This is a genomic window from Serratia sp. AR11 (assembly GCF_056376275.1).
This window is the reverse complement of sequence record NZ_CM150739.1, coordinates 2417535-2474539: the sequence shown is the minus strand read 5'-3', so window position 1 is coordinate 2474539 and position 57005 is coordinate 2417535. Positions and strand designations below refer to the sequence as shown.

The following is a 57005-nucleotide window of genomic DNA, read 5'->3' as shown; positions in this document are numbered from 1 at the left end:
GCGGCGTTGATGCGGAAATAGGTCGACAGTTCCATCGGACAGCGCACGCCCTTCGGCACGTAAACGAAGGTGCCGTCGGAGGCCACCGCCGCATTCAAGGCGGCGAAGAAGTTATCGTTGGACGGCACTACGCGACCCAGGTATTTGCGCACCAGATCCGGATATTCATGGATGGCTTCGCCGAACGAGCAAAAAATCACCCCGCTCTCCGCCAACTTTTCACGGTAGGTGGTCGAAACCGAGACCGAGTCGAAGATAGCGTCCACTGCCACTTCGCTGCCTTCACGCACCGGAACACCGAGCTGGTTAAACGCCAGTTCAACCTCGCTGGTCAGATAATTGTTGTCCGTCGGTGCGCCGGGTTGCTGTTCTGCGCCAGGCTGCGAGCCGCAGGCGTCATCACAGCTGCCGCAGGACGGCGCCGAGTAATAGCTGTAATCCTGATAGTTCAGGCGCTCGTAGTTCGCCTTCAGCCAGTGTGGCTCTTCCATTTGCAGCCAGGCACGGTAGGCTTCCAGGCGGAACTCCAGCATCCACTCAGGTTCGTTACGTTTGGCCGAGATAGCGCGCACCACGTCTTCGTTGATGCCCATCGCCAATTCATCGGTGGCCAACTGGGTAAAAAAACCTTCTTTGTAGCGACCTTCGCTGACCCAAGCCTGCACTTCATTAGGCATTTCTACATTGCTTCGTGTCATGTTGATTGCATCGCTCAAACGCCAAAACTCTCGCCGCAACCGCAGGCATGCTGAGCTTTAGGGTTATTAAATTTGAATATCTGATTCAGCCCTTCACGGACAAAATCCACCGTGGTGCCATCGATAAACGGCATGGCTTTCAACGGCACATACAGCCTGGCGCCATCGCGCTCAAACAGCAGGTCGTCGTCAGCAGGAGCACGGGTGAGATCCAGCACATAGGCAAACCCGGCGCAGCCTGACTGCTTCACTCCGAGTTGCAGCCCCTTCACCTGCGAGTCCTGCTGCATTAGTTTTGTAATTTGTTGTACGGCATTGTCACTGAGCAAAATGCCTTGCCAGACATTTTCGTCCAGAGAAAAGGTGCCGACATTTTCCGTTTGCATATGGCCTACCTCACACTCGTGTTTTACCACAGCCAATCTGGGTTGCTACTATGTTAGTGATAACGATTATCACTTCAACCGTTTGTTTTACAGGGGTATCCGCTAAAAGCCCGAATTTTCGCTTCGGCATGCGGCAAGTTCGCGGGACAGTCAGCGCGCCAGGCGCTGCCGGTCGGAAATGGAATCATTTTATCCTTATGAATTTACTGCACATCCTGTATCACCATTGCGCTTGCCCATTGGCTCGAACGCTTTACAGGGCCGGGCTTTTTATGTCGATTTAAACATTCATAGAAAATACCTATTTCTGCATTTTGTCTGTCTTAAAAATGCGTTTATCGACAATAAAGCGCATTTTACGCCATTCCACTCACCCGGCCGAGCCGACGAGGCGGCAACCTCTGATTAAAGTTTAGTCGTTACTGGCTATATTGGGTCGCGACTGCCCCTATGCATCCCCTGTCGATGATAAATATTTCAACAGAATGATTGATCGTAAACGCGCCAATAAATATGATAATGATTATCATTCAATTCACGTTGGGCGTGGGCAAATGAATATCTCGATGAATGCGTGGCTGTTGGGAAAAATTGATGACTACAAATTCAGCGTGCGCGACGCCACGGTAGATTTCTATATGGCGGAGGCGTCACTTCGGCGGCCTGAGTGCAACATCAACCACCTGAAACGCTACAACAACGTCAGTCTGAACATGGCGAACCTGTGTCTGGAGAATGGCGATGACGAAAGCTACCTGCATGCGTTGAGCAAACTGCATAATCGGCTGATCGTGGAAATCAATAATCCGCAACGCTGTCAGCTATTCCGGGTGCAGAGCTATCATTTTGCCCGTCATACCCTGACCCTGATCTGCCAGAAATATGCGATGGAAGGTACCTGGGAGAAGGCCAACGCCTTCCAGAAGGACTTCGTCAAGCGGGTTCCCTTTCAGTTGTAAACCGGCCGAACGAAGAAACACCCGCAGACAGGGCTGCCTGCGGGGTAAAACGCTTAATCGATGACGGCGGTGGTCAGACGTGAAGTGCAGCACAGGCGATCGCGCGAATCGAAGATTTCTATCTGCCACACCTGATGACGGCGGCCAACGTGCAACGCACGGCACACGCCGCGGACTTCGCCTTCAAATGCGGCCCGCAAATGGTTGGCGTTGATTTCCAACCCCACCACCTTCTGCTCACCTTCACAGCACAGGTAACCGGCCATCGACCCCATCGACTCTGCCAGCACCACCGATGCCCCGCCGTGCAGCAGGCCAAACGGCTGCCGGGTGCGCTGATCTACCGGCATCGTGGCCTCGAGGTAGTCGTCCTCCAGCCGGGTAAACCGGATGCCGACATGGCTGACCATGCAGCCTTCACCGGCATGGTTTAATTGTTCCAGCGTCGTTTCTCTTTTCCACAGTTTCACTCAATCATCTCCAGAAGTGCCTGTAATGGGTGTCGTACTGCGTTACCCTCAATGCGTTTGACCTGGCTGCGGCAGGAATAGCCGGTCGCCAGGCAACGCTGCCGTGGCAAACGTTGCAGCGCCTGGTGCCATGATAGCTCATAAATGCCGAGTGAATTCTGCAGGTTCTTCACTTCATGCCCGTAGGTACCCGCCATGCCACAACAGCCGACGCTGACATTTTCCAGCCTGGCGCCAAAGCGTGCAAAAATTGACGCCCAGTGTTGGCTACTGGTCGGCAATGCCGTGGTCTCGGTGCAGTGGCCGAACAGATACCAGGCTTCACCGGTCGCCGGCTGTTCCGCTCGCTCGGCCAGCAACTGTTGCAGCCATTCATGCACCAATTGCACCTGGAAGTCACCCCGAGTTTCCCCGAGGATCTCGTTATATTCGTCGCGGTAACACAGCACCAGCGCCGGATCGACCCCCACCAGTGGCATGCCTAGCTTCGCCACCCGGTTGAGAAAATCGGCGGTCTTGCGCGCAGTGCGGGCAAAGCGCGTCAGGAAGCCTTTGATATGCTGTGCCTTGCCGTTGGGTGAGAACGGCAACAGCACCGGCCGATAGCCCAACTTTTCCACCAGCCGCACAAAATCGGCGACCACCTTGGCATCGTAATAACTGGTAAACGGATCCTGCACGATCAATACGTGCTGTTCGCGTTGTTGCGGGTTCAGCGCTTCAAGCTGTTCCAGCGTCATGGTGAGTGCGCCGTGGCCGGAGAGCTGCTGGCGCAGCGTCGGGCTGGAAAGCAGCGGCAAATCAACCATGCCAATACTGTTGCGGCTCAACTCACGCACCCAAGGCTGCCTGAAGAAGAAGTTGAACACTTTTGGCGCTTTCGCCATCAGCGGGGTGTAACTCTCGACCCCGGCGACCATATAGTCACGCGCCGGTCGCAGATAACGGGTGTGATAAAGCTGCAGGAAACGTGAACGGAAGCCGGGTACATCAATTTTAATCGGGCACTGAGTGGAGCAGGCCTTACAGGCCAGACAGCCGGACATCGCCTCTTTCACCTCGTGCGAGAAATCGTACTCTCCTTTGCTGGCGTACCAACTATTGCGGGTTTTCTCGATCAGGGCCCTGAAGCTAACACGCTGCTTCGGCAGCTGCTTTTCCAGTTCCAGCGGATCGACACCCTGTTCGGACAGCAAACGCAGCCATTCACGCACCAGCGCCGCCCGCCCTTTTGGCGAGTGAATGCGGTTGCCGGTAATTTTCATCGACGGGCACATTGGGCTGCGAACGTCAAAATTGAAACACAAACCGTTGCCGTTACACTCCATGGCACCACGGAACGAGGTGCGAACCTCGACCGGAATGCGACGATCGAGGGTACCGCGTTTGGCGGCGTCCACTTTCATCATCGGCGCATCGACGCCCGACGGCGAACAGATTTTGCCGGGGTTGAGCCGGTTGTCCGGGTCGAAAGCGGCCTTGATACGGCGCAGTTCCAGATACAGCTCGTCGCCAAAGAACGCCGGGCTGTATTCAGCGCGGAAGCCTTTGCCATGCTCCCCCCACAGCAAGCCGCCATACTTGGCGGTCAACGCCACCACCTGGTCGGAAAGCTGCTTCATCAGCACTTCCTGCTGCGGGTCGCACATGTCGAGAGCCGGCCGCACGTGCAACACACCGGCATCCACATGGCCAAACATGCCGTAGCTGAGGTTATGACTATCGAGCAACTGACGGAATTCAACGATGTAGTCGGCCAGATGCTGCGGTGGCACACAGGTGTCCTCGGCAAACGGGATCGGCTTGGCACGCCCTTTGGCATTGCCCAATAGCCCGACCGCCTTTTTACGCATGTTGTAAATGCGCTCGATGCCGTCCAGATCGCCACAGATTTGATAGCCAATCACTCCGCCCTGTCGCTCGGTGATTAGCTCGTCCAACCGCAGGCACAAAGCCTCCATCTGCTGGTCGATCAGTGCCTTGTCATCGCCGGCAAACTCCACGATGTTCAGACCCAGCATCTCTTTATCCGGCACGTTGGTGATCAGTTCATTGACCGAATGCCAGACAATATCTTCGCGCGCCAGGTTCAACACCTTGGAGTCGATAGTCTCGACCGACAGCGCTTTGGCTTCCACCATAAAAGGCGCGTTGCGCAGTGCGGAATCAAAGGAGTCGTATTTAACATTCACCAACCGGCGCACTTTCGGCAGCGGCGTAATATCCAGCCGCGCCTCGGTGATAAACGCCAGCGTTCCTTCGGCACCGGTCAAAATGCGTGTCAGATCGAAGGTTTGCAGGTCATCGCTGAACACATGGCGCAGATCGTAACCGGTCAGGAAGCGGTTAAGCTTGGGGAATTTTTCCAGGATCAATCCGCGTTGGTCGCGGCAACTGTTGAGTACCTGGTTATAGATGCGGCCTTCAACCGTATCTTCGTTGGCAATCGTTTCCGCCAACGGCGTCGGCATGGCTCGGGTGTCAATCATATCGCCACCCAGCAGCACCGCCCGCAAGCCCAATACGTGGTCGGAAGTTTTTCCGTAGACCAGCGATCCCTGACCGGAGGCGTCGGTGTTAATCATGCCACCGAGCGTAGCGCGGTTACTGGTGGAAAGCTCCGGTGAGAAGAAATAACCGAACGGCCGCAGGTACTGGTTGAGCTGATCCTTGATAACCCCGGCCTCAACCTTGACCCAGCCCTGCTCGACGTTGATTTCAAGAATGCGGTTCATGTGGCGCGACATATCCACCACAATACCGCTGTTGAGCGACTGCCCGTTGGTCCCTGTCCCACCACCGCGTGGGCTGAAGGTCAGCGCGGTGAAGCGCTCCTCGGTCGCCAGACGGGCAATAAGTGCCACATCCGCAGTAGAACGGGGAAACACTACCGCGTCAGGCAGCAACTGATAGATACTGTTATCGGTCGCCATCGTTAGCCGATCGGCATAACTGGTAGCGATATCGCCGTTAAACCCGTTTTGCTTCAACGCTTCCAAAAAATCGAGCACCCGTTGAACAAGGCCGGGCGCCTGAGAAATCTGTGGGATCATTCGGTTTTTGACCCTGTCTGTCTAATTTTTATGCGTGATTATGCACGCTGAATCAGGCCTTTATTCAGACCCACCCTGTTTTTTATTAGAGATAAAAACTAACATACTCGTTTAGTGAAGGCATGCAGATTATTGCAATTGTCCTGCCGAAGAATCGCTCGCAACAAAAGGTGCGCCGTGCTGTCGTTTTTCATCAACGTGCACCATGATTAAACGATCCCAAGGAGTTAACTGACCAGAATGAGAACCCATTCATGACAATCCCGAAATCCCGCTATGATTTGCCACGGATTATTTTTGGCGTGCTGTTTATCGCCATAATGATCGTCGCCTGTTTTTGGGTCATTCAACCTTTTATTCTCGGTTTTGCCTGGGCCGGCATGGTGGTCATAGCCACCTGGCCACTGCTTATTAAGCTGCAAAAAATACTTTGGGGACGGCGTTCACTGGCGGTGCTGGTGATGACGATACTGCTGATCCTGCTGTTTATCCTGCCAATCTCTCTGCTGGTCAGTAGCGTGGTGGACAACAGCGCGCCAATCGTGGCCTGGGCCAGCACGCCGGGCAAACTGCATATTCCCGATCTGGCCTGGCTGCAATCGATCCCGATGATCGGCGATAAGGTCTATCACAGTTACCACACCCTGGTGAACGCCGGTGGCAGTGCGTTGGTGGCGAAGGTGCAACCTTACTTCGGCCAGACCGCCACCTGGTTTGTGGCTCAGGCCGCGCATATTGGCCGCCTGCTGCTGCATTGCACATTGATGTTGCTGTTTAGCGTGTTGCTGTATGCACGCGGCGAGCAAGTGGCTCTGGGCATTCGCCACTTCGCAACACGTTTGGGTGCGGAAAGAGGCGACGCCGCCGTGGTACTGGGTGGTCAGGCGATCCGCGCGGTGGCGCTGGGCGTGGTGGTGACGGCGCTGGTGCAGTCGGTACTGGGCGGTATTGGCCTGGCGGTGACCGGCATACCTGCCGCTACCCTGCTGACGGTATTGATCTTTATTTGCTGCGTGGCACAGTTGGGGCCATTACTGGTGCTGGTACCGGCAATCATCTGGTTGTACTGGAGTGGAGATACCACCTGGGGCACCGTGCTGTTGGTATGGAGCTGCGTGGTCGCCACGCTCGATAACGTGCTGCGGCCAGTGCTAATCCGCATGGGCGCCGATCTGCCGATGATCCTGATCCTGTCCGGTGTTATCGGCGGCTTACTGGCTTTCGGCATGATTGGCCTGTTTATCGGCCCGGTGGTGTTGGCGGTGTCTTACCGTTTACTCACTGCCTGGATGAATGAAGCGCCAGAACCGACTGCCGACCTGGAAGAAGTTGCCAAAGATCTGGAACAGATGTAACCCCGCTTCTGCCCGGGTCACCGGGCAGAACTCCCCTTTCCCCTCGCTTGCTTCCAGAATTAGAACGTCCGCAATAATAAAATTCACCGCCGTTTTTCACCTGATGAACATTATTTAAACATACCGAATAAATACATCTTTTTATCACTGCGGTAAAAATAGCCGCTAGCAAAAATAAATTCCAATACGCTGGTTGATTAAGACGATTCTTAATGACTAATGACGCTTAAATACCTAGTATTATTGCCATATATTGCTTCAAATACCTGATTTAAAGCAAGATTTCCAAACAATGTAATGCCATACATGTGAATTGCTGTGTGTAGTCTTTGCCCGTCTCCTATGATGGGCTTTTTTTTATTCTTTTTTTGACCGCTTTTGTTCACTGCGCCTTTTTATTTACATTCAGAAATAAAAAAGCCGTAACCTGAGTTACGGCTTTCGCCTTAATAATTATCCCGTATCGCGAAAATTATTTTCTCTTCGACAGATTAACCCAGGTTTGAACCACGGTATCCGGATTGAGCGACAGACTGTCAATACCCTGATCCATCAACCATTCGGCAAAGTCTTCATGGTCAGACGGACCCTGGCCGCAAATACCGACGTATTTACCCTGACGCTTGGCCGCCTGAATCGCCATCGACAGCAGAATTTTCACCGCTTCGTTGCGCTCATCAAACAGCTCAGAGACCACGCCCGAGTCACGATCCAGCCCCAGGGTTAACTGAGTCATATCGTTGGAGCCAATGGAGAAGCCATCAAAGTGCTGCAGGAACTGATCTGCCAACAGCGCATTGGATGGGATCTCGCACATCATGATCACTTTCAGGCCGTTCTCACCGCGCTTCAGGCCCTGACGTGCCAATTCGGCCACCACCGCTTCCGCCTGCTCCACCGTGCGAACAAACGGCACCATGATCTCAACGTTGGTCAGGCCCATTTCGTTACGCACGCGTTTTACCGCGTCACATTCCATTGCGAAACAGTCACGGAAATTGTCGGACACGTAACGACCGGCCCCACGGAAGCCCAACATTGGGTTTTCTTCATGCGGTTCATACTTCTCGCCGCCGACCAGGTTGGCATACTCATTGGATTTGAAATCGGACAGGCGCACGATCACTCGCTTCGGCCAGAACGCGGCGCCCAGCGTGGCGATCCCTTCCGTCAAACGACCGACATAGAACTCGGCCGGATGGTCGTAGCCCTGCATCAGCGTCCTGATTTCCGCCTGCAGCTCCGGAGTCTGCTGATCAAACTCCAGCAACGCCTTCGGATGCACGCCAATCATACGGTTGATGATAAATTCCAGACGGGCCAGACCCACACCTTCATTCGGCAAACGCGCGAAGTCAAAGGCGCGATCCGGGTTGCCGACGTTCATCATGATTTTTAGCGGCAGATCCGGCAGTTCGGTCACTTCGGAACTCTGCACGTTAAAATCGAGGATATCGCTGTAGACAAAGCCGGTATCGCCTTCTGCACAAGAAACGGTGACCTGTTGACCTTCTTTGAGCAGATCGGTCGCGTTGCCGCAGCCAACCACCGCCGGAATGCCCAGTTCACGCGCAATGATCGCCGCGTGGCAGGTACGTCCGCCACGGTTGGTGACGATGGCAGCGGCTTTCTTCATGATCGGTTCCCAATCCGGGTCGGTCATGTCAGTCACCAGCACGTCGCCTGGCTCAATGCGGTCCATCTCGCTGATGTTGTGGATGACCTTCACCGGACCTGCGCCGATGCGGTGGCCGATAGCGCGCCCTTCCACCAGCACCGGGCTGGTCGCGTTAAGCTGGTAACGCTCCATCGTTTGCTCGTTCGAACGCACGGTTTCCGGACGGGCCTGCACGATCAGCAATTTGCCGGTATGGCCGTCTTTGGCCCACTCGATGTCCATCGGGCGGCCGTAGTGTTTTTCGATCAGCAGTGCCTGATGTGCCAGCCCCTGAACTTCTTCGTCGGTCAGAGAGAAACGATTGCGTTGCTGCTCTGGCACGTCTTCAATTTGTACCTGCTTGCCGTGATCCTGCGATGGCGCATACACCATGCGGATTTTCTTCGAGCCGAGGTTGCGGCGCACGATAGCCGGGTTGCCTCTCAGCAACGTCGGCTTGTGCACATAGAACTCGTCCGGGTTGACTGCGCCCTGCACCACCATTTCGCCCAGGCCGAAGGCGGAGGTGATAAACACCACCTGATCAAAACCGGATTCGGTATCGATGGTGAACATGACGCCGGAAGATGCCAGGTCAGAACGCACCATGCGCTGTACGCCAGCCGACAAGGCCACGCCGCGGTGGTCATAACCCTGATGCACCCGGTAGGAAATGGCGCGGTCGTTAAACAGGGAGGCGAAAACGTGCTTAATCGCCACCATGACGGCGTCAATACCCTGCACGTTGAGGAAGGTTTCCTGCTGGCCGGCGAAAGAGGCATCCGGCATGTCCTCTGCGGTAGCGGAAGAACGCACGGCAAATGACGCTTCCGGCTCGCCGTCGGCCAGTTGCTGGTAAGCCAGGTTAATCTCACGCTCGAATTCCGCATGGAACGGCGTGTCGATAATCCATTGACGGATTTGCGCGCCCGCCTTGGTCAATTGAGCAATATCGTCAACGTCAGTTTGATCCAGTAACTGATAGATGCGCTGGTTAACACCGCTTTGCTCGAGGAAATCGTTAAACGCCTGCGCGGTGGTGGCAAAACCGTTTGGCACGGCAACGCCCAAATCGGAAAGATTGGTGATCATTTCACCGAGGGAGGCATTTTTGCCGCCGACACGGTCAACGTCGTGCATGCCGAGCTGGTTGTACCAAAGCACATTACGCAAGTCTGGGCCATTGTTGGACATCGAGACAATCCTTATTGCTATCAGTAGGGTATAGACGGATTTAATTCGCTTGCTTTCTCAGCGCCGCTAAAACGGTGCCGAGTCAGACTAGCACAATGATCCATAGGAAATGGAAAGGTGAATCGATCAACCCGGTGAAGAAAGTGGATTTTAGGAAAACTTCCTGAAACGCAAAACCGGCCTGGAACCGTTCCCTGTCGCACTAATAGCTTAAATCTCAACAAATTAAGTATTTTTTAAACTTCAGTTTTAAAAACCCTGTTATTTACGCAGTCTTTGGTGAAAATTACGTCATCATGACTAATAATTCCTCACCGGAAATAAACGCCCGCTTTTCATAAAATTTGAAATAGTATTTTACTTTGGTATTTTTATCACCGGCGTTTATTCCCTGACCGACCTGTTTATTCATCGACTCTGCCCGCATTATCACAATTTTTTTGCCCGCCCCTTTACCGTTGAATCATCTGCAGCCCATGATAAGGGCCAGCAGACGTGATAATGACGTCACTATTTCAGCTAAGGAGCCCCGGGTGGAAAGAAGCGTTTTTTATATTTCGGACGGTACGGCGATCACCGCAGAGGTTTTGGGCCACGCGGTGTTGTCGCAATTTCCGGTCAAGGCCACCACCTTTACGCTGCCCTTTGTGGAAACCGAAGCGCGGGCCCGTGGGGTTTGCCAGCAAATTAACGATATCTATCGTGATACCGGCGTACGCCCGTTAGTGTTTTACTCAATCATTTCGCCGGAAGTACGCAAAGTCATTACCCAGAGCGAAGGTTTCTGCCAGGACATCGTGCAGGCGCTGGTTGGCCCGTTGCAGGGGGAACTGGAGGTAGAACCTACCCCGGTGCCTAACCGCACCCACGGGTTGACCGCCAGCAACCTCGGCAAATATGATGCCCGTATCGCGGCTATTGACTACACGTTAGCCCATGATGACGGCATTTCGCTGCGTAATCTCGATCAGGCGCAGGTGATCTTGCTCGGCGTTTCGCGCTGCGGTAAGACTCCCACCAGCCTGTATCTGGCCATGCAGTTCGGTATCCGCGCGGCCAACTATCCGTTTACCGCCGACGATATGGACAACTTGCACCTCCCCGCCGCGCTGAAGCCGTTTCAGCACAAGCTTTTCGGCCTGACGATCGATCCGGAGCGGTTAGCCGCCATCCGTGAAGAACGGCGTGAAAACAGCCGTTATGCTTCCATTCGCCAGTGCCGGATGGAGCTGGCGGAAGTGGAAGCGCTGTTCCGTAAAAATCAGATCCGTTATCTGAACACCACCAATTATTCGGTGGAAGAGATCTCGACCAAAATCCTGGATATTCTGGGCATGAGCCGCCGCATGTTCTAGCCTTAACGCGGCGGGCCTGTCTCCTGCCGCGTGTTGTTTATTTCCCCACCGGCCACGTTTTTTGTGCTTTTTTTAGCGATTTTGATCAACAGAACACAGTTTCTCCGGTTGAATTCATCGGTTTTTACGTTATTGTGATCGCCATCACTTCCCGGCACTCCTGCCGCAGCGAAGAACAGTCTTTAGAGAAAATCATGCACAAAACAGATGAACTGCGGACCGCGCGCATCGACAGCCTCGTCACGCCGCAAGAGCTGGCGGAGAAGTTGCCAATCTCGGCGGAAATCGCGGACAACGTGACGGCCTCACGGCAGCGAATTGAAAAAATCCTGACCGGCGAAGATCGTCGCCTGCTGGTGGTGATCGGCCCCTGCTCTATTCACGATCTTGACGCCGCCATCGATTATGCCGGCCGTCTGAATGCGCTGCGCATCCGTTATCAGGATCGCCTCGAAATCGTGATGCGCACCTATTTTGAAAAACCGCGCACCGTGGTGGGCTGGAAAGGCCTGATCTCCGATCCGGCGCTGGATGGCACCTTCCAGGTCAATCGCGGGATCGAAATGGCGCGTAGGCTGCTGCTGGAAGTGAACCAGCTCGGCCTGCCAACCGCCACCGAGTTCCTGGACATGGTGGTCGGCCAATACATTGCTGATTTGATCAGTTGGGGCGCGATTGGCGCACGGACCACCGAAAGCCAGATCCACCGTGAAATGGCTTCGGCACTGTCCTGCCCGGTAGGCTTTAAAAACGGCACCGACGGCAACACCCGTATCGCGATTGACGCCATTCGTGCGGCCCGCGCCGGCCATATGTTCCTGTCACCGGACAAGCATGGCCAGATGACTATCTATCAGACCAGCGGCAATCCTTATGGCCATATCATCATGCGTGGCGGCAAGACGCCGAACTACCACGCTACCGATGTGGTCGCCGCCTGCGACAGCCTGCGCGAATTCGATTTGCCGGAGCAACTGGTGATCGACTTCAGCCACGGCAACTGCCAGAAATTGCATCGTCGCCAACTGGAAGTGGCCGAAAACGTCTGCCAGCAGATCCGCGCCGGTTCCGTCGCCGTTGCCGGCGTAATGGCAGAAAGCTTCCTGGTGGAAGGCACCCAGAAAATCGTTGCCGGTCAGCCGCTGACCTATGGGCAATCGATCACCGACCCTTGCCTGAGCTGGTCCGACAGCGAACAGCTGCTGGCCATGCTGGCCGATGCGGTAGACACCCGCTTCTGATCCCAGCGCCGGGGCGCCCGCCCCGGTTTTTCTGTCTGTGCCCTGCTCATCTATACTGGTAACAATTCTTGTATCCCCCTGAAAAGGATTTGGAGTCCGGCATGATCCACTCACTGTTATCCATCCCCTGCGTCACACTGCAAGGGGAACACAAAACCCTGGGCGATTTCCCCGCCCGGGCTTATCTGGTGGTCAACACCGCCAGCAAATGCGGATTTACTCCTCAATATCACGGGCTGGAAAACCTGTGGCAGTACTACCGTGAACGCGGCCTGATGGTGCTGGGCTTTCCCTGCAATCAGTTCGGCGCGCAGGAACCCGGCGATCCGCTGGAGATTGCCAACTTTTGCACGCTGAACTATGGCGTCAGCTTCCCGCTGTTCAGCAAGGTTGAAGTTAATGGCCCAGGCGCGCATCCGTTGTTCAACGAGTTAAAACGCCTGGCACCGGGCGTGCTGGGCACTCAACGCATTAAATGGAACTTCACCAAGTTCCTGCTGACCGCTGACGGCCAACGGGTGAAACGCTACGCGCCGATCACCAAACCCGAACGCCTGTTTGACCGCATTGAAACCCTGCTGAAATAACCCTGAATTTTACGGGCTGAGCCATCTCGGCCCGTGCCACATCCCCTTCCTGCAAAAAGCTTCCATTGGTAAGAAAATTTTCCTTGATGTAACCTTTCGTTCACATGATAATGATTCTCACTTTGATATTAATTACTATTTAACGGTCTGTTTTATAAACACATGACGATGGATAATCACCACCACAACACGCCTGCCCAGGCTGCTCACACCGCTGAAAGTGGCCTGGCCACGCCGCCTTGCTACGACAGTGCGCAACTGCTCGATGCCGATGGCGTGGCGATCATCATCCATCAGGGCCAGCGCTATCAGTTACGACAGACCAAAGCCGGGAAATTGATCCTGACCAAATAATTCCCATCCCTTAACGCCAGCCACCCAGATCCTTTTTGATCCAGGCAGCCAGCAAATCTATTGATATGTTTAAAACATACGGAGAGTTGCGACATGCCTCTGATCTATTCCACCCGGCTGCGTTTATCCGCATTGAGTCTGGCGATTGCCTGTACTCTGCCGACGGTGACTTTTGCACAAACCAGCGAAACCCCTTCTTCTTCCTCGGCGACGGCACCGGTTAAAAAGGACAAAGCCAGCGACGAAACCATGACGGTAGCCGCCACCGGCAATGCGCGCAGCAGCTTTGAAGCGCCGATGATGGTCACGGTGATCGAGGCCGATACGCCGCAAAGCCAAACCGCCACCAGCGCCGGCGATATGCTGCGCCGTGTGCCGGGCATTACCGTCAATGGCACCGGTCGCAGTAATGGCCAAGACGTTTTCATGCGTGGCTATGGTAAAAATGGCGTGCTGACGCTGGTGGATGGCATCCGTCAGGGTACCGATACCGGCCACCTTGGCGCCACCTTCCTCGATCCGGCACTGGTGAAACGCATCGAAGTCGTACGCGGCCCTTCCGCCCTGCTGTATGGCAGCGGCGCACTGGGCGGCGTAATTGCTTATGAAACCGTAGATGCCGCCGATCTGCTGTTACCCGGCCATAATAGTGGCTACCGGGTGTATGGCACCGCCGGCAGCGGCGACCACAGCCTCGGCATGGGGGCCAGCACCTACGGCAGAACCGACAATCTCGACGGCCTGCTGTCATTTGGCACCCGCGACGTCGGCAATCTGCGTCAGGGCAACGGCTTCGATGCACCCAATGATGAAACCATCAGCAATCTGCTGGCCAAGGGGACCTGGACGCTCGATGAGAATCAGTCATTGAGCGGCGACCTGCGCTACTACAACAACCGGGCGCAAGAGCCGAAAAACCCGCAGGAATCGGCCAGCAGCAGCGGTAACCTGATGACCGACCGCTCGACCATTCAACGCGACGGCCAGCTTGGCTACAAACTGAAGCCTGTGGGTCAGGATTGGCTCGACGCCGAAGCCAAAATCTATTACTCCGAAGTGGAGATCAACGCCCACACCAACGGCAGTGAAGATGAAGCGCGCAAGCAAACCACTCGCGGTGCCAAACTCGAAAACCGCAGCCGTTTGTTTGCCGATACCTTCGCCTCTCACTTATTGACCTACGGCAGCGAAGCTTACAAGCAGGAGCAAACACCGGGTGGCGCGACAGAAAGCTTCCCACAGGCGAAGATCAACTTTGCTTCCGGCTGGTTGCAGGACGAAATTACCCTGCGCGACCTGCCGGTCACCCTGCTTGCCGGGACGCGTTATGATAACTACAAGGGTTCCAGCGACGGTTACGCCGATGTTGACGCCGACAAGTGGTCATCGCGCGGTGCCGTTACAGTGACGCCAACCGACTGGTTAATGCTGTTCGGTTCTTATTCGCAGGCTTTCCGCGCCCCGACCATGGGAGAGATGTACAACGATTCCAAGCACTTCTCTATCCCCATGGGGCCGACCACCATTACCAACAACTGGGTGCCTAACCCGAACCTGAAGCCGGAAACCAATGCCACCCAGGAATACGGTTTCGGGCTACGCTTTGACGATTTGCTACTGGCTGATGACAGCCTGCAATTCAAAGCCAGCTACTTTGATACCAAAGCCCGCGACTACATCACCACGGATGTCACCATGGAGCTGGGTCGTGGCCCTCGTGGCCCTTATTGCATCAGCTGCACCACTTTCTCGACCAATATCGACCGTGCAAAAATTTGGGGCTGGGACGCAACGCTGAGCTATAAAACCGCCATTTTTGGCTGGGACCTGGCGTACAACCGCACTCGTGGCAAGAACGAAAGCAGCGGCGAATGGCTAAACAGCATCAATCCGGACACGGTAACCAGCACGCTGGATATTCCACTGGGTGAAACCGGCCTGTCCACCGGCTGGGTGGCCACTGTGGCCCAACGAGCCACCCGCGTAGAAACCGGCACCGCAGAACAAGGCGGCTACGGCGTCAACGATTTTTACCTGAGCTATAAAGGCCGCGATCGCCTGCAGGGCGTGACCACCACGGTGGTGCTGGGCAACGCCTTTGATAAAGAATATTACTCGCCGCAGGGCATACCGCAGGACGGGCGTAATGCCAAACTGCTGGTCAGCTATCAGTGGTAACGTTTTAAATCCGGCGGGCATGAAGATTGCCCGCCGCTTGATTCACACACAGGAGAACCCGCAATGAGCAATACCCTATATGAACGCTACCAGCAGGCAAAAATTGATAACCCAGGCAAATATGCGCGTGACCTGGCTGAAATTCTTGGCGTCAGCGAAGCGGAGCTGACCCACGCCCGCGTCGGTCAGGACACCCGTCGTCTGCAGGCCGATGCCCGTACCCTGCTGACCGAACTCGAACAGGTAGGCGTCACCAAATCCATTACCCGTAATAGCTACGCGGTACATGAGCAAATGGGTCGTTATCGCAACCAGCACCTGAACGGTCATGCCGGGTTGATCCTCAATCCGCGTGAGCTGGATCTGCGTCTGTTCCTCAACCAGTGGGCCAGCGCTTTCGCCATGAGCGAAACCAACAAGCGCGGCGTACGCCACAGCATTCAGTTCTTCGATCATCAGGGCGACGCACTGCATAAGGTTTACACCACCGATGAAACCGATCTCCCAGCCTGGATGGCGCTGGTTGAACGCCACCTGAATGCGGAAAACCCGCCCCTGGAACTGCAACCGGCAGACGCCACGGTCAGTAACGCCTCGCCAGATGCCGACAAAATTGACCAGGAATGGCGTGCAATGACCGACGTTCACCAGTTCTTCCAGTTGTTGAGCCGCAACAAACTGACCCGCCAGCAAGCCTTCAGCGCCGTCGGTAACGATTTGGCCTATCGGGTCGATAACAGCGCCCTGAGCCAATTGCTTAACGCCGCGATGAGCCTGCAGAACGAAATCATGATTTTTGTCGGCAACCGTGGTTGCGTGCAGATCTTTACCGGTCAGATTGAACGCCTGATGCCGCAGGAAGGCTGGATTAACGTGTTCAATCGCCGCTTCACGCTGCACCTGATCGAAGATGCGATCGCCGAAAGCTGGATCACCCGCAAGCCCACCAAAGACGGCTTCGTCACCAGTCTGGAACTGTTTGCCGCCGACGGCACGCAGATAGCTCAACTTTACGGCCAGCGTACCGAAGGCCAGCCGGAGCAAACTCAGTGGCGTGAGCAGGTTGCCTCGCTTGAACCCAAGGACGTTGCCGCATGAAACCTTCATTGACCCGTCGTCTGGCGCTGTGCATTGCGCTGGCGTTGCCGTTCACCGCTGCGGCGGCGGAACGTATTGTCTCGATAGGCGGTGACGTCACCGAAATTGCCTTCGCCCTGGGCGCGGGCGATGAAGTGATAGCGCGAGACAGCACCAGCCTGCAGCCGGAAACCGTTAAAAAACTGCCGGACGTCGGTTACATGCGCCAGCTTAATGCCGAAGGTATTTTGGCGCTGAAACCCACGCTGGTGCTGACCACCGAATTGGCCGAGCCGGCGCTGGTGCTCAAACAGCTGGAAGAGAGTGGCGTTAAAGTAGTGCGCATTCCCGGCGATACCACCTTGCAAAGCGTGCCGGAAAAAATCGCTGTGATCGCCAGTGCGCTTCAGCGCACCGAGCAGGGCAAGCAGTTGAGCACCCGTTACCAGCAGCAATTGGCGGCGGTGAAAACCGATGCGTTGCCGGTCAGAGTGTTGTTCGTCATGAGCCACGGTGGTATTACGCCCATGGCCGCCGGACAACACACGGCCGCCGACGCGGTCATCACCGCTGCGGGTCTGAAAAACGCCATGCAAGGATTCAGCCGCTATCGCCCGCTTTCGCAGGAAGGCGTGATAGCCAGCGCGCCGGATTTGCTGCTGGTCACCACCGACGGCGTAAAAACGCTCGGCGGCGAACAGGAGCTGTGGAAATTGCCTGGCATGGCACTCACCCCGGCGGGCAAACAGCATCGCATACTGGTGGTTGACGATATGGCGCTGCTGGGCTTCGGGCTGGAAACGCCCGCCGCGCTGGCCAAGCTGCGTCATGCGGCGGAGCAAAAGTAATGCGCTGCCGTACCTCTCCCCGCCTGGCAATGACCAGCCTGCTGGTACTGTTGGCACTATTGGCATTGGGTGCGGCCAATATGGGGGCGCTGACGCTGTCATTCCGCACCCTGTGGCAACAGCCGTTCAGCGACACCTCCTGGCATATCTGGCTGAATATCCGTTTGCCGCGCGTGCTGCTGGCGGTAGTGATAGGTTGCGCGTTGGCGGTGTCCGGTGCCGTAATGCAGGGGTTGTTCCGTAACCCCTTGGCCGATCCCAGCCTGTTGGGGATCAGTAGCGGCGGCGCGCTGTTTGTCGCGCTGATTATCGTTATGCCGCTGGCCCTGCCGCCGGTGATTGCCCTGTATGGCCACATGCTGGCGGCATTTCTCGGCAGCATGCTGGTATCGCTGTTGATTTACGGCATCAGCCGCAGCGGCCACGGCAGCCTGTCGCGCCTGTTGCTGGCGGGTATCGCCATCAACGCCCTGTGCATGGCAGCGATTGGCGTGCTGTCTTACCTCAGTAATGACCAGCAACTGCGCCAGTTTTCACTGTGGATGATGGGCAGCCTGAGCCAGTCACAATGGCCCACCCTGGCCGTTTCCGCCTCGCTGATCCTGCCGACCATCCTGCTGACACTCTTACAGGCGCGCCGCCTGAATCTGCTGCAACTGGGAGATGAGGAGGCGCATTACCTCGGTGTGAATGTTCAGCGTGCCAAGTTACAGCTGCTGTTGTTGAGCGCATTACTGATAGGCGCAGCGGTAGCGATGAGTGGCGTGATTGGTTTTATCGGTCTGGTGGTGCCGCATCTGGTGCGCATGCGCCTCGGCGGCGACCACCGCTGGCTGCTGCCCTGTTCTGCACTGGGGGGAGCCTGCCTGCTGTTGGTCAGCGATACGCTGGCTCGCACGCTGGTGGCTCCGGCAGAAATGCCGGTCGGTTTGATGACCAGCCTGATCGGCGGGCCTTATTTCTTATGGCTGGTGATGCGCCAGCGGGAGCGCGTAGGTGGATAACACAGCAAGCCTGACGGCGCAGCAGTTACGTTACAGCCTGGGTTCGCGGCGGCTGATCAACGATGTCTCACTGAGTATCAATAGCGGTGAAATGGTGGCAATTATCGGGCCGAACGGCGCGGGTAAGTCGACGTTACTGCGCCTGTTAACCGGTTATCTGGCCCCAGGCTGTGGCGAATGTCAGTTGCTCGGGCGACCGCTGGAACAGTGGCAACCACAGCAGTTGGCGAAAGTGCGCGCGGTAATGCGTCAACATAGCGATCTGGCCTTCCCCTTTACCGTAGAGGAAGTGGTCAGTATGGGCCGTGCACCCCACGGCAAACGCGACGCACAACGGGCGGTACAACAGGTAATGGCGCAAACCGACTGTCTCGAATTGGCCCAGCGCGATTATCGCCAGCTCTCCGGCGGTGAACAGCAACGAGTGCAACTCGCCCGCGTGCTGGCGCAGCTTTGGCAACCGCAGCCAACGCCGGCCTGGCTGTTTCTGGACGAACCGACCTCGGCGCTTGATCTCTACCACCAGCAACATACGCTCAGACTGCTGCGTACGCTGACGCGGCAACAGCCGATTGCGGTGTGCTGCGTATTGCACGATCTCAATCTCGCGGCCTTGTATGCGGATCGTATTTTATTGATGCATCAGGGGCAATTGGTCGCGACGGGCACGCCGCAGGAAGTGTTGCAGGCAGAGATCCTCACCCGTTGGTATCAGGCAGATTTGGGCGTGGTTCATCACCCGGAAGTGGAGTTGCCACAGGTCTATTTGCGTCAGTAGTTTCTTTACCGGGCGCGCTGTACCGCGCCCGTCATCTTTCTTCGTCACTCAGCTAGAGCAAGAAATTTCCAGATGTTTGCCCCAATCCGGCGGCAACGCGGCGAGATCGTCATACTCTGGGTTATCCGCGAATGGCGCCAGTAACGCCTGATGCAGCCGCGCCAGCTTACTGACATCATCTTGTTCGGCGCTTTCTATCGCCTGTTGCGCCAGATAGTTGCGCAGGATTAGCTTCGGATTCACTGCCTTCATCGCCTGCTGGCGCTGCGCGTCACTTATCTGTTCTTGCTGCAGGCGCTGGCGGTACTGCTGATACCAGCCATCGAATGCGGCGCGATCGATAAATTCATCTCGCAGTGGCGACTGCGCCTGCTGCTGCTCCGTCTGGCTTAGCAGGCGGAATGTCCGGCTATAGTCCCGGCCCTCTTGCGCCATCAGACTCAGCAACCCGGTCAGCAAATCGTTATCCTGCTGCGACTGGGTGAAAAAGCCGAGCTTGGCTCTCATCTGTTCCCCATAGGCACGCATCAGGGCCGGTTCATAGGCCGTCAGCGCATTTTGCAACTGCTCGGTGCTCATCAGCCCGGACAAGGTTTGTGCCAGGCGGTGAAGATTCCACAGCGCCACCGCCGGCTGGTTATCATAGGCATAACGCCCCTGATGATCGGAATGGTTACAGATATAGTCAGGCTTATAATCGTCAAGGAAGCCGTAGGGACCATAGTCGATGGTGATACCCAAAATCGACATGTTATCGGTGTTCATCACGCCGTGAGCAAAACCGACGGTCTGCCAATGGGCGATGAGCCGGGCGGTGCGTTCGACCACATCGGTAAACCACAGCAGATAGCCATCGCTCTGATCTTTAAACTGCGGCCAGTGGCGGGCAATCACAAAATCAGCCAACTGCTGCACCTGCTCCGGCTGCTTACGGTAATAAAAATGTTCGAAATGGCCGAAACGCACGTGGCTTTCCGCTACGCGTAGCAGCATCGCCCCACGTTCAGCCTGTTCGCGATAGACGGGCTGATCGCTGGTCACAATGGTCAACGCACGCGTGGTTGGAATGCCCAGATGATGCAACGCCTCGGAAGCCAGGAACTCACGGATCACCGAGCGCAGCACCGCACGGCCGTCGCCCATACGTGAATACGGCGTCAGCCCGGCCCCTTTCAGATGCCAGTCCATGCTGCGACCATCCGCCAGCCGCTGTTCACCCAGCAAAATGCCGCGACCATCACCCAATTGCCCGGCCCAGACGCCGAACTGATGACCGCTGTACACCTGTGCCAGCGGCCGCATACCCGGCAGCAGCGTTTCTCCCGCCCAAATAGGGGTTTTATCCTGAGTAAACCAGCTTTCGTCCAGCCCCAGCTCATGCGCCAGTGGCTCGCTGTGATACAGCAGGCGAGTCCCCGTTAACGGCGTGGGGTTCAATTCGGTATAAAAACCGGCTAATTGTTGTTGGTAAGCATTTTCAAACTGCGGCATAGGCCCTCCGTTCCACCTAGTGTAGAGCCTGGGCGTGGGGATTAACACGGAAGAAATGCAGGGAGAACGCATCTGCCTGATACCAGGACAGATGCGAGAGGATTGGCTTTTATGTATACCGATACGGCTTAAAAGCCTTTTTGCGCTGATGAATAAAATACTTTATCAGCGAGAGAATGATAATGAATAACAGTAGCGGGATAGCAGCCAACCTCATCCCGGCCATTATTGGAACCATTGTGTGTGTAGTACTCTCAATTATTGTTTTTGAACTCATCGGGCGTTACCCGTAACGCTGCCAAATTATCCACACCAACGCTGGGCCATAAAAAACCTTGCAGGCCAAAAACACCGGCGTGTCTGAGCTTATTAAAATACTCCTCCCTCTCTATTCCTTCGACGATGACTCCCTTGCACAGCAGATTGATATTCTTTAATAGCGAATCAATGACCACGTCATAACCCTGGTGGGTAAACAGCTGCCAGTAAAATCGCTTATCGATTTTCACGTAGTCGAATAGACCATCATACAATGCGGTCAGAGTTGCCTGACCAGAACCAAAGTCGTCCAACCACAGTGAGAATCTCTCACTAAGCCGACGAATTTTTTCATTGTTTTTCCCCGCCGAAAGATTCGGAAAACCCTCGCTGATTTCAAAGGCGATAAATGACCATTGTCTGATCCGTTCGCACAATTGATCGTCAGCAAGAATCAAATCGACCAGGATTTCTTCGACATCAAGCGTCAACAATACATCGTTTTCGACAAACCAGGCGGCATTCTGCTCCGCCAAACTCAATTGTTCATTAAATAACTCAATCCTTTGCTCGGTGGACAATAAATTAATCCCAATGTCAGCCGGCATCGCCAAATCACCGTCCAGGCTATTAAAACGGTTCAAGATTTCCACCGCCAACAGCCTGCCCTCCATTGAGTAAACAGGTTGAAAAACATAGCTACTAATAAAGTCAGCTTCGAGTTGGATTTTCATTTCAATGCCATAGGCTGAATGGCGAACATCTCATCGTATATCAATATATTTTATCGATCAATCCCTGTGAGATTAATCGGAAATATCAATACAGTCAGTCATAATTTATCATTTAATTGATAGATTAAAGCTATATTAGACGGACATAACGCGGATATGAAAACAATTTGGCTTAAGGCAACAACCGTGACCCACGGCATGAATTTGAGAAGTATTTGGCTTATGTGATAAGATAATTCTGAAAATTTGACTTATCGACATTGTTTTAATTAAAGAAATTCCTATTCCGCGTTAAATATCAAATCAGTATCTCTGGCCTATGTACAACGTAGTGAGCTTAACTGATTAAATTTAATAACGCATCAATTCCTGGCGTTATTCCTTGCATTGAATCGGCAAAAAAATGCCCACCTTGATTTTCGGGTAAAATATGCTACCTGAGTGTTTTTACTGCATTTTTGTGCAAAAAAAGATTACGGCATGAAAGAGAGGCAAACTCGCGGCGTAAAAAAGGGATGAGTTGCCTCATCCCGGAGCATTCAGGATCCGAACGTTATTTGATCGTTTCAAGCAACCATTGTCGCAGCTCGGTTAATTCTGCGGCCTGCTCTGGGTACTGCACAATCAAAGCATCGCAGCAATTCGCCAACGCCTCGCTGCGATAGGTGCAGCCCACCAGCATCTCGGCCAGCCGTTGCAACGGTGCCGGGCTGAGACTGTCGGTAAAAATCTGCGCCCGGCAAATGGCGCCTTTTTCCACGTCAAAGAAGATATCTACACCACCCCAGACAAACCGTTCATTCAGCAGGTGACTGAATGCCGGCGCCTTGCCGAAATTCCATTGCCAACTGCTTTGTTTGGCAAACTGCGCGTCAAAATCCGGCAAATCGGGATAAACGTCAGGCGAAATGATTTCTGCTTTCGCAGTCTCACCATAATGGTCAAAGAACGCCTGAGTGATTGCGTCGCACACCTGGTGGTGGCTGATATCGGCTTTAAATTCCGCCAGATTGGCAACGCGAGAACGTACCGAAGTGATGCCCTTGGCCTGCAATTTTTTAGGGTCCGGATTAAGGTAGTCGGCCAGGCGATTGAGATCCGCGTTCAGCAACAAGGTGCCATGGTGGAACCCGCGATCCTGAGTTTCCCGGTAGGCCGAGCCGGAGATTTTACGCACGCCCTCTGCGGTATCAATCACCAGATCATTGCGTCCCGATGCGGTGGCCGCAATGCCCAACTGAGCCAGAGCTTGCAGAATAATGCCGGTGGAGACGGTTTTATCGTAACCGGGTTTGCCTGCCATAAAGGTAAAACAGCTATTGCCCAAATCGTGGAATACCGCACCACCGCCGCTGCTGCGGCGTGCCAGACGAATACCATCCTGCTCCATGCGGCGGGTGTTGCACTCTTTCCAGGGGTTTTGTGACTGACCAATGACCACGGTTTCGGCATTGCGCCACAGGAACAGAATTTTCTGCGTAGTCATTTCGCGGAAGATGCACTCTTCCACTGCCAGATTGAACCAGGGATCGTAGGAATCGGAAATCAACAGGCGTAAGTTACTCATGGCGGCCACCGTTAACAATGTGATACCGCCATGATACACCAAATCAAGAGGTTAGAGCTAAATGCGACGCGCCTGCCAGTAGACCTTCTTCCAGTACACGTTGTTCAGCGAGGAACGTATCACGCCGCGGCTGGTCGAGGCATGGATAAACTGATCGTTAGTGTCATAAATGCCAACGTGCAAACCATTCTCACCGCCACCGGTTTTGAAAAACACCAGATCGCCGGGCATCAGCTCATCGCGCGAGACTTTGGTTCCCAGCGAGGTTTGCTCTTCAGTAGAGCGTGGTAATTGCATATCGAAACGATCGCTGAAGGTGCGATAAACAAACCCGGAGCAGTCGACGCCACCGCGGTCTAACCCGCCATAGCGATAAGGGGCACCGTACCATTGACGCAGCTGTTCGTTTAACTGAGCGACAACCACAATCGAATCGGCCAATTTGCCGCTCGGCGGCGGCGCATGGCTGCTACAACCGGCAAGAATTAAACTGGCTAATAAAAACCAAATACGCATCCGCATAATATCCCTTCATTGAACAGATTGCCGCTTTATGCCTCCCGCTAAAGCATACCGCCTGCGAGGCAAAGCCGACACCAGCTAAGGAAAGCGCTATTTTTGGCTAATTTATCCCCCTGTAGGGGAAAAAGGCAAGCATGGTGAAGGAGATAATCGAATTGACGCCGTTTTTCGCGCTATTGGGGCGTTTTTACCTTGGCCTGACTGTTAATCAGCCACACGCCAAACAGGATAAACAGCGTGCCCAAGGTTTTCAGCAGCGTGGCGGATTCATTAAACCAGGGCAGGATCACCGCGGCCAGATAGACCAGCGCATAACTTACACTCAACAGCGGGTAAGCACGATTGAGTGGTAAATGGTGCAGCGCGAAGAACCAACACAGCATTGACAGCGCATAGCCAAAAATACCGCCGCTGACCACCACTAACGGCAACCAATACTGCATAAACAGGTTCAGGGTGACGTCGGCAAATGACATCAGGGGGATCTGCGCCATACCCCACTTCATCAGCAACTGTGCCAGCGTGACTAACAGCACGCTGGCCGCGCCCCAGGCATAACCTCTCATGGATTGATACTCATCAGCAGGATCCCCAGCATGATTGAAACCACTCCGTACCAATGGCGTGCGGTAGTGGGCTCATTAAACAGCCAGCGGGCGGCCAGCGTCACCAGAACAAAATTCAGGCTGAGCGTCGGATAAGCCAGGCTGAGCGGCAAACGTTGCAACACATTAAGCCACACCGCCATGCCCAGTCCCAACAGCAAAACGGCCAGCGCCAACCAGCGCAGCGTTACCCCCCGCCTGATTTCGGGAGGTAACTGCCAGCTCAGAGCGGCCTGTTTCTGGCACAGCTGCCCACCACAGGTGAGCAGACTGACCACGACCACCAACAAATAGCCGACTATCATGGCTGCTGTTGGTACCAGAACAACGCCAGACGATTCATCACCTCAACCTTATCTGCTTTCGGCAGTTTTTGCTGATCAATGCTTTCTCCACGCGACAACTGCAACACCAGTGAGACATCGCCCTGCTTGCGCGCCTGTGCCAGCCACTGCGGGAAATCGCTGTCGCTGATGAGATGGCTGCGGGCATCCGGATACTCCAAACCGTAGGACACTTCCCCCTTCTGGTTAAACATCAATACGTCGCTGCGCTTCAACTCCCAGGCCAACCCAGCCGCTACGCCAACGCTGTCGGTCAGCACGTAGCGGCTATGGCCTAACTCAGCCATATTCACCCGGATAAAGTTTTGCGGCAGCTTGGAGTCGGTCACCTGCTGCGGAATGGCGTAACCAATCAACAAACACAGCAACAATGGGCAAGCCGCTGCCCAGCTCCAGCGTTGCGCATTATTACGCACCGACACTACGGCAAACAACAACCAACCGGCAAAGGCGATAATGCCGATAACAATCTTCGGCCACTCTTGCGCGGTAAACAAATGCACTTTGGGTAACAGTCCGGAGCCCAGAACCACCAGCGCCAGGATGCAGATTGAGCCAAACAATCCGTTTAATACGGCGTTAACCTTGAATACCTTGCTGCGCAATGCCGCCACGCAGTCTTCGGCATAGGCTGCCATCAGCAATGCCAGGGGTGCCATGCACGGTAAAATATAGGTCGGCAGCTTACCCTTGGCGATACTGAAGAAGATCAACGGCATCATTACCCAGCTAAGCAGGAAGAACAGTTCCGGACGCTGAACGCGTTCCCGCCAGCCCTTGAGCAAGGAGCCCGGCAGTAGCGCCAACCAGGGCAACACCGCCGCCATCAAAACCGGGACGTAATACCAGAACGGGGCTTTATGTTGCGCATTGTCCTCGGCGAAACGTTGAATATGCTCCACCCAGAAGAAGTAGTTCCAGAAATCCGGCTCACGTTGTGCGATGGCCAGCGCCCAAGGCAAGCTCAGCAGCACCGCCACTACGATAGCCACTGGGCCGTAGATCAGCAGGTCTTTAATTCGCCGCTGTTGAATGACAATCGGGATCACCGCGATCACCGGCACCGCCAGTGCCAGGAAGCCCTTGGTCATAAAGCCCATGCCGCAGGCCAGCCCCAACAGCACGTAGCCGCCCAGCTTGCCTTTGGCCGTGGTCGCTTTCAGCGTCAGATAATAACTGACCATCGCGGCGGCCAGCCACAAGGAGATCATCGGGTCCAACACGCTGTAGGTACCGATGCTGAATACCAGAACCATCGACAGGAAAATCAACGTCGCCAGGCTGGCACGGCGCGCATTGCGCCACATCAGCATTGCCAGTGCGAATACCAGCAGCGCCGTCATGCCGGTACTGAATACCGAACCGAAGCGCACCGCAAAGTTGGTATCGCCAAACAACCATTGGCTGATGTTATTGAACCAGTAGCCGGCCACCGGTTTTTCAAAATAACGCAGGCCAAGCAAATGTGGCACTACCCAGTCGCCGCGTTGCAGCATTTCGCGGCTAATCTCGGCGTAGCGGGTTTCATCCGGTTGCCATAGCAGGCGGCCGTTGAGCGGAATCAGGTAAACCAGTGCAAAAAAAATGGCCAACAAAATGGCCCATGATCCTTTTAGCGCCTTCATGAATCGTCCTTCACATCGGTTTGACAACCCAGCCAACCTTCGCGGCCAGGGAAAGGAGCGCGCTCAACGCGGCCCAATGGCAATGACGCCAAATCTTGAGGCAACAGTGCGCTTAACGGACAGAATTCTATGCCCTGCCGTTGCGCCCGCTGCAGTAACTGCTCAAACATTGCGGCCTGTGACATGCCCTCCACTTCGGTATGAATGGTATACACCGGCACACCGCGATCGTTTTCAATCTCCCGCAGAATGTAATCGTTGAAATCATTCATACTCACTTCACTGCCAATCACCTCATCAAAGGTAGGCAGCGTGACCGGGATTTGTACGGTTCCCAACCGACCATCGCTTAACACCGGACGGAAGGGATGGGTGCCACGACAGTCGCTGTTGTAGTGAAAACCAAAACGCTGCTTCACTTCCAGCACCCGCGTATCGGCACGCCAACCGGCAACCGCCGAACATTTGACAGGCTGACCGGTACTGTTGGCCAGCGCATCCACACCGAGCTGAACCTGCTGCATCAGTTGCGCTTCTGACCAACGGCCAACTTTGGCCTGCCACCCCTGGTGATCCCAGGCGTGCAGCCCCACTTCATGCCCAGCCTGTGCAGTCAGTTTCATCAACGGCCCCAGGGCACGGGCAATATTACGCCCCGGCCAGGCCGTGCCTGCCAGCAAAATATCCCAGCCGTACAGTGACGCGGCATTGGAGCGCAGCATTTTCCACAGGAATTTCGGACGCAAAAGGCGCCACAAATGGCGCCCCATATTGTCCGGTCCAACGCTGAAGAAGAAACTGGCCTGAATATTGTACTTGTCGAGCAGCTCCAGCAACTGCGGCACCCCCTCTCGGGTGCCGCTGAAGGTATCTACGTCAACTCGCAGACCGACTTTCTTCATGCACCGTCACCTTCCTGAACGGTCGTACGCAGGAAGTAATCCAACGTATCAGCGACGGTTTGCTGCATGGCGATGGTTGGCTGCCAATCCAGCAAGCGGCGGGCATTCTTGATGCTCGGCGTGCGGTGCTCAACGTCCTGATAGCCTTTACCGTAATAGCTGCTGCTTTCAACGTCCTTGAAGCCGGCAAAGGGTGGGAAACGGTCACGCAGCGGATGGTTGTTGAAGCTTTCGAGCAGCATTTCTGCCAACTCGCGGATACTGGCTTCGTTGGTCGGGTTACCGATGTTGACGATCTGGCCATCGCACAGGCCATCACGGTTTTCGATAATGCGGAACAGAGCTTCGATACCGTCATTGATGTCGGTGAAGCAACGTTTTTGCGCCCCGCCGTCCATCAATTTAATTGGCGAGCCTTCCACCAGGTTGAGGATCAGCTGGGTAATGGCGCGAGAAGAGCCGATACGTGCGGCATCCAGGTTATCCAGACGCGGGCCCATCCAGTTAAACGGACGGAACAGCGTGAACTTCAAACCTTCTTTGGCACCGTAGGCCCAGATCACTCGATCCAGCAACTGCTTGGATACCGAGTAAATCCAGCGCTGTTTGTTGATCGGGCCGACAATCAGGCGTGAGTGGTCTTCGTCGAATTCCTTGTCGTCACACATGCCGTACACCTCGGAGGTGGACGGGAAGATAATGCGCTTGTTGTATTTCACGCAGTCGCGGACGATTTTCAGGTTTTCTTCGAAATCCAGCTCGAATACGCGCAGTGGGTTGCGGGTGTATTCAATCGGTGTGGCAATCGCCACCAGCGGCAGGATCACGTCACATTTCTTGATGTGGTACTCGATCCACTCGGAGTGGATGCTGATATCCCCTTCCACAAAGTGGAAGCGCGGGTTACCCAGGAAACGGCTGATGGCGTCAGAACCGATATCCAGACCGTAGATATCATAGCGGTCATCACGCAGCAGGCGTTCGGTCAGGTGGTTACCGATAAAGCCGTTAACGCCGAGGATCAGCACGCGGGCTCTGCGTTTCATCACTGCGTTTGGCTTGGCGGCCAGGCGCACGTCGGTGACGATCCCCATTTCCTGCGCCAGACGGCTGCCTTGCACGTACAAACCGACATCGTTTTGGCCGGCCACAATTTCCAGCGCGCCTTCACCGCAGGCAATGATCAGCGGAGAGGTACTGAGCACGGTACCCGGTTGCTTGTCATGCTTGGTATCCAGCACGCGGGCACGCCAGACAATCAGTTTACGCTGGCCAAGGTAGCTGAAAGCACCAGGGTAAGGTTCGGTCACGGCACGGACCAGGTTGTTGATTTCCTGCGCTGATTTATGCCACAGAATTTCACCATCTGCCGCGGTGCGACGACCAAAATAGCTGGCTTCAGCTTCATTTTGCCTGGTGAATGAGGCCGTCCCGTTTTTCAGCTTCGGCAGTTGCTCTTTCAGCAGCGCCTGTGCCGCTTCCAGCACTTTTTTGTGCAGGGTCAGCGCGGTATCGTTAGCGGCAATCGCCACTTTGTGCTGGCCAACAATATCACCGGCATCCGGACGCTTAACCATTTTGTGCAGCGTGGCACCGGTTTCGGTTTCCCCATTTACCAGCGCCCAGTTTACCGGTGCGCGACCACGGTAATGCGGCAGCAGTGAGCCATGCAGATTGAAGCCGCCTTTTGGCGCCAGTGACAGCAGCTCTTCGCTCAGCATATTGCGGTAATAGAATGAGAAAATAATGTCAGGCTGCATCTCGCGGATACGTTCGATCCACAGTGGATGGTTAACGTCTTCCGGCGCATAAACCGGCAACTCCAATTCGGCACCCACACGGGCAACGGAGGAGAAAAAGTTGTTCTCACCAGGATCGTCGGTATGGGTGAATACCGCCTGAATATCATAGCCCGCGTCAGTCAGCGCTTTCAGACCAGCGCAGCCAATATCATGGTAAGCAAATACGATAGCTTTCATTATTCTTCTTCCTGAGTATTGTGGTTCGGCTGTTCACCGACCACTTTCTGAACAAAATAACGGGGACGAGCACGAACGTCGGTATAGATGCGACCGATGTACTCTCCCAACAGGCCCATGCCGACAAATTGGGCGCCGATAAAGGTAAACAGCACGGCAAACAGGGTGAACACCCCGCCGCCCGACCATTCAGGTCCCATAATCAAACGCAAGGCGATCAACAGCACCGCCAGCAAAAAACCTGACAGCGCCACCACACTGCCCACCACGCTGAGCAAACGCAGCGGCGTCGTGGTCAGGCAGGTGATCAGGTCATACATCAGGTTAATCAGCTTCATCAGGCTGTATTTGGAATCACCAAACTCGCGCTCCGCATGCAGCACTTCAATTTCAGTGGTGCGGCGGGCAAAGGTATTCGCCAGAATGGGGATAAAGGTACTGCGCTCGTGGCAGTTCAACATCGCCTCGATAATATGGCGGCGATAGGCGCGCAGCATGCAGCCGTAATCCCCCATCGATTTACCAGTGGCGCGTTGGATCATCATATTGATGATGCGCGAAGCGCTTTTGCGGAACCAGGAATCCTGACGGTTGGCACGCACGGTTCCCACCACGTCGTAACCTTCTTCCGCCACTTTCACCAGACGCGGGATCTCTTCCGGCGGGTTTTGCAAATCGGCATCCAGCGTAATCACCAGATCGCCACTTACCTGATTGAAACCGGCCATGATCGCCGAATGCTGCCCATAGTTACGGTTAAGCAACACGGCAATCACGCAGCTGCCCGGCTGTTCGGCCGCGGCGGTCAGCATATCGGCAGAATTGTCGCTGCTGCCGTCATCGACCAGGATAATTTCATAAGGTTGGGTCAGTTGTTTACAGGCGGCGGTGGTACGTTCGAGCAAGGCAGGCAAACTTTCCTGCTCGTTATAGACCGGGATCACCACCGAAACTTTTTTTATCGGTTCAACGCGAGACACGTAACGACTCCACAACAGAAGACAAGGCTTTAACCACGCGATCAACATCGGCGTCGGTCATATCAGGGAATAGCGGCAAGGTGCACAGACGTGCCGAGTTCCATTCGGTATTGGGCAAGGAAAGCTGCGGATAGCGATCGCGATAAAACTTCTGGGTATGGGCGGCACGGAAATGCAGGCCGGTACCGATACCCATTTCTTTCAGGCGTTCCATCAACTGGTCGCGATCGATACCGCAGCGTTCAGCGTCAACGCGCACCATAAACAGATGCCAGGCATGGTCGTGCGGATAATCAGGTAATCCCAACGGCAGGAAAGGCGAACCTTCCAGAGCGGTGAGGTAACGTTGCGCCAGCGCCTTGCGGCGAGCATTAAGCTCCGGCAAACGGGCCAACTGCACCACGGCGATAGCCGCGTGGATATCGGAAAGATTGTATTTGTAACCAGGCTCGACCACTTCGGCCTGGGGTTTGCGCCCCAACTGCTGGCGATCAAAAGCATCAACGGCCAGGCCGTGGAACTTCAGACAGCGCAGGCGATCTGCCAGTTGGTCGTCGTCGGTGGCGATCAGGCCGCCTTCGGCACAGGTCAGGTTTTTTATCGCATGGAATGAGAAAATCGCCGTGCCGCGAGCGCCCACCCACTCACCATTGTAACGGGCGCCCACCGCATGAGCGGCGTCTTCAATCAGGGGGAGATTATGGCGTTTTGCCACCTCACGCAGTGCATCCATCTGCAACGGTGCGCCGGCGTAGTGCACCGGGACAATGGCTTTGGTTTTCGTCGTAATGGCGGCTTCAACATCACTGGCGCTGACCATCAGCGTATCGCGGTCAACGTCAATCATCACCGGCGTCGCACCGAGCAATTCAATCATGTTGAGGGTAGAAACCCAGGTCTGGGACGGGGTGATAACTTCGTCACCCGGGCCAATGTTCAACGCCATCAGGGTGATATGCATACCTGCAGTAGCGGAACAGACGGCAATGGCGTGTTTACAGCCGAAGGTGGCACAGAACTCACTTTCCAACTGCTGATTTTGCGGCCCGGTGGTGATCCAGCCTGAGCGCAATACCTTTTCTACCGCCGCGATCTCTTCATCGCCAATCGCCGGGCGTGAGAAAGGTAAAAATTGATCCATAGTTAACCCCAAACGTATCAAATTGCTTTAATGACACTGTAGATCTCTTTTATTTAACGAATATTAAACGCCAGAGAGAATCGTTCCTGATGGATTAACTGCCAATGTACGGCCGCAAGCTTAACTAAACCTTAAGATGCAATTTATTATCAGCTAACTATCTGATCTGCGGGGGCCATCATCATTAAATTTAATTGATTTCAAAATCAATTAGTTATAGTTATATGTAATTATATAATTATTCTGTTTGAACTTAATCATCGTAGCACTTCAGCGACGGCTTTCAAGATTGATGAGGTATTTTTGGGAAGCAAGGGGAAATAAAGCCGGTCGTTATCCGGCTATTTATATCAGGTCCGTTTATTTTTCGTTTAAGTCGCATTTTCAATGCGCTAACGCATTATGCCGTCCTGGTCATAATCCAGCGTTGATCGCCTACCGCCTGCAGGTGAAAATCCACGTCATAGATCTGTGAAAGCAATACCGGCTCCATCACTTCCCGCGTGGTTCCCTGCGCGACAAGACGCCCGGCATGCAGCAACCAGACCCGATCGGCCTGCTGCAAGGTATGATTAAGGTCGTGCGCGCAAACCAACGCGCTACGTCCACTCTGACAAAACTCACGCAGTAACCGATCCAGCGCTACTTTTTGCGCCACGTCCAGGCTATTGGTCGGTTCATCCAGTAGCAGCAGTTGGCTGTAAGGATTGACCGTCGGCCAAACCTGCAGTAATACCGCGGCCAGCCGCACCCGCTGCCATTCACCGCCGGACAACTGAGTCAGCATGCGCGGCAGCTTGTCCATCAGTTTAAAACGCTGGCACAGATAAACAATAGTGCTCTCCAGCGCCTGTTCCGTGCTACCTGCAGGCCGGTGCAGTTCCAGATACTGGAATACCGGCATCAGCGCCACTGGCGGCTGTTGCTGGCTTAAATAAGCACGGCGCAGAGCCAGTTCATTGCCCTGATAACCTGCCAGCGGCTGGTCTGCCAGCCGGATCTCGCCCGTGCCAGGCAGCATGCCTGCCAAACACGCCAGCAGTGTACTTTTGCCGGCACCGTTCGGACCAATAAGGTGAAACTGCAACCCAGCATCGACCTGTGCTGAAAATGGGGCCAGACGCCCTTCTACCCCAACCTGACTGAGTTGCAGCATTATGAATTATCGCTCCTTCTTTATATTACTTGGCCAACGCCTGTTTGACGGCGGCCACCAACACAGGATCTTCCGGTGTCATATCCGGAGAGAAACGTTGGATCACATTGCCATCACGCCCGATCAGGAATTTCTCAAAATTCCACAGAATGTCACCGGTTTGCTTTGGTGCCCGGCCTTTACTGCTCATGCGCTCCAGGAATCCACTGTCCTGCGGCACCACGGCTTGCGGTTCGGCGGCAATCAGCGCCTGGTACAGCGGGTGGCGGTTTTCGCTGTTCACTTCAAGCTTGGCAAACATCGGGAACTCAACGCCAAAGGTGCCACGGCAAAACGCCAGGATCTCTTCGTTGCTGCCAGGCTCCTGCCCGAGGAACTCGTTGGATGGGAAGCCCAATACCTCAAAACCCTGGTCACGGTAGGTTTCGTACAGGGCTTCCAGCCCGGCATATTGCTTGGTCAGGCCGCATTCCGAAGCCACATTGACCACCAGCAACACGCTGCCTTTATATTTGCCCAGCGTGGTCGATTGATTCTCGATAGTGTTCAACGGAATGTCATAAATCGCTTGAGTCATGGAGCTTATCCTCTTGTTTTACTTGCAGGTGAACAGAGAAACTACCTTAAGCTTTTTACCCGGGTCAGTAGCCAGATAAATAGCGGTGCCCCCAGCGTGGCGGTTACCACGCCGATGGGTAATTCAGCCGACAGCAGCGTAATACGCGCCACCACATCGGCCGCCAGCAACACACCGGCGCCAGCCAGTGCGCAGCCCGGCAATAAATATCGCTGATTGGTCAGGCCACTGAGACGCAGCATGTGCGGTATGACCAGTCCGACAAAACCAATCACCCCGGCCAAAGCCACACTGACACCCACCAGCCAGCCGATGGCCAGCACCAGTAGATTACGCCACAGATGCAGGGAAAGCCCAAGTTGACGCGCCTGTACTTCACCCAGCGCCATAAAGTTTAGCGCCTTGCCCTGGCAACACAGCCAAAGCAGCACCGGTAACAATGCCAGCACCAGCCATTTCTGCCGCCAGTCTACACCGCCAAAACCGCCCATCATCCAATACATCAGCTGGCGCAGGTCCAGGCTGGAACTAAAATACACCGCCCAGGTCATCACCGCGCTACACACAATGCCCAAGGCAACACCCACCAGCAGTAGACGCGCATTGGTCAGACGTTTTCGACGGGCAAAGCTCAGCAACAGAAAGGTCATGATCAGCGCGCCGGCAATGGCACTCAGGCTCATAAATGCTACCGGCAGCAGGCCGTTGCCCAGCAGCACCGTTAGCACCAATGCCACCCCAGCGCCGTTGGCGACGCCCAGCAAACCTGGCTCGGCCAGCGGATTTTCAAACAGCGACTGCATTATCGCCCCGGCCACCGCCAGGCTGGCCCCCACCAACATCACTGCCAGCGCGCGCGGCAGGCGTAATTGCCAGACAAACAGCTGCGCGGCCTCACCCGACCACTGTGAGGGCCACAGCCAAACGTCGCCCGCACTGAGGCTGAAAACAAAGGCCACGGCAACACCCAGCGTTAGCAGCAACAGTTGGCGTTTATCGCGATGGCGTTGTTTGTGCAGCAATAAGGTAAAGGTCTGGCTGGCTGACATAGGCGTGGCGATTCCCTGCGGGCCGCCAAGGCGGCCGAATAATTGACGTCTGGGTCAAATATTAGGGGGTTAGTGCCCGAAGGGAAAGCATTGCATCAGGAGAATCACAGGAAAACAGCAGCTAATCCTGCCGGTCACCCGTAAGTGATGGCAAAATCAGCCGCCGTTGAATCAATCAGCGACGCGGGTCGTTATCGTTTTGCGGGTAAGGTTTGCCATGGCCATTGTCCTTACCACGGTCATTGTTCTTACCACGGTCATTGTCACGACCGCCGTTATCATGATGGTTGCCATTGTCACGGTGGTCGCCGTCTTTACGATTATCGCGTTCACCGTGGAACGGGTTACCGCCACGATGATCGTAACCCCGCGGCGGCGAGGATTGCCAGCGGCCACCATCCCAATACATACCCCGATTGTTGCGCTCCCCCATGCCACGCCCCTGGTGCTCATGCCACCACTGCGGCGGACGCCAGTCATAACCATCCCAATAGTAACCCCGACGGTCCTGATCCCCCAGATGAACCGCCACTCCCGGCACGTTGATATCGATAGAGACATCCGCCTGCGCAGCCACCGGCAGCAACAGCGGTAAACACACCAGCAACAGGATCTTTTTCATTGTACGCTCCGACTTTATTTTCTTGCTGAGTGGGTTATATCAGTGTGCTTATTTTGCGCCTATCTCACCAACGCCTATTTTCGGATCGTTTTCATCACCCTTACACATTCCATACGTTTTATTTTTTTGAATAAAACAGCCGCTAACAACCTTTAACGAATAGCTGAAACACCGAATGCCGAACGCTATTTATAATAAGACAGACACCTACCAGAGAAACAATATTATGATTAAACGCATTGGACTGCTATTAAGCGTTGTAGTACTGAGCACGGCGCTAAGTGCCTGCTGCTTCGGGCCTCACGGTGGGGGGCATCGTGGCGATGGCGGACCGGGGCACTACTACAATAACTATTAATCCCCAGGGGCTTCGGTCCCTGATTTATTCCAACCCCATCATAATATAAAATAAATATAAGAATAATCCGCAATCAATAAATTATTTAAATGTGAAGGGCTGGCGTCAATTTTATTGGGTAGGCGTATTTATTTTATATAGTCTAAGAATAAACCGAAAATTTCCGCTAAAAAGAAAAAGGCCGCAAAAGCGGCCTGGTAAAGATACATTAGTCATTTGAAATAAAAGGATTTATTTCTTAGCGTGTCCACGCATTGACCACACTTCGAAAAAAAGCCCCGGAAATCCGGGGCTTCTGCGTTTTGGCTACATCAACATGCCTTGCTGGCCGTAGTGATTTGGGTGAGGTAACACCGGCACCACATGGCCGGGTTTCATAATGGTGCGTTCAATGGTTTCCATGGTGACAAATGTATGGCTGCAATTGATGTTCTGACACTGGTGATAACGCTCCTTGGTGTTCTCGCTGAGATAACGACTTGAACGAGCATGTGCAGCAGTTCCGCAGATATTGCAATGAAACATAATTTATCACCTCCACCATTCAACATTGATAAGATGATTTTAGTCTTTTTTCCTTTAATATCAATTAATTATTAACAAACCAGCCTTATCCCCCCTCCTCCTCGTACTCCACATCCGAAAGCTTAACCTCAAGCTCTAACGCCGTCGTATAGCCACTATTACTGAGTGAATGGGTGACCTTAGTGATTGTCCATGCCTGCTCGTCTATGACGCGCTTAAATCCTTTCACCGCTACCGGCGTTTCTGGGAATAAATCCGCTCGCCCCATGGCAAGATTGATAGAAAACTCAGCAACACCGCGTTGCAACTTATCCCATTTTGCCAGTGCGGCGCGCATCGCCTGCGTCTTGCTGGCATAGACCGTGGTGATAGCAAACACATTATCGGCTTCGCCGGTCATGTATTCCCCTTCCCGTTCCTCTTTCGGCTTGCTCGCTGCTTTCTTGGCGGCCACCGGCTTTGCCTTTGGGTGTTGCAGCGCACGCAAGTGCTGCGCTTTCGGTTTGCGTTTGAGTTTCACCTGCTGCTTTTGTGGCTTAGGGTCTTTGGTGTGCAGCCATTTGGCCGTGACGCCGGTATAGGCCGCGCGGTCTGCAATGGCAAACTGATGCCCGTCACCGTCGCGACGCTCAATCGTCATTTGCGGGATAGGCTTGCCGCTGGCGGTTACACCATTCCCGGCCCTGATAAATAACAGCCGCCCGGCTTTTATCGAGACCTCCGCGCCGTTACGGGTGGCGAGGCGCGTCAGGAACTTGGCGTCAGACTCCTGCGACTGGTCGATATGCGGGATTTTAATCTCGGCCAATCCTTTCGCGACACTGGCCGTCAGCTTGTTCCTCTCGGCAATCTTGCTAATCACCGCGCTAAGCGTGGTGTCGTGGTAGGACTCCTCCCGGCGGGAGTTGAGTGAACCCCGAAAATCAGCGGAGCGGGCGCGAATCGTCAGCGTGTCTGGCGCGCCCCGGTGCTCTATCTCGTCAACGGTAAAATTGCCCTTATTGAACAGTGGCGCATTTTGCCAGCCAAGGTGGAGCGTCAGCACTGCCCCCCGGTTAGGCATCATGACCTGCCCGTCGGCGTCATCCAGTTCAATATCGAGCTGGTCTACGTCAAATCCGCGATTGTCCGACAGTGTCAGCGAGAGCAGGCGGTCACTGACATTATGAGTGATATCCTTATCACCCATTTTGAGCATGAACGCCGGGGCGATGGTTGCCCCGGCATCCAATGTCATCCCGGTAATCATTGGAGCAGCCCTCTCGCCATGTTCCCGGCCTTGGCTGTCCATTCGCTCATTTGACCGAGCATCCCCTCCGCCTGTGCCTGCAAATCACCGTACATCGCCGTAAAGGACTCATCCACGCGAGTGAGTGTGAGCGTGAACTCGATGCGCCGGGCGCTGCCGGTGGAGAAAAACTCCGTGCGGGTTTCACTGACGCTGCTGACGACAAACATACCGTAAATGGTGCCAGTGCCTTCCAGCAACGGCCACGCCTTGCCCTCGGCGGCCATCGTATCAAGCAGTTGCATCGAGATTTTACCGCCGGTAATTTCCGGCAGCAGGACGCCAGATAGCGTGATTTTCTCCTCATTGACGCCGAGAAATTGCAGAGCCGGCCGCTGGCCGACGCGGCTGTTTGACGGCCAGCGATAGTCCACCGAGCGCGCCAGCGTTTGATAGGGCACGGTCTGCAACTGGAACACAAACAGCCCGAGAATTAACATCATCAGCACACCCTCCTTAATCCGTCGCCATGTTTGAGCGCTGTGCAGCACGGCGTTTGCGCTCCCGTTCTTCCACCACTTCCAGCAACATCCGTTTGGTTTCGGCTGCGCTGGTGCCGCCGGGGTGCTGGCTGCCGACGTGGAAGTTGTTGACGCTGTTATCGACAAAGGCTTTCCCACCCCCGGCCGTAACCGGCACATAGCCGCCCGTCAACAGACCACCAGAGGGGGAATATCCGCGCCCGTTCGCACCGTTGGCGTAGTCATTAGCCTTCTGCGCTTTCTTGTCGAGGTCACTGGATTCGGAGTTGATAACCCCGAGCTTTTCCAGCACCCAATCAATGCCCTGTCGCAGTTTATTGAATGCTTTTAGTGGTAGGCCAAGCACATTAGCCAGCCCCCGACCAAAAGCCAGCCCCGCGTTTTTGCAGCTATCGAGGGTCTCTTTGGTGGACTCCACCGGCTTGATTAAATCCTTGAACCACTGCCAGACCGCCTTTAGCTTATCGCCGAGCCAGTCAAAAACCGGTTTCAAGGGTTTGAACAGTTCACCCACCGGCGCAAACGCCTCCATAACCCCCTGAATCACACCACTGAAAAAGGCGCTAATAGGTTGCCAATATTTGCGAATCAACAGCACCCCGGCCACAATAGCCAAGCCAATCGCGACTATCGGCCACGTCAGTGCGCCAAGTGCTGTCATGATTGCGGTGCCAGCCACGCTAAAGGCCGTCCCCATCACGCCAGCAATCGCAACGATACCGTTAATCCCCATGATGACCGGCCACGATGCCAAACCAATCGCCCCCAAAATGCCGACAATAGCGAGGCCACCAAGGGCAATTTTCCCCAACGTCCCGGCCAGCTCTTTGTTGTCTTTGATCCAAAGGTCAATTTTCAGCAGGAACTTTGTCGCTCGATTTGTCAGCGCACGGAATGGCGTTTCCAGTTGGTCATACAGGTCGATTCCGATGGCCTCATAGGCGGATTGAAGCTCTTTCAAATCCCCGCCGAGATTGTCCTGCATGATTTTGACCAGCTCGGCAGTCTTGCCGTCAGACTCCCTGAGCAATTTGGTCAGGCGGTCAAGCTTGCCGGATGCGGCGTCCCCCATCAGCACAGCGGCGGCCGACGATGCCTCCTCACCGAAGATGACCTTCATGTACTCCGCGCGCTGAGCAGTACCAAGCTTGTTTTTATCAAAGCTGTTTTGCATTTCCTTCAGGATACTGAACAGCGGCCGCATATTGCCTTTGCGGTCAGCAGTCTTAACGCCCAGCTCCCCCAGCGCATCCTTGGCTTTACCCATGGGTGCCTGTAACCGGGTAATCACCGCCCGGCTCCCCGTACCGGCCATAGAGCCAGTGATTTTGGCATCGGCCAGCGCACCGGCAATGGCGGCTGTCTCCTCGACGCTGATACCGGCATTTTTCGCCACCGGCGCAGCATAGGTCAGGGTATCGCTGAGGCCCTCAAAGTTAGCGGCACTCTTGTTCATGGTCTGGGAAATCACGTCACCAATGTGCGCGACCTTGTCGTTTGTCAGCCCGAAAGCCGACTTTACCCCCATCAGCAGAGTGGCGTTTTCCTCCATGGTTTTACGGTTGGCCAGCGCCATATTGAGCGTGACCGGCGTTGCGGCGGTAATTGCGTCTTTGTCGCCGCCTGCTTTGGCAATGATGATTTGCGCCCCGGCTGCGTCATCGGCGGATGCGGCCGTGTTATCACCAAGCTGTCGCGCCTGCGTGCGAAGCGCCACCATGTCGGCGGAGTCTTTTGCCACACCGAGCACGGCCTGCAACTCAGAGTTTTTTTGCGCAAAATCATACCCCGGCGTCAGGAGTTTTTTTGCCGTAAAGCCGCCGACTGTCGCCCCCCCTACACCCGCCGCACCCGCCCCGGCCACACTGCCCGCCAATTGCTTCCCGGCCTGATGGCGCTGGCTCACCGCGCTGAGTTTGGCCTGCTGTTGGCTAACGCGAGATAGCGCCTCACGCTGGCGGTTAAGCTGGTTAGTGGTTTCACTCAGGGACGATTTAAGGCGACGCTCGTCGGCGGCCAGGGTGCGGGTATTAATCCCGGCCTGTGCCAGCTCTTGGCGCTGACGCTGTACCGACTGGCGCAACCCGTTGTATTTGAGTTGCAGCTCGGCGGCCGAGCGCTTGGCCGCGTCCATCACTTGCGCCTGTGCTCGGGTCGGCTTCTCGGTGTTTTTGAACTGCACCGCCAGCGCGGCGGCTTCCTGCTTAGCCTTTGCCAGCGCCTGACCGGTGACGGCAAGCTGCGCGCTCGATTTGCGGAACCCTTCGACGCGCCCGGCCTGCGCGTTTAATTCTTTCAGATTCTGCCGGGTGTCGCGGATTTCCGCAGACAGCGATTTACTCGCTGTCTGGATGCTTTTAAACGGGCGGGTCGCTTGGTCAACGGCTTTGAGTAGCACCTGCAACTTGACGTTGTTACTCATTCGTTTGTCCGCTTCGTTGGAGCGCTTTGTCGCGCCAGTTGAGGAGTTCTTGCGGTGTCATCGGGTAAAGCTCTGACGGCGGCCAGTGAAAAATCGTCGCAATATCCGCCATCAGGTCATCAACCGACAAGTCAGCAGGGAAATCTACAGTGCCGAACTCGGTGCCAAAAAACCGATTACCTTCCCGGCCAGCGCCACAAGGTCAGGCAGATCCAGCGCAGTGACTTCGCTCTCGGTCAATGCCGGGTACGTCATGCGCGGCAGTACCTTAATCAGTGCATCAACGTCGGAGTTTGCCAGCGAGGCCAGCCCGACACCGCGCAATGTACCGGTGTTGGGTTTAATCAGCGTGACGGTGGTGATGGTGGTATCGCCGCGTTTTACCGGGGTATCCAACTGCACGACGTTTGGGTTATCGGTAGCGATGACGGTAGTTTCGTTTTTCATGATGTTCTCTCAATTCAGTATGGGGAATGGCGGCCAGCGTCGCTGACCGCCCGGTGATTACAGCCCAATATTCCGGCGGTGCTGTTCCAGCATGTCGACGCCATTCACGCGCTCAATCATGTTGACGGTGTCAACTTCGATACGCTCTTTGCCGTCAACGGTCAGTTTGAAATAGGTGCATTGGGTCGAGATTTTGGTCTCGGTGTCTTCGCCCTGTTTCTGGTCGCCAAAATCAAACTCTTTGTGGCGGCCACGCATCACGATTTCCACGGCCACCATGTCGCCAGTGTCATCGCGCTGGTAGGAGCCACAGAATCGCAGTGGTACCGATGCCGCACTGGCAGCGGCGTACTGCTCCCAGAGCTGGTCATCCGGGAAGCCGCCAACAGTCCATTCCATGCTCAACGCGTCATCGTCCAGCCCCATATCCACCGGAGCCGAACCGTTCATGCCGCCGCCGCGGTAGTTCTCCAGCTTGCGGGTCAGTTTCGGCAGGGTCACAGAGCTGACCACGCCCATATAGCTCAAACCGTCGTTAAACAGGTTGAGGTACTTCAGTTTGCGCGGTAGTGCCATGGTTTAACGCGTCCTCTTAGCTATTGACGCCTGCAGCCAGATTCACCAGATACTTATCAGTGATGCGCTGGCGCAGGGTCAGGTCTTCCAGTGGGGGAACAGGGGTATAGTCGTAATCGATATACAGCTTCCCGGCTTTCAGGGTCTCTTTATCGTTGGCCGACTCGTCGTACCAACAATCCGCGTCGATGATGTAGCCGTTGGATTTCAGCTCACGGAATTTGGCTTTAATGCCATCGACAATGTCGCGGATGAGCGATGCAGTGACCGGTTTATCCACCGCCCACAAGTGCGCTTCGGCCATGGTGTCAGCCAATACTTGCGCGGTGCGGGTGTAGTTCTCAAACAAGAACAGCGGGTCATCAGAACAGGAGCGGTTACCCCAGAAACGGAAACCGTCTTTACGCACCAGCGTCGTGACCCCGGCCTCATTGAGCAAGTCGGCATCGGTGCCGGGTGCTTGCAAGTCCCAGAACACGCTGGCGGAAATACCGGTCACGCCGTTGACGCCAACGTTAGACAGGGTTTTATGCCAGCCGGTTTCCGTGTCGATTTTGGCGCGCAGACCCAGCGCGCGGGCGGTGGCGAATGCCGTGGCGCTCACGTTGCCGGTGGTATCCCATGCGAGGAAATCCGGCCAGATGAGCATCAGCTCGCGCTGGCTGAAATTGTCGCGGTAGGCGATGGCCTCGGAAATGGTTTTGCAGCCATACGCACTGATATAACCGTACGCGCGTAACTGCTGGCAAATACCCGCCAGCGCCGTCGCCACTTCCAGCGTATCCAGTCCCGGCACGCCCAGAATACGTGGTTTTACACCGGTGACGGCCTGCGCAGTAAGCAGGGCTTTCATGCCGGTATAGCGGCCGTTTTCATCCGCGCCACCGATGATGTTCGACGTGGTTTCCGCCGCGTCCTTACCCTCTTCGACACGCACGACAACCGTCACCGGTTTGCACTGGTCGCCGATGGCGGCCAAGGCATTCGCCAGAGTGCCGGATTTCCCCGCCTTACCGGCGGCGGCAATCACATCGGTAATCAATACCGGGGTGTTTAGTGGGAAAGCCTTCGGGTCGGCATCTTTGCCGGTGCAGACCATACCGACGATGGCCGTCGATACGGTGGAAATGACGCGCGTCCCGTCGTTGATTTCGACGACGCGCACGCCGTGGTGATAATCACCCATATTGTGACTCCGGTTGTTGGTGGTGTGCCTAGCTTGCCGCCGGGCTTGCGCAGGCGCACGCGATGGCCGGTGGATGGCCGACCAGACAACGGAGCAAGGAGACAGGAGGATGAGAAAAAGCACGACGATCGATTTGGCCGATCAATATCAATTCATTGATCTGTGCAATCGATTGGACGAAATTTAGCCGGAGCGGTTAGGGTGGTTTTATCTATCGGGCAACATCAGGGAAATGCCGTAGGTAGACAACGGCCCGCACATGCGGGCCATTTTTTTATGCAGCGCGATACCAGCACATGAGTTTGATGTGACTTTCTACAATGCTGAACGTCTCCCCTTGCCCCATTTTTTCCGTTTTCCCCGTCACATCGTGACCATGTGACCCCAAAATGAGTTCATGTTCATGTTCGCCACTTTCATCCGTTTTACCCTGATTCATAGGGCTGAATAACGCAGTATTGTTCCCTCCTAGCTCATAGGCGTTATCTCGTAATGGGACGCCATCATGAATGTGCTTTCCGGATTTCTCAGTTTTCTTCTTTCCAAGGTCAGTATCACCCGCTTTCCCCGTCAGGCTGAGTGCCTCCGCTGGCAAGTTGGCTTTGGTGAGGCGCACGCTGTCACTACCCCCCGTGGTCAGCACATCAGAGCCGTCCTGTTTCGCAATCCTGATACTCTTGTTTTCACCGGTGTAATACCACTGCGTACCGGGCCAACGTTGATTCGGGTTCAGATTTGTGGCGAAGAAGATGCTGATACCCGGCGGATAAATATCGTCAAACGTCGTTTTCAATTCGGCCAGCGCATAGGCATCATTCGCCCTGTCCAGTGCAGGCTTGACCGCGTTCCCGACATACTCGACAGTCGCCATAACGACGGAGGGGTCAACTTTCAGCGTTACGGCCTCGGTGCTGCTTACGCGTAACAGCATCCGCACCGTTGAAATGCGGCCGGAACCCTCCTCCAGTAGCGGCTTATAGGTCGCAGGCAAACCGCCGTCGGCGATGCGCTCGCCAGTCTCATCGTAAATCGCGGTACCGTGGATCCAGAAGCCGCCGACGTGCGCCGGAATCACCATTTCTACCGACAAGACGCCATCGTCAATGACCGCCAACGAATTAACCTCGGCGCGATACATTTCGGTTTCTCCATCCGTGACCGTCATGTACGTGATATTCAACTGCATCCCACTGGCAAGCGCTTCGGCGATTTTCCTTTCACCGGCAGAGGTTAACTTGCTGCTGTATAACGGCATATATCCCCCTTACAGGCTCGCTTTAATCGCATTCATACGGTCATAGATAATCGCACGGTCATCCAGACTGGTGAGACCCGGAATCAACAATGTCATAGCGATATCACCAAAAAATCCATGACTAAATGGGTTCCCCGCGCCCCCAATGATGACCTGCCGCGATGCCGGAGTGTTGAACGGAATGGCCGGAGTTGCCCGGCGTTGCTTCACTACGCCATCGATTTCCATCGTGTGAGACTCCGGCGTGACCTCGACATATGCCGTGTGCCATTCGCCGTCATCCACAAATGACATGTTAATCGGGTAGTTGTTATTCGTAATCGGCGAAACCGCGCCATGGTGCAAGAACAACGCCGTGCCGGTGTAGCCGTCATCGCGGAAACGCAGCCGCATGATGTTCGGGTCTGCATCGTTGTTTCCGATGATATTCCCCCCGGTACCGACATAGCCTCCTTGATTGCGCAGCGGCACGCGATAGACCATTGCCAGCACAAAAACACCATGTTGTGGCAGCGCTTCATATTCACCGGATGCCAGCACGGCACCGGGCGCAGAGGGCCCACGCCCCAACCCGAAATTCAGCACAGGGACACCACTTGCCGAATTAATCAGTTTTGGTAAGACGCTGGGATTGAGAGGCATCCATGATGTATTGCCCGAACGGTCATCAATCGAAGTAACCGCTGTACCGTTAACATTCACACCGCTGGTCGACTCCACCCACATGGACGGATCCATATACAGGATATTTTCTTCCTGCTCCGTTAAATTGAACGAAGGCAGATAGTTATTTTCAAATTCGTTTTGCCCTTCAAATACCAACATTCTCTACCTCGTCATGTTCATGATGTAAGCCGGACACCAGTTCGGATGCGCTTTATTTTCGTAAAGTGAAAGGTGCGCAGTGCTGTCGCACACCGCCCCTCTCGCGCCCTCAATTGGTCCATCTTGATTGGTGGTGTTGTCGTCATTACGCTTAATGGCGTACCCCACGCGGCACGACGGCCCGGCTGGGGGTTTTGACAGTTCGATTTCAATCACCGTGCTGGATGCCACGCTAACGCGAATAATCTCGGGTGGCGCATCTGTAAAGTCATCAAACACAAATCCCATGCCAGCCCCCAACCCGGCAGTCTTGATGACGTTATTGGAGGCATCAAGCACCAGTGGCGGACGTGGCACGTCGTGTAATACGCGGAAAACGGTGTCAGTTTTCCACACATAGCCCGTCGGCTTGACCGTGCGCCATCCGGTGCCGAAGCACTCCCAGACGATAGCGCGCGCAACAATCTGCCCCCGGCGATTCTGACCGAGTGAATTGATGTGAATAGTATCGCCCGAAGGCTGGGGGTAAACGGGGCCGGCCAGACGAAGATTCCCGACACCATCCGCATCAAATTGCGCCTGCCGCACAGGTTGGTCCCAGAGACTCCGGGATGATGGTGTGTACGCGCATTGAGACATCATCACCGGCACGTTGCTGACCTGATTAAAGATACGACGCGCCTCCGCCTGAATATTGGCGTCAAACTGCTGCATTTGGCGCTTGTGGCGCTCGGTGGTCATAAAGTTCACCGAATCACTGTCCGATTCACCAGCCATCATATCCACAGCAAGCAGGACAGGTTTCCAGCCCTCCCTTTCACAGATATCCCGCGCATCAATCAGCCCTTGCACCAACTTTTGCCATGTTGATGTGCCTTTCGTCAGCGCCATGTAAGGCTGGCCGCCCATTGCCGCAATGTACGACAGAGTGCGGATACGTTGTCCCGTGTGTTTCTCCACTTCACTGACGATGTGTGTTGCTATGCTGCTGGCGGCTGTTTCTTTCCAGCCACCATTGATAGATTCTCGCAGTGACTCCAGTTCGGTTACCGGTGTTTCCGGTCGCCCTGGGTTTTCCTTTCCTGCCCCGCGTGATGACTTGAACATCCAGCAGTTATCAGGATAAAGCGGATCTGTCGCAATCAGGACATCACCGTTTTGCTTGCTCCATCCCTCGGCCAGACTCTGGCCCCAACTGATAATGATGTAACAAATGGTCGGGTCTGGATCGACCGACAATCGGGTCGACGTGACGCCACACACTGAGCCGGTATTGCTGCTGTAGTTAATGCTTTGCGCTGGGGTAGCGGTATTCCCTGCAATCCGTCTTAACCCCTTTGCGGTGGCGATGTAGTGCGCACCCTCCTGCGTATAAGCCTCCGTAATTTGACGTTTTTTATTGACGAAAATACGTGAGCAAACAGCCCCGTCCGGCAACTTAACCGGCAGCGATTTATACAGAAAGCGCGCGGGCAATTCCGATTCAGCCGCGGCTAATTGAGTACGGCCCTTTTTGCGCGCATCAATCCAGCACAGGCGCGCCGCATTGGTCATAAACGGCGCGACACGCCCGGTCGGTGACGCTACCCCGGCAGAAAATCCTAGCGGCAACCCTGCGAGGCGCGCAGGTACATTCCGCACCTTTCGTTTGATGCTGTCGATAGCCTTGGTTAGCCCTTTGCCACTGGGTAGCCACTCACCCGTAGGTGTCGCCACACCGTTGATATTTTGATATTCCTGCACCCACTGGCCGGACACGGTTGAACGAACGCCAAATTTTGCATCGAGTGGTATACGTCCGGCATTGATGTCTGCCTGCGCCAGTGGCGCACTGGTGTACGGCCCCTCGCCGAGCAACGCCATACCCGCCAACGCGTCATTTTGATTGCGCAAGTAAGTGGTGCGTGCGGCCAACTGCACGGCCTGAATATTGGCGACACCACTCTCACCGCCTTCTACCACGTCCTTGCGGTCAATCTGGTAGATGTCCGGCACCCATAGCGATTGCTCATTAATCTTTGTCATACTGATTCCCGGTGAAAGAAACTTGCCCGTTATAGTTGAGTGCGCCGTCATACCGGCTGATAGATTTAGGTTGATATCCCTCGGGATACACGGTCAATATTTCCCCCATATAGCCACAAGCCGCAAAGTGAATGACCCCCTTGGTTCTGTTCTGGATATTTAGCCCTTGAATATGGCGGCTCGCGGGCTTGGCATCGCCAATCAGGCGCTCCAGCTCCCCGACTGTCCCCTCCGTCATTCCAACGTCATTGACGTCAACCGTGAGGCGAAACGTTCCGGACGGGTCAGCCACCTCCCACCACTCCGCGATGCTCATGCTGTAGCCCATGTTTTCAATCACGCGGCGAATAGCGGAAACGGTGCCTTTGCGGCGGTGGATGTAAAACGCATCGCTGACAGCCTTGCGCTTTTCCGCCTCCGGCCAGTCCTCATCCCAGCGGTCAACGGAAAATGCCCACGCCAGATACGGCAGGAATTTGACCGGGCATCGCATCGGGTTCCACAGGTCACGGAGCGGCACATTTAAATCCATACCCGCCGCGCAAGCCTCGGCCGCACGCCGCTCTAGCGCGGATGACCCCGGCGGCAGCAGGCTACTCATCAGAGCCGCCGATAATGATTTGATAATCGGTACAGTTGGCCGCCTGCGTCTTGTCCAGCACAACATCAGATTGCGGAGCCGCCAGTTCGACACGCTGCACCCCGCTTACATGCAGCGCGGCATAGATGGCCGAGCGGCGAATGTCACGGCCGAGACGTCGCTGTGCGTTGATATAGGCTTTTAGACGCTGCTCAGCGGCGGCTTTGATGGGTTCGACGGCTGGGTCAGGCAAGACAAACAGCGTGGCGATAATCTGGTAATCAACAATCGTTGCCGATGCCACTGTCACCCGGTCAGCCACCGGGCGCACACTCTCGTCATTCAGTGCCTTGGCCACTACCGCGAGCAACTCATCGGGGGCGGTGCCGTCACCGTCGCGCGCCAGCACGCTGACTGAGACCATGGCCGGGGCCGGACTGAATACCGAGGCATCGGCGACACGGCCGTCGGCGCTCAGGGCGTGAAACTCATACGCCCCCACCGGCCCCGCGACTGACATTCCCTCAAAGGCCGACGGGATGCGAGGGCGGAAATCCTCGTCTGACTCCATGACGGCGGCAATGGGCGGGATAGCAGAATCATCCGCCGGGGCAATGGTCAGTCGCGGGGTGTTGTTGTTCGCGCCGAGCTGGTCGAGGTCTGCACCGCCTGCATAGGCCACCATGACCGCCTGTGCGGCCTCATTGACGCGCTGGCGCAAGATAACCTCACGATAGGTGTTCTCCTGCAGGAGCTTGACGATAGGCTCCGACTCCAGCGCCAAAGTGCGTGCAATGGCCTCCTGCTGGTCTGCCGGATACAAAGAAATCAGCGTTGCCTTGCGCTCGGCAAGCAGGGTTTCATAGTCCAGCGGCTCAACGACATTCGGCGCGGGTAGCTGGCTTAAATCGATAGTTGCCATGGTGTCAGCTCAGTGGAACGGTTAACGAAAATGTGCCGCCGGTGGTGTCTTGGCGCACGCCGGTAATATCAACGAACATCTGACCGTTGAAGCTTTTCTCGAAGGTGATAGAGGTCAGCCGGACGCGTGGCTCCCATTTGAGGATTGCCATGTAGCAGGCGGCCATCACCTGCCCGTTCACCGCCGGGCTTTGCGGCTGGTCAATCAGGGCCGACAGCAACGAGCCATACTCCCGGCGCATCAACCGCAAGCCGACAGGCGTGATGAGGATATCGCGCACGCTCTGGCTGATATGTTCGCTGTCCGTCAGGGTCTGGCCCGTTTCCCGGCTCATTCCGGTGTAGCGCACTGTCATGAGGGTTTATCCGTTTGGCCGCCGCCGGTCTGGACGCCGCCGTGGGTGTGGGTATGCACGACAACGCCATTAGATGTGATACTGCCGCCGCTGTGATTCAGGTCACCGGTCATCTCGCCACCCTCTTTAATCTGAATGGTGCCGGTCACCAACTGGTTACTGCACTCCACGACGGGGGCGTTGAGGTTAATTTTTTTGCTGGCGTTAACGGTCACCGTTGGGGCGGTTACGTTGACAGACGTCGATGCGCTCACATCGGCCGTCACAATGCCGGAAACACTCAGCGCGCCGGTTTGTGGCTCGTACTCAATGACCGCGCCATCGGGAAAGCTAACGTGATAGGCTTCGGCAGACGCCGACGGGGCCGGAAAGTCGTCGGAAAAAATACCCGGCAGCACAAAAGCGGTGTCGAGTTCGCCGCCCAACGCCAATAGCAATACCTGCTCGCCAATGGACGGTGCCCACCATGTGCGCGCACCACCGGCGCGACAGGTTAGCCACTGCAACCAGTCCGACGTATTGCCACCAAGTTGAACGCGACAACGCGCCCTCTCAGGGGCGACGTCAACGATGACACCAATACGGATGAGGTTGCGCACAGCGCGTGCTAGTTCTGAAATCGATTCGAGTGTGTTCATGGAGGGAAGGATGACCGATATATTATCAGTCTACAAACAAAGGCAATTAGTTAGAGGATGAAACAACAAACGTAGTTTTTAGATATACTCAGATTAAGATGAATAGATGTCTAAATCACCATTGCAATGGTAAACACACTTTCAACACACCGGGGGAATTAATATATTAAACAACACACCAATCCCCCAGCACAAATCACTCTAATGATAGCTTTTCAATGTTATAGGCTCTAGGTCCTTTGGTTTTTTTCTCAATAGTAAACCTAACCCTATCACCAATATTTAAGAATCTATCCTCTCCAACTATTTCCTCATAAAAAAAGAACACATCTTTACCTTTATCTCTAGTTATAAATCCGAACCCCTTAAAAGAATTGAATGCTTTCACAACACCATCATGAACTTCTGCTTGAGACAACATTTACCACACCTCGCTTTTCTTTGGTTTATTCTTAAAGTGCGCACTTAATCGTCGGCGCCACAATCTGGATTCAAAAATATAGTTTCTAGACAGAATCCCTAATTTAGAATAAACCAAATTCAGCCTAGTCAACTGACCATAATTCAAACCTGCCGGATTCAACCTCAACAAACTTTTACAATCCAGTATTATTTTCCGTCTTGCGGAGTCATCATACACTGGCAAAACATTATTTAACCTCTCCCTAAGACCTTTATGATTTGACTGCTCCAATCTATTTAATTTTGCAACCAGTCCTGATGTTTTGTTCCAAATTTCATGATACTCATCAGTTGAATTGCCAGCCAAATATAAACGCTCACAAGCATGAACCATAGCCCTAATATATCTGCGCTCATGTCTTGTTACTTTAGGTACCTTATGCCCAACCCAAAGACCAGTAACAATAAAAGATTGAACATTAATTTTTTTATTCTCAACTCTTGTTTTCTTTTTATTGTGTTCTAAGCCATGTTTTTTGAATAGAGCAACCACACTTCGGATACACTCACTAATGCGCTCCGCCGATAACTCCTTTGGTGAGGATAGAGTCACATCATCTAATAGCCGTGTATAACTAATACCTAGACTTCTAAGTCTCGATACAACTGTGTATTCTGAATTAAAGAAAACAAGGTTGGCTATGTATGATGAGGTACATGCTCCTTGAGGAACCTTACCTCTATATGTGGTTAGATTAGTCAAAAGCTCAGACACATCATTTGGAAATTTAAATAACAACTTAAATATTGGAGTGACTTTGTCCGATTTTATATTGTCATAAAAATTCCTCACATCAAGACCAATAATAGTCTTACAACCACTAGCTGAATGCACTCGCGCGTTTTCTACATAATCACGCTTATTATCAGAATCTCGAATCCCACCATGCAGATATTTCGGATATTTAACCTTCTCGAATATTCTTTTATTTATTCTTTTTTGAATTCTCTTTAACTCGAACTTTGGTTCATATACTGTACGTTCTTTCCCTTTGGATTCTATAATAAATTCAGAATATGAATTATCTATATCTTTAGAAATTGACAGTAGTTTAGTTGATGCTACTCCCAAACAACGGGCCAATGCATCTATAGAAGCGATGGGGAAATGTGGGTAATTAGGTTTGTCCATAACCTTTCCAAATGTATTAGAGCGGAAAAGTGGTTAGGAGTTAGCTAAGTTTCAATAGTAGTTCAATAACGACCACTACTAAACCAGCCCACGGAGCGAGTCCCACAAACGTAGTTACTCTGCTACGTGAATTCAAGTCAATTTGCTCTGTCGTACAATTCCTCTCTCGAAGATTTTGCACCAAGCTCTTAGTTTTGTTGATAGTCAATTTTAGTTCGAATGTAAACATTTCTGTATTTCCTAGTTTAATCGTACACATGTACGGCCAGACCAAGGATCCACATCAGGATAAAATAATCGACTTGAATAACTCCTAACCTTTTCGCCAGACAACTGTCGATTGTATGTGCAACGAATTGATGCGCGGAACACGTCTTCCACGAAATCGCACGATACCCCCGCATGACCGGTCATGATCCTTTCGGATCGCCTAGGCTTCGGTTCCTGATTGAAATTGACATATCTAAAGAGCACAAGAGGCGAATGCCACCTCTGAAACAGATTGTAATATTGAAAAATTAAGAGTCAAGGTAATTAATGATAATATTACCAATCGCTTCAACCTCGGCGGGATCCCAGCCCAAAAGCGCACGTTTTTCATACTTTACCAACCTCGAAAAACGACTTGCATGATCATATAACCCTTCCTGATGCACGCGCGCCATTCGCTGCACTCGGCCCGCAAACTCGACCAGCGCCTCGTCAGCCGACCCTTTGGCTTTCATGTAGCGATTGGTGCGCAGCTTGGCGAACATTTCGCGCTTAACCCGCCCTTTCTTGCTACGGATCGGCTGGCGTTTGCGGTCGGCATAGGGCGCGCCGTCCGGTGCCTGCTGCCGCTTAATCCTGCCCTGTTGACTGGCGCGCAGACGTTTCGCAATATCGGCGGCCATCTGGCGACGGCTGGAGGCGGACAGCCCGGCAATCAACGCAGCCAGCTTGTCATCAAAAGGCTTTAACTCATTCATCCCATGCACTCACCAACTCGCCATTAGCATAAAGATGCGTCGGGCTTTCCACCGGCATCGGCAAGGGGGGTTCCGGCGCGTGCGAGACATGCAGCTCGCGATTGACCTCTTTCACTATCGTGCGCTCAGTCAGTTGCAGGCTGATGCTGATGTCATAGCTGTCGTCTTTATTAATATCGGCGATGTAGGTAAAGCCCTTTTTCTTGCCCTCGGCCGTGGTCATGGCATCGGGCTGATTTTCCCGCAACCATGCCTCAATGGGTACCAGCAGGAAATCAATATCATCCGGGTAGTCGGTGACCATGACGTTGAGCGTATAGCGATTTTCAAAAGACAGGGACGCGGCCAGCGTTGCATTGATGACACCGCTATCGATAAAAATGCGCAGCATATCCGGGTTGGCCTTGAGTTTCGGCACCGCGTCATAGAGCGCCTTACGCAGACTTTTCGGCTTTAACATCGTTTTCCTCCTGACATTTTTTCACGGCCTCAACCTGTAGCGCGCAGCTCACCAGCGCACGTTCAAGATTGAAAATATCCGCGCTTAAATCACCGTTGGTTTTCGGGCTGCTGCCGGGCAGCGGGCAACTGCTGACCCTCGGACAACCAGCGTAAATAATCGTCGGGGGTGGCAAAGTCGGGGCGGGTGTGCAGCCCGATAACGTCATCAGGCAAAGCAGACTGATACCAGCGACGCAGAACTTCATTTTCATTGAGAAGCCTCGTAATGGTGTGGTTTCGACGGTTCGCCAACAGGTCAGCGGCGGCGATGCGCTGGCGCAACATAACCTGTGCTCGTTCATTACTCAGGGCACTTTCCTGTAAGGCAGCTATTGCTGTGCGGCTTTCGGTTAGCGCCGCCGCTATTTTGACGTTTTCCAGCTTGGTGGCATCCAGTCGATCGCCAAGGGTAATAACCTGCCATTTCATCAATGCAATGACCGCCAGCAACACCAGCGCCAGAAAAAGCTTGCTACTGCGACTCATAACGCCCCCGTCATACACAACGCCACTTCCCGACCCCGGCGATTCTCCAGTCCGGCAGACCTGACTCCGTTGACAAACACCCAGCGGGGAAGCTGATTGCATGCGGCTGGCCACTGCTTTTTATTGATGAAATTCGCCAACGCCGACGAGCACGCTGCGCCGGTGCCGACATTAAACGCAAAGCTGACCACGGCGTCATAGACCGGTTGCGGCATGGTCACCGGCATGCACTGCGCGAGGCGTTTCTCGACCTGCATGACGTCAGCCACCAGATTGACCGCCGCCTCCCGCTCGGTAATTTGTCGCCCTGGGTTAACCCCGGCCGTGTGACCGATGCCACTTGTCCAGACGCCCGCACTGCACTGATATGGACTCAGGCGGCACCCTTCCAGATTGGCGATTAGCTCAAGGCCTGCCATCGACGTATGCAGCCGGGTAAAGTCCGGCAACAAGGCCGCCAGTGCCAACACGACGGCGACGCTGCAACGTTTAACGATTGATTTCATCGAAAACCTCCCGGGGGATGCCGACATTTTTCAGTAGCAAATAGCTTTTGCGGCGGTAATACCAGTTAGTTAAAAAAGTGCCGACGCCGACCACCGCGCCAACAATCAACGCAATATCCTGCGCGGAATACTTCCCAGCCCACGCCAGCAGCACCGCAACGACGTAGGCAATAAACGAGGTGACTTTCTCCATGGTTAATCCCATAGCTGAACGGTTTCGGATGCCGGGGCTGTGTCAATCACTGGCAGCGTGACCACCGTGCCATGCGGCAAGATGACACCCAGCTCAGCCAACCCCGGATTAGCCAGCAGCACCGCCTCGACCACGCCCTCGGTGCGGCCGTAAGCGCGATAACACAGCGCGTCGAGCGTGTCCCCTTGAAGCGCGATGACGTTCATCAGATTTGCCCGACAATGCAACGCGGCTTACCCTGTAACCGGGCGATTGACCAGCGCATATCCCGCCAGTGCTCATCAATGGACACCTCGACGCTGTCGGCTTTTTTGTCCCCCTTGGCGCTGGCATCCGCGCCCCGATAACGTTCGTACAGCGTTGCCGTGGTCATGGCGCAGACCGCGCTCAGGTAGTGGAAACACTTCTCGCTTTCGCCGTCGATTTCATCGGCAGGAACGGCGGCCAGCGTCTTGAACCCAGCGGCGATTTGCTGCTCGCGATAGAGATAAAGCTCCGCATTCGTCTCCGCGATACCGCTGCGAATGGCAAAGCGCAGGCGCTCAGGCGTGACCGTGTACTCCAGCCGCATCAATTCGCGGATGCGCTTCGGGTCAACGTCCGGGAAAAAGAACGTGTTTTTAATCACCGGCTCTGGCGCATCCGGCTGCGGGATAATGGCCGTCGGCTCGTCCTTCGGTTCGACCGGGTTACGCATAATCACTGTCGTCATGACAACCTCAAAATAGGTGGGCGGTGAACGATGGCGTTGATAAGTCAAAAGACACTCTCGGCCATCGTGCCGCCCGGCACGGGGTGCGTTCTGTTAACCGCCGGTTTTTTTAACCGGCTTACGTGGACGCCCGCGCTTGGCCGGAGTTGCGGCGGCCTTGCGCGTGCGCGTGGTTGTTCTTTTTGCGGCGGGCGCGGGCTTCGGCTTGAGGGCGCTCTCGCATTTTTGGATCTCTTTTTTCACCCCGGCATTGCTGTCGAGCTGCATTGCGCGGACGAGGTACTCCAGCGCCTGCGCTGGGTCACCGCTGTCACTCAACATAAGACCGGCCACCTTGTAGAGCTTGGCCTTGACCATGTCAGGCATATCCTCGGCGGCGGTCATTTCGATGGCGGTGCGCAGGTCATCGATGCTGGCCGGGCTTCCCGCCTTGCGGCTGCGTTCTGCCGACAGTGCCACCTCTTCGGCAAACAGATACGCGACCGGCCGTTTGTTGTTCGGCACCTTAAGACGGTATTTCAGGGCATAAGGCGCAATGCCCAGCGCGCCGGGAATGTCATCGGCGTCGAGTTTCCACTGCATGACCGTCATCAGAATGTCATCCTGTGCGCCCCGACCTTCGGCCAATACACCCGCCACCCATGGCGCGTATAACGGCAACATGGCGCGCTTGTGATCGGCCTTTCTCTCGACAGAATGGATAAGTTTCAGCTTTGTGCGGTCTGCGGCCAGCTTGACGAGCATTTGCTCGTAGGCGGTGGCATGGCGCAGCGGATTATCCACCCGCTGCGCGGCCTCCACGGCCGAGACCCGCATCATGTGACGCTGTGCGGGACTCGTCATGGTTTACTCGCCGCCTTCTGGTTGAGTTTCCAGCGTGGTTTCCGGGGTTGCTGCCGGTTGAGCCACAGCGCCTTGAACTGCCAGCACAATAGCGTCAGCTAACGCATTGATATCCGCGCCGGATGACTGCTGGATCACATTCGATACCATAGCGGCCGATTTTTCAGTCGGTGCGGGCAGCAGTTCGATGTTTTCAATCAGGCAACCGGCCGCATAGTCTTCGACCACATAGTCAATTTTCATCGACTCGTAGTTCTCGACGCGGTCACGCTTGGCGTTCTCTTCGATGTGACGACGGTGACTGTCATCCATGATGTAAATCGACAGATTGGCGAGTGTAGTGATAAAGATGGCGTTAGCCGGGAAGAACGGCACGCGCACCGCTGGCAGGTTACCGATACGCTTCTGGCTGACAATCACGTCGGCGGCCAGTGCCTCGGTATTGGGTTGCTCTTGGTTGACCAGCGGGAAATATTTGTCGGCCAGCAGCTTACGGCCACAAATCACCACAAGGTCAGGCGACTCCTGATGCCATGGCGCAATCAGGTTGTTGGTCGCGTCCATCACCACGGCATCGAGATTGGCATAATCGCCGCCCTTGCCAATGCGAATAACTGTCGAAATTACCGCACCATCTTCGCCGGTGATGTTGCTCATCACGCGCGATGCGGCCTCTTTACGGTATTTTTCCAGCCAGCCCTCAGCCACATCCTGCAGCATCGGGTTTTTGGCACGGTCGGAGGTTGCCGCACGGCTGGTGCCATTGAACCCGGCCATGATGAAATCCAGCGCCTGACGCTTGGCGATGGCGTTGCGGATACGCAACTGGAAATCCTGATAGCGCGCCCATAAATCGAGCTGGTTATAGCGCAGATGGAAATCAAAGTTCACCTGCTGGCATTCGTACTTGTTGGACTCCAGCGAGGTGAAATCAGCGGTCTGACGCTCTTTACCGCCGTCGGTGTCGGTGGTGCTGGCAATTGAACCGTTGACGCCCACACCGACCTTCTCGCCCTTCAACTCAGCAACCGGGGTCATGTTGATGCGGGTCAGGAACTCGGAGGACTCCTGTACGATGTTCATCAGTGATTGCGTCACTGACGGCTCTACGCTGAATTTTTTGCCGACGTCGCCGACGTCCGTGATGCCGTTCAGCTTGGCAACCTGTTTCAGATAGGCGTTAAATTGAAAGCGGGTCTTTGTCTTCATTACATTATCCTGATTCGATGAATTCGGGTTACTTCACAGCGGTGCGCCACGCGCCCCGCCCTGGCTGTTATCAGCAGTTGGTCAACAGACTGTCTTCACCGTTGCCGCCGGAGGCTTTCGGGCGTCGCTGTTGGCTCAAGTTCTCGGTGGTATCGAGGGTGATTTGAAGCTCGGAAAGCTGTTCCTGACCGGCCGTTACCTCACCTTTCAACCCTGCGATTTCCTGCTCAAGCTGGGCAAAGCGCGTTTCGGCGCTGTCACCGTTGGTTTGTACCTGCTCGGCGATAACAGTGACCGCGTCATGCACATCGCTGAATCGCGCGTCATCGCTGATTTGTTTACGGCTGAACATGCCTTTTACACGGTCGGTCAGATTAGTCAGCAGACTGTCAGGCAGCTCCTCAAACTCCAGCAGCACCTCAGTCGCCACAGAGAACACATCACCCGGCTCGGCTTTTTTACCGGCCAGCGGGTTAGTCTTGGCGCGGGAACAGAATTCGAGGTATTCGGTGCCGAGGCTGGCCGGGTCATCAGTGACCGCCAGACCGACGAGGTAGCATTTGCCGGTGTTGGCAAAGTTCGGGCGGATTTCCATGGAGGTGTAAACTTTCTGGCTGGCCTTGACCATGCCGACCAGTTCGTCGGTCGGGGTCATTTTGGCGAACAGCGCCCACTTGCCATTGAGGATAGAGTCATCATCAATCTTCTCGGCCTTCAACTCGACCACGTCGCCGAGGCGCTTAAAATCGCCGTTGGGAAACAGCCCTTTGATGTGCTCCAGATTGATACGGCAACCATAAACACGCGGGTCAAAACCGCCTGCCATTTCCTGAATATCGTTACCGTCAATTACGCGGTTGTCACAGGTGTCGCCCTCGACGCCAATGCGAAACCATTTAGATACTTTCTTTGCCATGAGCCATTGTCCTGAGTGGTTAAGGTCGGGGCTAGTTTCCCGACTGACCACCCTCACGGCCAGCGACGGCCGACGGACTATCCCTCAGACAACAGCACCTTAGCGCGCAGCCGTCGTGGCTTGCGTAGCCTTGCCCTCGTCATCCACATGAGGGCATATCATGCAAATCCAGACCGACACCTCGTTACTCAGCGACCCACGCCGACAGGCTGCGTTGCTGTACTGGCAAGGTTTCTCCGTGAAGCAAATCGCGGAAATGTTGAAGCAGAAAGCACCCACGGTGCAGAGCTGGAAACAGCGGGAAAAATGGGACGATATCGCGCCTATTTCCCGCGTGGAGTCCAGCATCGAGGCGCGAATGGTGCAGCTCGTTCTCAAGACAAAAAAAGAGGGCAGCGACTACAAAGAAATTGACCTGTTAGGCCGCCAGATTGAACGCCTTGCGCG

At 54.7% G+C, this 57005-nt stretch carries 60 protein-coding genes, 1 other RNA gene and 1 pseudogene (2 of these 62 cut by a window edge); 13 read left to right on the top strand and 49 right to left on the bottom strand.

What is annotated here, in order from left to right:
* Window positions 1–698 carry the 5' portion of a Fe-S cluster assembly protein SufB gene (gene sufB, locus ACSOSI_RS11795; RefSeq protein WP_476707138.1) on the bottom strand. Its footprint begins 799 nt before the window's first position, so the window shows 698 of its 1497 coding nt (coding positions 1–698); it begins with the start codon at window positions 696–698; its stop codon lies off the left edge, out of view.
* Window positions 699–712: 14 nt separating this feature from the next.
* Entirely contained in the window at window positions 713–1084 is a 372-nt protein-coding gene (sufA, locus tag ACSOSI_RS11790; protein ID WP_012144911.1) for a Fe-S cluster assembly scaffold SufA, read from the bottom strand.
* Between the two features lie 554 nt (window positions 1085–1638).
* On the opposite strand from sufA, the gene ACSOSI_RS11785 reads away from it, so the two are divergent.
* Window positions 1639–2043 (top strand): hypothetical protein, encoded by a 405-nt coding sequence (locus tag ACSOSI_RS11785; RefSeq protein ID WP_004943694.1) that lies wholly within the window; start codon window positions 1639–1641, stop codon window positions 2041–2043.
* A 53-nt stretch (window positions 2044–2096) separates the two neighbouring features.
* On the opposite strand, the gene menI is transcribed toward ACSOSI_RS11785, so the two are convergent.
* Window positions 2097–2513, bottom strand: a complete 417-nt coding sequence (gene menI, locus ACSOSI_RS11780) for a 1,4-dihydroxy-2-naphthoyl-CoA hydrolase (RefSeq protein ID WP_012144909.1) — start codon at window positions 2511–2513, stop codon at window positions 2097–2099.
* On the bottom strand, window positions 2510–5566 hold the full coding sequence (ydiJ, locus tag ACSOSI_RS11775) for a D-2-hydroxyglutarate dehydrogenase YdiJ (protein ID WP_012144908.1): 3057 nt from the start codon (window positions 5564–5566) through the stop codon (window positions 2510–2512). Before ydiJ ends, menI begins: the two co-directional genes overlap by 4 nt.
* Window positions 5567–5820: 254 nt before the next feature.
* Here ydiJ and ydiK point away from each other — a divergent pair, with 254 nt between their 5' ends.
* Together ydiK and rprA are read left to right on the top strand one after the other, a co-directional pair.
* Window positions 5821–6921: an AI-2E family transporter YdiK gene (ydiK, locus tag ACSOSI_RS11770; protein ID WP_012144907.1), complete on the top strand. Its 1101-nt coding sequence runs from the start codon at window positions 5821–5823 to the stop codon at window positions 6919–6921.
* A 250-nt stretch (window positions 6922–7171) separates the two neighbouring features.
* An RNA gene (rprA, locus tag ACSOSI_RS11765) (antisense sRNA RprA) lies at window positions 7172–7282 on the top strand.
* Between the two features lie 111 nt (window positions 7283–7393).
* Here the strand turns inward: rprA and ppsA are convergent.
* Together ppsA and ACSOSI_RS11755 are read right to left on the bottom strand one after the other, a co-directional pair.
* The gene (gene ppsA / locus ACSOSI_RS11760; protein WP_261433685.1) at window positions 7394–9772 is read right to left on the bottom strand and encodes a phosphoenolpyruvate synthase; all 2379 of its coding nucleotides are present in this window, start codon (window positions 9770–9772) and stop codon (window positions 7394–7396) included.
* Window positions 9773–10058: 286 nt separating this feature from the next.
* On the bottom strand, window positions 10059–10184 hold the full coding sequence (locus ACSOSI_RS11755) for a hypothetical protein (RefSeq protein WP_476707137.1): 126 nt from the start codon (window positions 10182–10184) through the stop codon (window positions 10059–10061).
* A gap of 121 nt (window positions 10185–10305) precedes the next feature.
* Between ACSOSI_RS11755 and ppsR the strand changes: the two genes are divergently transcribed.
* From ppsR to ACSOSI_RS11710, 9 genes are all read left to right on the top strand, one after another.
* On the top strand, window positions 10306–11127 hold the full coding sequence (gene ppsR / locus ACSOSI_RS11750; RefSeq protein WP_017892646.1) for a posphoenolpyruvate synthetase regulatory kinase/phosphorylase PpsR: 822 nt from the start codon (window positions 10306–10308) through the stop codon (window positions 11125–11127).
* A gap of 194 nt (window positions 11128–11321) precedes the next feature.
* Window positions 11322–12368: a 3-deoxy-7-phosphoheptulonate synthase gene (locus ACSOSI_RS11745; protein WP_012144904.1), complete on the top strand. Its 1047-nt coding sequence runs from the start codon at window positions 11322–11324 to the stop codon at window positions 12366–12368.
* Window positions 12369–12469: 101 nt separating this feature from the next.
* A complete protein-coding gene (locus ACSOSI_RS11740) occupies window positions 12470–12955 on the top strand; it encodes a glutathione peroxidase (RefSeq protein WP_012144903.1) in 486 nt (161 codons plus the stop codon).
* 162 nt (window positions 12956–13117) lie between these two features.
* Window positions 13118–13309 carry a hemin uptake protein HemP gene (gene hemP, locus ACSOSI_RS11735; RefSeq protein ID WP_431603249.1) on the top strand — a complete coding sequence of 64 codons (192 nt, stop codon included), beginning with the start codon at window positions 13118–13120 and terminating at the stop codon, window positions 13307–13309.
* Between the two features lie 93 nt (window positions 13310–13402).
* Window positions 13403–15487, top strand: coding sequence for a TonB-dependent hemoglobin/transferrin/lactoferrin family receptor (locus tag ACSOSI_RS11730; RefSeq protein WP_375190063.1), 2085 nt, complete (start codon window positions 13403–13405; stop codon window positions 15485–15487).
* Window positions 15488–15550: 63 nt separating this feature from the next.
* Window positions 15551–16585 carry a hemin-degrading factor gene (locus tag ACSOSI_RS11725; protein WP_476707136.1) on the top strand — a complete coding sequence of 345 codons (1035 nt, stop codon included), beginning with the start codon at window positions 15551–15553 and terminating at the stop codon, window positions 16583–16585.
* Window positions 16582–17412, top strand: coding sequence for a heme/hemin ABC transporter substrate-binding protein (locus ACSOSI_RS11720; RefSeq protein ID WP_112363786.1), 831 nt, complete (start codon window positions 16582–16584; stop codon window positions 17410–17412). Before ACSOSI_RS11725 ends, ACSOSI_RS11720 begins: the two co-directional genes overlap by 4 nt.
* Window positions 17412–18416, top strand: coding sequence for a FecCD family ABC transporter permease (locus ACSOSI_RS11715; protein WP_012144898.1), 1005 nt, complete (start codon window positions 17412–17414; stop codon window positions 18414–18416). Before ACSOSI_RS11720 ends, ACSOSI_RS11715 begins: the two co-directional genes overlap by 1 nt.
* Complete coding sequence (locus ACSOSI_RS11710; RefSeq protein WP_476707135.1) at window positions 18409–19194, top strand: heme ABC transporter ATP-binding protein; 786 nt, start codon at window positions 18409–18411, stop codon at window positions 19192–19194. Before ACSOSI_RS11715 ends, ACSOSI_RS11710 begins: the two co-directional genes overlap by 8 nt.
* Window positions 19195–19242: 48 nt before the next feature.
* On the opposite strand, the gene ACSOSI_RS11705 is transcribed toward ACSOSI_RS11710, so the two are convergent.
* From ACSOSI_RS11705 to ACSOSI_RS11495, 43 genes and pseudogenes are all read right to left on the bottom strand, one after another.
* Window positions 19243–20685, bottom strand: coding sequence for a protein adenylyltransferase SelO (locus ACSOSI_RS11705; protein WP_476707134.1), 1443 nt, complete (start codon window positions 20683–20685; stop codon window positions 19243–19245).
* 254 nt (window positions 20686–20939) lie between these two features.
* Window positions 20940–21677, bottom strand: a complete 738-nt coding sequence (locus ACSOSI_RS11700) for an EAL domain-containing protein (protein WP_476707133.1) — start codon at window positions 21675–21677, stop codon at window positions 20940–20942.
* 553 nt (window positions 21678–22230) lie between these two features.
* Entirely contained in the window at window positions 22231–23244 is a 1014-nt protein-coding gene (locus ACSOSI_RS11695; RefSeq protein ID WP_476707132.1) for a lipoate--protein ligase A, read from the bottom strand.
* A gap of 57 nt (window positions 23245–23301) precedes the next feature.
* Complete coding sequence (locus tag ACSOSI_RS11690) at window positions 23302–23766, bottom strand: NlpC/P60 family protein (protein WP_012144893.1); 465 nt, start codon at window positions 23764–23766, stop codon at window positions 23302–23304.
* Window positions 23767–23939: 173 nt separating this feature from the next.
* Window positions 23940–24332 (bottom strand): 4-amino-4-deoxy-L-arabinose-phosphoundecaprenol flippase subunit ArnF, encoded by a 393-nt coding sequence (gene arnF, locus ACSOSI_RS11685; RefSeq protein ID WP_012144892.1) that lies wholly within the window; start codon window positions 24330–24332, stop codon window positions 23940–23942.
* A complete protein-coding gene (gene arnE / locus ACSOSI_RS11680; protein WP_476707131.1) occupies window positions 24329–24676 on the bottom strand; it encodes a 4-amino-4-deoxy-L-arabinose-phosphoundecaprenol flippase subunit ArnE in 348 nt (115 codons plus the stop codon). Before arnE ends, arnF begins: the two co-directional genes overlap by 4 nt.
* A complete protein-coding gene (arnT, locus tag ACSOSI_RS11675; RefSeq protein WP_476707130.1) occupies window positions 24673–26340 on the bottom strand; it encodes a lipid IV(A) 4-amino-4-deoxy-L-arabinosyltransferase in 1668 nt (555 codons plus the stop codon). The genes arnE and arnT overlap by 4 nt, the downstream gene beginning before the upstream one ends.
* Window positions 26337–27242, bottom strand: a complete 906-nt coding sequence (gene arnD, locus ACSOSI_RS11670) for a 4-deoxy-4-formamido-L-arabinose-phosphoundecaprenol deformylase (protein WP_476707129.1) — start codon at window positions 27240–27242, stop codon at window positions 26337–26339. Before arnD ends, arnT begins: the two co-directional genes overlap by 4 nt.
* Complete coding sequence (arnA, locus tag ACSOSI_RS11665) at window positions 27239–29221, bottom strand: bifunctional UDP-4-amino-4-deoxy-L-arabinose formyltransferase/UDP-glucuronic acid oxidase ArnA (RefSeq protein WP_476707128.1); 1983 nt, start codon at window positions 29219–29221, stop codon at window positions 27239–27241. The genes arnD and arnA overlap by 4 nt, the downstream gene beginning before the upstream one ends.
* Window positions 29221–30201: an undecaprenyl-phosphate 4-deoxy-4-formamido-L-arabinose transferase gene (gene arnC / locus ACSOSI_RS11660; protein WP_012144887.1), complete on the bottom strand. Its 981-nt coding sequence runs from the start codon at window positions 30199–30201 to the stop codon at window positions 29221–29223. Before arnC ends, arnA begins: the two co-directional genes overlap by 1 nt.
* Window positions 30188–31342: a UDP-4-amino-4-deoxy-L-arabinose aminotransferase gene (gene arnB / locus ACSOSI_RS11655; protein WP_261422982.1), complete on the bottom strand. Its 1155-nt coding sequence runs from the start codon at window positions 31340–31342 to the stop codon at window positions 30188–30190. Before arnB ends, arnC begins: the two co-directional genes overlap by 14 nt.
* A 400-nt stretch (window positions 31343–31742) precedes the next feature.
* Entirely contained in the window at window positions 31743–32498 is a 756-nt protein-coding gene (gene btuD / locus ACSOSI_RS11650; protein ID WP_012144885.1) for a vitamin B12 ABC transporter ATP-binding protein BtuD, read from the bottom strand.
* 25 nt (window positions 32499–32523) lie between these two features.
* Window positions 32524–33075 carry a glutathione peroxidase gene (locus tag ACSOSI_RS11645; protein ID WP_476707127.1) on the bottom strand — a complete coding sequence of 184 codons (552 nt, stop codon included), beginning with the start codon at window positions 33073–33075 and terminating at the stop codon, window positions 32524–32526.
* A 41-nt stretch (window positions 33076–33116) separates the two neighbouring features.
* Entirely contained in the window at window positions 33117–34124 is a 1008-nt protein-coding gene (gene btuC, locus ACSOSI_RS11640) for a vitamin B12 ABC transporter permease BtuC (protein WP_476707126.1), read from the bottom strand.
* 175 nt (window positions 34125–34299) lie between these two features.
* Window positions 34300–34746 carry a DUF2502 domain-containing protein gene (locus ACSOSI_RS11635; RefSeq protein ID WP_476707125.1) on the bottom strand — a complete coding sequence of 149 codons (447 nt, stop codon included), beginning with the start codon at window positions 34744–34746 and terminating at the stop codon, window positions 34300–34302.
* Window positions 34747–35410: 664 nt separating this feature from the next.
* Window positions 35411–35629 (bottom strand): DNA-binding transcriptional regulator, encoded by a 219-nt coding sequence (locus tag ACSOSI_RS11630; protein ID WP_476707124.1) that lies wholly within the window; start codon window positions 35627–35629, stop codon window positions 35411–35413.
* A gap of 85 nt (window positions 35630–35714) precedes the next feature.
* A complete protein-coding gene (locus ACSOSI_RS11625) occupies window positions 35715–36878 on the bottom strand; it encodes a phage late control D family protein (RefSeq protein ID WP_476707123.1) in 1164 nt (387 codons plus the stop codon).
* Window positions 36875–37360, bottom strand: a complete 486-nt coding sequence (locus ACSOSI_RS11620) for a phage tail protein (RefSeq protein ID WP_476707122.1) — start codon at window positions 37358–37360, stop codon at window positions 36875–36877. Before ACSOSI_RS11620 ends, ACSOSI_RS11625 begins: the two co-directional genes overlap by 4 nt.
* 13 nt (window positions 37361–37373) lie before the next feature.
* Complete coding sequence (locus ACSOSI_RS11615; protein WP_476707121.1) at window positions 37374–39821, bottom strand: phage tail tape measure protein; 2448 nt, start codon at window positions 39819–39821, stop codon at window positions 37374–37376.
* Window positions 39814–39933: a GpE family phage tail protein gene (locus ACSOSI_RS11610; protein WP_126501581.1), complete on the bottom strand. Its 120-nt coding sequence runs from the start codon at window positions 39931–39933 to the stop codon at window positions 39814–39816. The genes ACSOSI_RS11615 and ACSOSI_RS11610 overlap by 8 nt, the downstream gene beginning before the upstream one ends.
* Window positions 39934–39965: 32 nt before the next feature.
* Window positions 39966–40268: a phage tail assembly protein gene (locus ACSOSI_RS11605; protein ID WP_476707120.1), complete on the bottom strand. Its 303-nt coding sequence runs from the start codon at window positions 40266–40268 to the stop codon at window positions 39966–39968.
* 57 nt (window positions 40269–40325) lie between these two features.
* Window positions 40326–40844 carry a phage major tail tube protein gene (locus ACSOSI_RS11600; protein ID WP_476707119.1) on the bottom strand — a complete coding sequence of 173 codons (519 nt, stop codon included), beginning with the start codon at window positions 40842–40844 and terminating at the stop codon, window positions 40326–40328.
* 16 nt (window positions 40845–40860) lie between these two features.
* On the bottom strand, window positions 40861–42030 hold the full coding sequence (locus tag ACSOSI_RS11595; protein WP_476707118.1) for a phage tail sheath protein: 1170 nt from the start codon (window positions 42028–42030) through the stop codon (window positions 40861–40863).
* Window positions 42031–42304: 274 nt separating this feature from the next.
* Window positions 42305–43285 (bottom strand): phage tail protein, encoded by a 981-nt coding sequence (locus ACSOSI_RS11590; protein WP_476707117.1) that lies wholly within the window; start codon window positions 43283–43285, stop codon window positions 42305–42307.
* Window positions 43286–43294: 9 nt separating this feature from the next.
* Window positions 43295–44110, bottom strand: coding sequence for a LamG domain-containing protein (locus ACSOSI_RS11585; protein WP_476707116.1), 816 nt, complete (start codon window positions 44108–44110; stop codon window positions 43295–43297).
* A 3-nt stretch (window positions 44111–44113) separates the two neighbouring features.
* Window positions 44114–46135: a hypothetical protein gene (locus ACSOSI_RS11580; RefSeq protein ID WP_476707115.1), complete on the bottom strand. Its 2022-nt coding sequence runs from the start codon at window positions 46133–46135 to the stop codon at window positions 44114–44116.
* Window positions 46122–46739, bottom strand: a complete 618-nt coding sequence (locus ACSOSI_RS11575) for a phage tail protein I (protein ID WP_476707268.1) — start codon at window positions 46737–46739, stop codon at window positions 46122–46124. The genes ACSOSI_RS11580 and ACSOSI_RS11575 overlap by 14 nt, the downstream gene beginning before the upstream one ends.
* Window positions 46729–47637: a baseplate assembly protein gene (locus tag ACSOSI_RS11570; RefSeq protein WP_476707114.1), complete on the bottom strand. Its 909-nt coding sequence runs from the start codon at window positions 47635–47637 to the stop codon at window positions 46729–46731. Before ACSOSI_RS11570 ends, ACSOSI_RS11575 begins: the two co-directional genes overlap by 11 nt.
* A 4-nt stretch (window positions 47638–47641) precedes the next feature.
* Window positions 47642–47992 carry a GPW/gp25 family protein gene (locus ACSOSI_RS11565; protein ID WP_476707113.1) on the bottom strand — a complete coding sequence of 117 codons (351 nt, stop codon included), beginning with the start codon at window positions 47990–47992 and terminating at the stop codon, window positions 47642–47644.
* Window positions 47989–48630 (bottom strand): phage baseplate assembly protein V, encoded by a 642-nt coding sequence (locus ACSOSI_RS11560; protein ID WP_476707112.1) that lies wholly within the window; start codon window positions 48628–48630, stop codon window positions 47989–47991. The genes ACSOSI_RS11565 and ACSOSI_RS11560 overlap by 4 nt, the downstream gene beginning before the upstream one ends.
* A 196-nt stretch (window positions 48631–48826) precedes the next feature.
* Window positions 48827–49051 carry a retron Se72 family effector protein gene (locus ACSOSI_RS11555; protein WP_476707111.1) on the bottom strand — a complete coding sequence of 75 codons (225 nt, stop codon included), beginning with the start codon at window positions 49049–49051 and terminating at the stop codon, window positions 48827–48829.
* Window positions 49052–50224, bottom strand: a complete 1173-nt coding sequence (locus tag ACSOSI_RS11550) for a reverse transcriptase family protein (RefSeq protein ID WP_476707110.1) — start codon at window positions 50222–50224, stop codon at window positions 49052–49054.
* A 518-nt stretch (window positions 50225–50742) separates the two neighbouring features.
* Complete coding sequence (locus ACSOSI_RS11545) at window positions 50743–51192, bottom strand: phage virion morphogenesis protein (protein ID WP_476707109.1); 450 nt, start codon at window positions 51190–51192, stop codon at window positions 50743–50745.
* Complete coding sequence (locus tag ACSOSI_RS11540) at window positions 51185–51652, bottom strand: phage tail protein (RefSeq protein WP_218217974.1); 468 nt, start codon at window positions 51650–51652, stop codon at window positions 51185–51187. Before ACSOSI_RS11540 ends, ACSOSI_RS11545 begins: the two co-directional genes overlap by 8 nt.
* A complete protein-coding gene (lysC, locus tag ACSOSI_RS11535; RefSeq protein WP_476707108.1) occupies window positions 51627–51905 on the bottom strand; it encodes an Rz1-like lysis system protein LysC in 279 nt (92 codons plus the stop codon). Before lysC ends, ACSOSI_RS11540 begins: the two co-directional genes overlap by 26 nt.
* Window positions 51829–52122 (bottom strand): annotated as a pseudogene (locus ACSOSI_RS11530) (Rz-like lysis system protein LysB); the annotation flags it as partial. The gene lysC and the pseudogene ACSOSI_RS11530, both read right to left, overlap by 77 nt.
* Before the next feature lie 53 nt (window positions 52123–52175).
* Window positions 52176–52685 (bottom strand): lysozyme, encoded by a 510-nt coding sequence (locus tag ACSOSI_RS11525; RefSeq protein WP_375189454.1) that lies wholly within the window; start codon window positions 52683–52685, stop codon window positions 52176–52178.
* A complete protein-coding gene (locus tag ACSOSI_RS11520; RefSeq protein ID WP_151415520.1) occupies window positions 52669–52878 on the bottom strand; it encodes an HP1 family phage holin in 210 nt (69 codons plus the stop codon). Before ACSOSI_RS11520 ends, ACSOSI_RS11525 begins: the two co-directional genes overlap by 17 nt.
* Window positions 52879–52880: 2 nt before the next feature.
* Window positions 52881–53084, bottom strand: a complete 204-nt coding sequence (locus ACSOSI_RS11515) for a tail protein X (protein ID WP_099061768.1) — start codon at window positions 53082–53084, stop codon at window positions 52881–52883.
* Window positions 53084–53590, bottom strand: coding sequence for a head completion/stabilization protein (locus ACSOSI_RS11510; RefSeq protein ID WP_261098808.1), 507 nt, complete (start codon window positions 53588–53590; stop codon window positions 53084–53086). The genes ACSOSI_RS11515 and ACSOSI_RS11510 overlap by 1 nt, the downstream gene beginning before the upstream one ends.
* A 93-nt stretch (window positions 53591–53683) precedes the next feature.
* A complete protein-coding gene (gene gpM, locus ACSOSI_RS11505; protein WP_476707107.1) occupies window positions 53684–54433 on the bottom strand; it encodes a phage terminase small subunit in 750 nt (249 codons plus the stop codon).
* A 3-nt stretch (window positions 54434–54436) separates the two neighbouring features.
* On the bottom strand, window positions 54437–55642 hold the full coding sequence (locus tag ACSOSI_RS11500) for a phage major capsid protein, P2 family (RefSeq protein ID WP_476707106.1): 1206 nt from the start codon (window positions 55640–55642) through the stop codon (window positions 54437–54439).
* Window positions 55643–55712: 70 nt separating this feature from the next.
* Window positions 55713–56558, bottom strand: a complete 846-nt coding sequence (locus ACSOSI_RS11495; protein ID WP_476707105.1) for a GPO family capsid scaffolding protein — start codon at window positions 56556–56558, stop codon at window positions 55713–55715.
* Between the two features lie 160 nt (window positions 56559–56718).
* On the opposite strand from ACSOSI_RS11495, the gene ACSOSI_RS11490 reads away from it, so the two are divergent.
* Window positions 56719–57005: the 5' portion of a terminase ATPase subunit family protein gene (locus ACSOSI_RS11490; RefSeq protein ID WP_476707104.1), read on the top strand. 1486 nt of this gene lie beyond the right edge of the window; 287 of the gene's 1773 nt are visible here — the first part of the coding sequence; it begins with the start codon at window positions 56719–56721; the stop codon falls past the right edge of the window.

Excerpts from the sequence above, each read along its gene's own strand:
- ACSOSI_RS11705 (WP_476707134.1), bottom strand. The coding sequence starts at position 20,685 with ATGCCGCAGTTTGAAAATGCTTACCAACAACAATTAGCCGGTTTTTAT.
- lysC (WP_476707108.1), bottom strand. The coding sequence starts at position 51,905 with ATGAAAATGAAGTTCTGCGTCGCTGGTATCAGTCTGCTTTGCCTGATG.
- hemP (WP_431603249.1), top strand. The coding sequence starts at position 13,118 with ATGACGATGGATAATCACCACCACAACACGCCTGCCCAGGCTGCTCAC.
- btuD (WP_012144885.1), bottom strand. The coding sequence starts at position 32,498 with ATGCTGCAACTCAGTCAGGTTGGGGTAGAAGGGCGTCTGGCCCCATTT.
- arnA (WP_476707128.1), bottom strand. The coding sequence starts at position 29,221 with ATGAAAGCTATCGTATTTGCTTACCATGATATTGGCTGCGCTGGTCTG.
- ACSOSI_RS11645 (WP_476707127.1), bottom strand. The coding sequence starts at position 33,075 with ATGACTCAAGCGATTTATGACATTCCGTTGAACACTATCGAGAATCAA.
- ACSOSI_RS11610 (WP_126501581.1), bottom strand. The coding sequence starts at position 39,933 with ATGGCGGATATTGCGACGATTTTTCACTGGCCGCCGTCAGAGCTTTAC.
- ACSOSI_RS11635 (WP_476707125.1), bottom strand. The coding sequence starts at position 34,746 with ATGAAAAAGATCCTGTTGCTGGTGTGTTTACCGCTGTTGCTGCCGGTG.
- arnF (WP_012144892.1), bottom strand. The coding sequence starts at position 24,332 with ATGAGAGGTTATGCCTGGGGCGCGGCCAGCGTGCTGTTAGTCACGCTG.
- ACSOSI_RS11695 (WP_476707132.1), bottom strand. The coding sequence starts at position 23,244 with ATGAGTAACTTACGCCTGTTGATTTCCGATTCCTACGATCCCTGGTTC.
- ACSOSI_RS11550 (WP_476707110.1), bottom strand. The coding sequence starts at position 50,224 with ATGGACAAACCTAATTACCCACATTTCCCCATCGCTTCTATAGATGCA.
- ACSOSI_RS11590 (WP_476707117.1), bottom strand. The coding sequence starts at position 43,285 with ATGCCGTTATACAGCAGCAAGTTAACCTCTGCCGGTGAAAGGAAAATC.
- ACSOSI_RS11545 (WP_476707109.1), bottom strand. The coding sequence starts at position 51,192 with ATGAATGAGTTAAAGCCTTTTGATGACAAGCTGGCTGCGTTGATTGCC.
- ACSOSI_RS11585 (WP_476707116.1), bottom strand. The coding sequence starts at position 44,110 with ATGTTGGTATTTGAAGGGCAAAACGAATTTGAAAATAACTATCTGCCT.
- ACSOSI_RS11570 (WP_476707114.1), bottom strand. The coding sequence starts at position 47,637 with ATGGCAACTATCGATTTAAGCCAGCTACCCGCGCCGAATGTCGTTGAG.
- ACSOSI_RS11555 (WP_476707111.1), bottom strand. The coding sequence starts at position 49,051 with ATGTTGTCTCAAGCAGAAGTTCATGATGGTGTTGTGAAAGCATTCAAT.
- ACSOSI_RS11630 (WP_476707124.1), bottom strand. The coding sequence starts at position 35,629 with ATGTTTCATTGCAATATCTGCGGAACTGCTGCACATGCTCGTTCAAGT.
- ACSOSI_RS11785 (WP_004943694.1), top strand. The coding sequence starts at position 1,639 with ATGAATATCTCGATGAATGCGTGGCTGTTGGGAAAAATTGATGACTAC.
- ACSOSI_RS11730 (WP_375190063.1), top strand. The coding sequence starts at position 13,403 with ATGCCTCTGATCTATTCCACCCGGCTGCGTTTATCCGCATTGAGTCTG.
- sufA (WP_012144911.1), bottom strand. The coding sequence starts at position 1,084 with ATGCAAACGGAAAATGTCGGCACCTTTTCTCTGGACGAAAATGTCTGG.
- ACSOSI_RS11580 (WP_476707115.1), bottom strand. The coding sequence starts at position 46,135 with ATGACAAAGATTAATGAGCAATCGCTATGGGTGCCGGACATCTACCAG.
- ACSOSI_RS11690 (WP_012144893.1), bottom strand. The coding sequence starts at position 23,766 with ATGCGGATGCGTATTTGGTTTTTATTAGCCAGTTTAATTCTTGCCGGT.
- ACSOSI_RS11495 (WP_476707105.1), bottom strand. The coding sequence starts at position 56,558 with ATGGCAAAGAAAGTATCTAAATGGTTTCGCATTGGCGTCGAGGGCGAC.
- ACSOSI_RS11595 (WP_476707118.1), bottom strand. The coding sequence starts at position 42,030 with ATGGGTGATTATCACCACGGCGTGCGCGTCGTCGAAATCAACGACGGG.
- gpM (WP_476707107.1), bottom strand. The coding sequence starts at position 54,433 with ATGACGAGTCCCGCACAGCGTCACATGATGCGGGTCTCGGCCGTGGAG.
- ydiK (WP_012144907.1), top strand. The coding sequence starts at position 5,821 with ATGACAATCCCGAAATCCCGCTATGATTTGCCACGGATTATTTTTGGC.
- ACSOSI_RS11715 (WP_012144898.1), top strand. The coding sequence starts at position 17,412 with ATGCGCTGCCGTACCTCTCCCCGCCTGGCAATGACCAGCCTGCTGGTA.
- arnE (WP_476707131.1), bottom strand. The coding sequence starts at position 24,676 with ATGATAGTCGGCTATTTGTTGGTGGTCGTGGTCAGTCTGCTCACCTGT.
- ACSOSI_RS11515 (WP_099061768.1), bottom strand. The coding sequence starts at position 53,084 with ATGAACGTCATCGCGCTTCAAGGGGACACGCTCGACGCGCTGTGTTAT.
- ydiJ (WP_012144908.1), bottom strand. The coding sequence starts at position 5,566 with ATGATCCCACAGATTTCTCAGGCGCCCGGCCTTGTTCAACGGGTGCTC.
- ACSOSI_RS11745 (WP_012144904.1), top strand. The coding sequence starts at position 11,322 with ATGCACAAAACAGATGAACTGCGGACCGCGCGCATCGACAGCCTCGTC.
- ACSOSI_RS11540 (WP_218217974.1), bottom strand. The coding sequence starts at position 51,652 with ATGTTAAAGCCGAAAAGTCTGCGTAAGGCGCTCTATGACGCGGTGCCG.
- btuC (WP_476707126.1), bottom strand. The coding sequence starts at position 34,124 with ATGTCAGCCAGCCAGACCTTTACCTTATTGCTGCACAAACAACGCCAT.
- ACSOSI_RS11615 (WP_476707121.1), bottom strand. The coding sequence starts at position 39,821 with ATGAGTAACAACGTCAAGTTGCAGGTGCTACTCAAAGCCGTTGACCAA.
- ACSOSI_RS11510 (WP_261098808.1), bottom strand. The coding sequence starts at position 53,590 with ATGACGACAGTGATTATGCGTAACCCGGTCGAACCGAAGGACGAGCCG.
- arnT (WP_476707130.1), bottom strand. The coding sequence starts at position 26,340 with ATGAAGGCGCTAAAAGGATCATGGGCCATTTTGTTGGCCATTTTTTTT.
- arnD (WP_476707129.1), bottom strand. The coding sequence starts at position 27,242 with ATGAAGAAAGTCGGTCTGCGAGTTGACGTAGATACCTTCAGCGGCACC.
- ACSOSI_RS11740 (WP_012144903.1), top strand. The coding sequence starts at position 12,470 with ATGATCCACTCACTGTTATCCATCCCCTGCGTCACACTGCAAGGGGAA.
- ACSOSI_RS11625 (WP_476707123.1), bottom strand. The coding sequence starts at position 36,878 with ATGATTACCGGGATGACATTGGATGCCGGGGCAACCATCGCCCCGGCG.
- ACSOSI_RS11720 (WP_112363786.1), top strand. The coding sequence starts at position 16,582 with ATGAAACCTTCATTGACCCGTCGTCTGGCGCTGTGCATTGCGCTGGCG.
- ACSOSI_RS11520 (WP_151415520.1), bottom strand. The coding sequence starts at position 52,878 with ATGGAGAAAGTCACCTCGTTTATTGCCTACGTCGTTGCGGTGCTGCTG.
- ACSOSI_RS11755 (WP_476707137.1), bottom strand. The coding sequence starts at position 10,184 with ATGAATAAACAGGTCGGTCAGGGAATAAACGCCGGTGATAAAAATACC.
- ACSOSI_RS11605 (WP_476707120.1), bottom strand. The coding sequence starts at position 40,268 with ATGAAAAACGAAACTACCGTCATCGCTACCGATAACCCAAACGTCGTG.
- ACSOSI_RS11560 (WP_476707112.1), bottom strand. The coding sequence starts at position 48,630 with ATGAACACACTCGAATCGATTTCAGAACTAGCACGCGCTGTGCGCAAC.
- ACSOSI_RS11525 (WP_375189454.1), bottom strand. The coding sequence starts at position 52,685 with ATGAAATCAATCGTTAAACGTTGCAGCGTCGCCGTCGTGTTGGCACTG.
- ACSOSI_RS11725 (WP_476707136.1), top strand. The coding sequence starts at position 15,551 with ATGAGCAATACCCTATATGAACGCTACCAGCAGGCAAAAATTGATAAC.
- ACSOSI_RS11620 (WP_476707122.1), bottom strand. The coding sequence starts at position 37,360 with ATGATGTTAATTCTCGGGCTGTTTGTGTTCCAGTTGCAGACCGTGCCC.
- ACSOSI_RS11600 (WP_476707119.1), bottom strand. The coding sequence starts at position 40,844 with ATGGCACTACCGCGCAAACTGAAGTACCTCAACCTGTTTAACGACGGT.
- ppsA (WP_261433685.1), bottom strand. The coding sequence starts at position 9,772 with ATGTCCAACAATGGCCCAGACTTGCGTAATGTGCTTTGGTACAACCAG.
- arnB (WP_261422982.1), bottom strand. The coding sequence starts at position 31,342 with ATGGATCAATTTTTACCTTTCTCACGCCCGGCGATTGGCGATGAAGAG.
- ACSOSI_RS11565 (WP_476707113.1), bottom strand. The coding sequence starts at position 47,992 with ATGACAGTGCGCTACACCGGAATGAGCCGGGAAACGGGCCAGACCCTG.
- ACSOSI_RS11700 (WP_476707133.1), bottom strand. The coding sequence starts at position 21,677 with ATGAAAATCCAACTCGAAGCTGACTTTATTAGTAGCTATGTTTTTCAA.
- ACSOSI_RS11500 (WP_476707106.1), bottom strand. The coding sequence starts at position 55,642 with ATGAAGACAAAGACCCGCTTTCAATTTAACGCCTATCTGAAACAGGTT.